The sequence below is a fragment of the Microbacterium sp. gxy059 genome (genome assembly GCF_050958665.1).
Lineage (GTDB): Bacteria > Actinomycetota > Actinomycetes > Actinomycetales > Microbacteriaceae > Microbacterium.
The window spans coordinates 57,672-115,342 of record NZ_JAMXWT010000005.1; the positions used below are offsets into that span (position 1 = coordinate 57,672).

Below are 57,671 nucleotides of genomic sequence, written 5' to 3' on the forward strand. Positions count from 1 at the left end.
ATGCGGCCCCCAGGGGCAGGCGCACCTCGTCGAGCAGCGCGGAGACCCGCACCTCGAGCTGGCGGAGGTTCACCCGCCGATCCCGCGCGGCGACCGGGCGGGCGATGATCTCCCCGATCGTGAGGTCGGGGTCGAACGTCACTCCGGCATCCTGCGCCATGTATCCGACGCGGAAGGTCAGCACGCTGCGCGCGCGTCCCGGGTGCGCGGCGTCGATGCCGCACACGGTCGCGCCGCCGCCGACGATCCGCGTCGAGTGGTCGCGCTCCCCCGTCAGCGCGATCGCGAGCGACGACTTGCCGGATCCCGTGGGACCGGACACGCACAGGGCCTCCCCGAAGGGCAGGCTCGCGGTCATCCCGTCGACGGCCCGCACCGCGTCGGCGCCGCGCCCCCTGCTCACGCTCAGGTCGTCGAGCACGAGCGCCTCGTCTGTCAGCTCCGGTGTGCGCATCCGTCCATCATCGTCGATCCGATCGCGATCGTCGACTCGCCTCACTCCCCGACGAGCCGCTGCCGCTCGGCATCGAGATCGCGCAGCCGCATCCGCACGGCGCGGCCCTCGTCCGACTCCGGGGGGACGCGCTGCACGGCGCCGAGCAGCTCGCTCTTCTCGCCGTCGAGCGCGCGCACGATGATGCGCCGACAGAGGGCGTTCGCCGAGACCGCGGCGTGCTCCTCGTCGCGGGCGGGGAAGTCGCGCACGAGCACCTCTCCCCCCAGCTGCCGCAGCGCAGGTGGCAGTGCGTCGATGGCGGCCTGGCCCCACCCCGGCCGGGTGCGATCGACCCCCGCGACCGCCACCCGCACGGCTTCGAGGGCCGGCGTGCGGAACTCCGTCGCGAGCGTGCGCTGCAGGATCGTCGGGTCGATCCGGTGCCCGTACTGCAGGATCCCCGTCAGCGCGTCGCGCTCGATCGCCACGTCCGTGGTGGGAGGCAGAGCGGAGAGCGTCGCGGCCGGCGACGCCGCCTGCGCCCCGGCGGACGCGCTCTGGCGACGCTCCTGGCGCGAGCCGCCCCGCGCCGCCTGCTCCACCTCGCGGTGCACGTCGGTCGGATCCATGCCGAGGCGCTGGGCGAGCACCCGCTCGTATCCGGGCCGCAGAAGGCGGTCGCGGATCTCGGCCACGATGGGGGCCGCCGCCCGCAGCGCGCCGACGCGCCCCTCGACGGTCGAGAGCGGGAATCCCGAGAGCTTGCGGTCGATGACGAACTCGAACATCGGCGCGCGGTGGTCGAGCAGCCCGCGCACGGCGGCGTCGCCGCGCTGCAAGCGCAGATCGCACGGGTCGAGCCCGTCGGGAGCGACGGCCACGAAGGTCTGCGCCGAGAACCGGTCCGCCTCCGCGAAGGCCCGCAGCGCCGCCTTCTGCCCCGCCTCGTCGCCGTCGAAGGTGAAGATCACCTCGCCGGTCGCGGAGTCGTCTCCCATGACCCGGCGCAGCATCGTGATGTGCTCGGACCCGAACGCCGTGCCGCACGTCGCGACCGCCGTCGTGATCCCCGCGAGGTGGCAGGCCATCACGTCGGTGTAGCCCTCGACCACGACCACTCGCTTCGGGTCGCCGCGGGAGATGTCGCGCTTGGCGAGATCCAGGCCGTACAGCACCTGGTTCTTCTTGTAGATCGGCGTCTCGGGCGTGTTGAGGTACTTCGGCCCCTGGTCCTCGTCGTAGAGCTTGCGTGCGCCGAACCCGATCGTCTGCCCCGTCACGTCGCGGATGGGCCAGACGACGCGGCCCCGGAACCGGTCGTACGCCCCGCCGCGCTGATTCGTCGACAGCAGGCCCGCCGTGATGAGCTCGTCGCGCGTGAATCCCTGCGCGCTGAGCGCCTTCAGCAGGCCGTCCCAGCCGCGCGGCGCGTAGCCGACGCCGAAGTGCGCCGCGGCGCCCGGGTCGAACCCGCGCCCGCCCAGGAACGCGCGGGCGGCCTCCGCGTCGGGGGTCATGAGCTGCTCGCGGAAGAACTCCGCGGCCGCCGTGTTCGCGGCGAATAGGCGCGCGCGCCCGCTCGTCTCGGGCGCAGGCCCTCCGCCCTCCTCGTAGTGGAGCGTGAAGCCGATGCGCTGCGCGACGCGCTCCACCGACTCCGCGAAGGTCATGTGGTCCATCTGCTGCAGGAACGTGTAGACGTCGCCGGACTCGCCGCAGCCGAAGCAGTGGTAGAAGCCCTGGCTCGGGCGCACGTTGAAGCTCGGGCTGCGCTCGTCGTGGAACGGGCAGAGCCCCTTGAGGGATCCGACCCCCGCGGACTTCAGCGCGACGCGCTCGCCGATGATGTCGGCGATGTTCGTGCGCGCTTTGACCTCCTCGACGTCGGCCTGGCGGATCCGCGGCATCAGACGGCCTCCACGGGCGACGGCTGGGCCGCCCGCATCCAGATCCCCACCTCGGCCGGGTCGATGTCGCCGACGAGCCGCGAATGCCAGGCGACGGCGGACTGGTCGGTGAGGCTCGCGACCTGGTCGACGATGACGCGCTTGCGCTCCGCGTCGCTGCCCGCCGCGAGGTAGTCGGCGGTGAACGCCGGGTCGAGCTGGTCGGCGCCGGACGACCAGAGCGTGTCGGCCGCCCAGAGGGCGTCGGCGATGCGCACGAGCACCTTGCGCTGCTCCTCGTAGACGGTGCGGCGCGCGTCCAGCGACACGATCGAGGCGCCCATGATGCCCTTCAGCACCGCGATCTCGACCTCGATCTCGCGCGGGATCACGACGTGCGCGCCGTAGCGGGTGAGCGTCTCCCCCGCGAAGCGCTCCCGCGTGGCGGCGACGGCGGTGCTCGCGAAGCGCCCGATGAGGTCGCTCGTGAGGTTCTTCAGCCGCGCGAGGTCGCGCCGCGAGCGGTCGAACGACCGCAGCCACATGGGCTGGCGCGTGAGGCGGTACAGGGCGTCGGCGAGCTCGTCGCGGCCGAAGTCGTACCCCACCCACGACTGGATCTTGCCGATGAGCGGGTGATGCTCGATCGGATCCGCGAGCTGGGCGACGTCGACGTAGCCGTTCACGACCGCGTCCTCGAAGTCGTGCACCGAGTAGGCGATGTCGTCGGAGAGGTCCATGACCTCCGCCTCGATGCAGCGCACGCGCTCGGGGGCGTCGTCGCGCATCCAGCGGTATACGGCCTCGTCCTCCGGATACACGCCGAACTTGAGCCGGCCGCCCGGATCGGCGACGGGATCCGACGCGGTCCAGGGGTACTTGCAGGTCGCGTCGAGGGTGGCGCGCGTGAGGTTGAGGCCCACGGAGTCGTCTCCGTCGAGCACCTTGGCCTCGAGCCGGGTGAGGATGCGGAGCGACTGCGCGTTGCCCTCGAAGCCGCCGATGTCGGCGGCCCACTCGTTGAGCGCCCGCTCGCCGTTGTGGCCGAACGGCGGATGCCCGAGGTCGTGGCTGAGGCACGCCGTGTCGACGACGTCGGCCGACAGGCCGAGCGCCGTCGCGAGCTCGCGCCCCACCTGGGCGACCTCGAGCGAGTGCGTCAGGCGGTTGCGCGCGAAGTCGGCGTCGCTCGCGGGGCTCAGCACCTGGGTCTTCGCGGCGAGGCGCCGCAGCGCCGCCGAGTGCAGCACGCGCGCACGGTCGCGGGCGAAGTCGGCCCGCTCGGAGCGGTGCGTCTCGACGAGGAAGCGCTCGGCGTCGCGCTCGGCGTACCCGGCCGGGATGCGGCCCGCCGGACGATCAGCCGCCACTGGTATCGAGCTCCGCGTCCTGCAGGTCGGCCGATGCCGCGCCGTCGAGGCTGCGCGAGTCGAGCCATCCCTCGGGGAGGATCGGCCGGCGCGCGTGACCCGCCCGGCCGCGCGGCCCCTCGACCGCCTCGCCGGGATAGGGGATCGACGGGTCGAGCTGGTCGATCAGCCGGTCGATGTCGGCCAGCGAGGAGACGTTCGCGAACGCGCCGCGCGTCTCGCCGCCGACCGGGTACCCCTTGAAGTACCAGGCGGCGTGCTTGCGGATGTCGCGGCAGCCGCGCTCCTCGTCCTCGAAGAAGTCGACGAGCAGCTCGGCGTGGCGCCGGAACGCGGCGGCGACGAAGCCGAGCGACGGGCGCACGGTCGGCGCGTCGCCGCCGAACGCGTTGGCGAGGTCGCCGAACAGCCAGGGCCTGCCGAGGCATCCCCTGCCGACCACGACGCCGTCGCAGCCGGTCTCGTCGACCATCGCCACGGCGTCCTCCGCGCTCCAGATGTCGCCGTTGCCGAGCACGGGGATGCTCGTCACCGTCTGCTTGAGCTCGGCGATCGCGGCCCAGTCGGCGGTGCCGGAGTAGGAGTCCTTCAGCGTGCGCGCGTGGAGCGAGACCGCCGCGGCGCCGACGTCCTCCGCGATGCGCCCCGCGTCGAGGAACGTCAGGTGGTCGTCGTCGATGCCCTTGCGCATCTTGACCGTCACCGGCACGTCGCCCGCCTGGTCGACGGCGCTCTTCACGATGTCGCGGAACAGGTCGAGCTTCCAGGGCAGCGCGGAGCCGCCGCCCTTGCGGGTGACCTTCGGCACGGGGCAGCCGAAGTTGAGGTCGATGTGGTCGGCGTGGCCCTCCTCCGCGATGATCCGCGCGGCCTCGCCCGTGTACCGCGGGTCGACGCCGTAGAGCTGGATCGACCGCGGCGTCTCGGAGGGGTGGTGCTCGATGAGCTTCATCGTGACCGCGTTGCGCTCGACGAGCGCCCGCGTCGTGATCATCTCCGTCACGTACAGCCCCGCGCCGTACTCGCGGCACAGGCGCCGGAAGGCCATGTTCGTCACGCCCGCCATCGGGGCCAGCACGACGGGCACGTCGATGCGGAGCGGCCCGATCCGCAGCGGGGGCATCACGCGGGGCTCGGGGGCGCTCCGGGTCTCGAGGGCGATCGTCACCCGCTCATTCTCTCATCCCTCCCCGAGGGGGAGCCTCAGGTCTAGCCTGGTCGCATGAGCGATGCACCAGACCCCCGCACCATCCCGTTCTCCGACGCCGCAGGCGCCGAGACGACGCTCGCCGAGATCGCGGGAGACGGCCCCGCGCTCGTCGTGAACGTCGCCTCGAAGTGCGGCCTCACGCCGCAGTACGCCCAGCTCGAGGAGCTGCAGCGCGCCTACGGCGACCGCGGCCTCACCGTCGTCGGCTTCCCCTGCAACCAGTTCATGGGCCAGGAGCCCGGATCGATGGAGGAGATCCTCGACTACTGCGCGACCACCTGGGGCGTGAGCTTCCCGATCGCCGACAAGATCCGGGTGAACGGCTCGCACGCCGCGCCCCTGTACCGGGCGCTGAAGAAGACGAAGGACCACGCGGGGCTCGCCGGCCCTGTCGCCTGGAACTTCGAGAAGTTCCTCGTGCTGCCCTCCGGCGAGGTGGAGCGCTTCCGCCCGCAGACCACGCCCGACGACCCGGCCGTCGTCAGCGCGATCGAGGCCGCGCTCCCCCGCTGAGCCGCCAGATCTGGTATGCCGCGAGCGACATGCCGTCGCGGATCCGGCCGTCCGCGATCGCGCGGTCGATCTCGTCGACGCTCATCCAGCGCCACCGATCGACCTCCCCGTCGCCCTCGTCGGCGGGATCGGGATCCTCGACCGTCGCGGCGACGACCGCCACGCGCGACGAGAGCGTGCCCGAATCCGGATGGAAGATCCCGATCTGCCGCGCGTCGGCGGCGATGAGCCCCGTCTCCTCGCGGAGCTCCCGCACGGCCGCATCCCGCCCGGACTCCCCCGGGTCGGCGCCGCCGCGCGGCAGCTCGAGCGTCCACTCGTCGAGCGCGAGGCGCCACTGGCGCACCACCGCGAGGCGGCCGTCGTGCACCGCGACCGCCACGCCGCCGGCGATCTCCCCGTCGCCGACGCGCACGAACTCCCAGTGCTCCGGGGCATGGCCCGGGCGCTCGACCCGCGCCCGCACGACCCGCAGGGGCGAGGGCGCCGAACCCGCGTAGACGACCCGCTCGTCGCTCACGAGGAGCGGGCGGCCGCCGGTCTCCGGTGTCTCCATCGTCATCCCTCCGTCTGGACGAACATCGTGGTCGAGAGGCTGCGATCGCGGATCTCCCAGAGGCGCCGCAGCTGCGGCAGCACGTCCGCGGCGCGCTCGACGATCACGACGGCGATCGTCGTGAGCAGGATCCCCTGGGCCCCGACCCCGTCGAGCAGGGCCGATCCGATCGCGATCGCGGCGAGGAGCGCGATCAGCGCGCTCGACCGGCGCAGCGCGCGACGCTCGCGGCGGAGCGTGCGCTGCGACGAGAACTCCCGCAGCGCGTAGGCGATCGCGCGGGCCGCGCCCCGCGAGGGCGCGCTCCGCCACTCCGCGATCGCGTCGCGGTGGGCGTAGGCGAACTGCCCGAACGCGCTCGCGGTCATCGCGGCGAGGCGGCCATGGGCGTTCCCGGAGAGGACCACGCGGCCGGTCGTCGGCGTGTCCGGACCGAGCGCGCCGGCCAGGAGCCGCGACCAGGACGGGTTCTCCTCCAGCAGCAGCCAGCCCGCGTCGTGCCGGTCGGCCAGCCCCTGCTGATAGCGGAAGTCGTACCAGGCCTCGACGAGGCCGATGTCGGCGAGGGCGCCGTCCCGCTCGTCGCCGGGCGCCGACCCCGCGGACGCGTCGCGGGCCCGCCGGATCAGGCGGAACGCCTCCGCGCGCATCGGCGTCTCCCGCAGCTCGTCGAGCAGCGTCGCGGCGGCCGGCGCGAGCTCCGCGGCGCCGGCCGCGCTCGCGGGCTCCTCCGGGGCGCGAGCGCCGCCCTGGATGCCGTAGGGCCGGTACCGGATCCGCCCGCGCGCGATCGCCTCCGCCCACGCCTCCCACGCGCGGGCCAGCCCGCGCAGCGCTCCGCCCGGCAGCCGGTACGCGCTCTCGAGGGCCTCGACGAGCGCCACGGGGACCCGAGCGTCCGCGGCCCGGAACACCTCGTCGGCGTCCCGCCCGCCCAGCCGGTCGAACATCGCGTGCAGCTCGTGTTGCCGGTCCGGGTCGCAGAGCGCGTCGAGCGACGAGAGATGCATGCGGTTGAAGACGGCGTCGTCCGTGCGGGCGCCGAGGAAGAACTGCCGCAGCGACTCGCCGAAGGTCGCGGCGCGACCGCGGATCTCGAGCGCCCCCGCGGTGCCGTCGAGCGAGTCGATCACGAAGTCGGGGCCGAACGCCAGCGGGAACACCCCGTCCAGCACCTGGCTGTCCGTGAGGACGACGGTCGGCGCGCTGATCGACGCGAGGCGCAGCGCTCCCCGGTACCAGCGGCGCGCCTCCTCCTCGCCGCCCCGACGCGACGCGGGCACCGGCGCGGATCCGAAGCGCTCCGCGATCCGGTCGGGAAGGGTCGCCGCCCCGCTCTCCTCCTCGACGAGCCGCCGCCACCGCCGCGCCTGCTGCACGCTGTCGAACTCGTAGACCATGACGGCCTCGGCCCCGATCGCGGAGCGCGGCGAGGGGGCCGTCATGAGGACGAGGACGCCCGGTCGATCGCGCCGCCGTAGCGACGGTCGCGGCTGTGGAAGGCGCGGATCGCGTTCCACAGGTTCACCCGCGAGAACTCGGGCCAGAGGGCGTCGTCGAACACCATCTCGGCGTAGGCCGACTCCCAGAGCATGAAGTTGCTCGTGCGCTGCTCGCCGCCCGAGCGGATGAACAGGTCGACGTCCGGCATGCTCGGGACGTAGAGGCTCCTCGCGATGGTCTTCTCCGTGATCGCGCTCGGCTTCAGGCGCCCCGCCTGCACGTCCTCCGCCATCCGCCGCATCGCGTCGACGATCTCCCACCGCCCGCCGTAGTTGATGCACATCGCGAGCGTCATCGTCGTGTTGTCCTTCGTGAGCTCCTCCGCGACGCGCAGGTCCTTGATGACGGACCCCCACAGCTTCGGCTGCCTGCCCGCCCACACGACGCGGACCCCCCAGGCGTTGAGCTGGTCGCGGTGCTTGTGCAGCACCTCGCGGTTGAATCCCATGAGGAAGCGCACCTCGGCGGGCGAGCGCTTCCAGTTCTCGGTCGAGAAGGCGTAGACGGAGAGGTTGCGCACCCCCGCCTGCACGGCGCCGGCGATCGTGTCGAGCATCGCGTCGACCCCGATGCGGTGCCCCTCCGTGCGCGGCAGGCCCTGGCTGTTGGCCCAGCGCCCGTTGCCGTCCATGACGATCGCGACGTGGTTCGGGACCGCGCCCGCGAACACGGGCGGCTCGATCCCCGTCCAGTTCAGGGGCTTGAGCGGCTCCGCATCGGGGTGGGTGTACGGATGCGTCATCGGGACCTCCGAGGGGTGCTGCCGAGCGAGCGCATCGCCCGCTCGAGGTGGAACTGCGCGTAGGCGGCGACCACCCCCGCGGCGCGATCGAGATCGCCCTCCGCGGCCTGGTCGACGCTCTCCCAGTCGCCGCCGAGCAGGGCGCCCGCGAGCTGCCGGGTGCGCGCGTCGAGCCGGGGGGACCCCGCGGGGGCGCAGCGCGCGCACAGCACGCCGCCCGCCTGGGCCTGGAAGCGCGCGTCGTCCGTCTCCTCGCCGCAGCGCGCGCACGCGTCCAGCTGGATGGTCCACCCCGACAGGCCGAGTGCCCGCAGCAGGTAGGAGTCGCGCGTGGCCTGGGGGCGGTGCTCGCCGCGCGCGAGGGATCGCAGAGCGCCGACGAGCAGGAAGAACTGCTGCGGCGCCGCGTCTCCCTCCCCGACGAGCCTCTCGGCCGCCTCCGCCATGGCGCTGGCGGCCGTGTAGCGGTCGTAGTCGGCCGCGATGTCGGCACCGTACGCGCCGATCGAGTCGACCTGCTGCACGATGTCGAGGTTGCGTCCGATCGAGAACTGGCCGTCGACCACCATGAACGGCTCGACGCGCGCGCCGAAGCGGCTCGACGTGCGGCGCACGCCCTTCGCGACCGCCCGCACCTTGCCGTGCTGCCGCGTCAGCAGGGTGAGGATCCGGTCGGCCTCCCCCAGCTTGTGCGTGCGCAGCACGACGGCGTCGTCACGGTATGTCGGCATCGTGTCATTATCCCCTTCCCTGGCACGATGGAAGCCGTGACCGAACCCCTCTGGACGATCCCGCTGTGGGCGGATCTGCTCGGCGTCGGACTCGGAGGCGTGCAGGGCGCGATGCACGCGGCGGAGTTCCGCGACCGCCCGCAGCGGATCGACTGGCTCGGCGTCGCGCTCATCGGCATCATGATCGGCATGGGCGGCGGGTTCATCCGCGACGTGCTCGTCGGCGAGCCGCCCGCGACCCTCCGCAGCCCCTGGTACCTCATCTCCGCCGGCGGGGCCGCCCTCATCGGCATGTGGCTGTCGGCGGTGCTGACGCGCGTGCGGCGGCTGATCGTCGCGCTCGACGCGGTCGTGATCGGCATGTTCGGCGCGTTCGGCACCGTCAAGGCGCTGAGCTTCGGGATCCCGGTGCTGCCCGCCGTGTTCATCGGCGCCTGCGCGGCGGTCGGCGGAGGCGTGGTCCGAGACATGATGCTCGGCGTGCCGGTCGCGATCCTGCACGTCGGGTCGTTCTACGCGGCCGCCGCGGCCATCGGGTGCACGTCCCTCGCGGTCGCGCAGCTCCTGGGCCTCGACATCGTCGCCTGCGTCATCCTCGGCATCGTCGTCACGGCGGTCACGCGCATCCTCGCCGTGGAGCTGGGCATCAACCTGCCCGAGCAGAAGGCGATCCGCCGTCGGCGCGTGCTCATCGACACGGGCGAGATCCCCATCATCGAGGCGCGCGACGTGCGCACCATGGCGGACCTCGGCGACCTTGACGCGACTGGGGCCATCATCCTCCCCGACCCCGACCGCCCCCATGCGGACGAGCGCGCGGAGGACGACGACTCGGACGACGGGGATCCCGCGCCGAGCCGCCGCTGACCGGGACCGGACAGCACAGAGGGCGGGCGGAGGGGGATCGTCCCTCGCTCGTGCCCGCCCTCTGTCGTGGATCGCCCCGCGGCTCCGGCGCCGTCGTCGCGCAGGTCGTGCGCTCGCGACGGCGTCGGGGCCCGCGCGTCACACCGCGACGAGCTGCTGCTCGCGCATGCGGATCGCGCGGTTCACGGCGGAGACGATCGCCTTCAGCGACGCCGTCGAGATGTCGCCGTCGATGCCGACGCCCCAGAGCCGGGTGTCGTCGACCTGCACCTCGACGTACGCGGCGGCCTCGGCGTCTCCCGAGGCGCTCAGCGTGTGCTCGCTGTAGTCGTAGAGGGTCACGTCGACCCCGCGGCCGCGCAGCACCTCGAGGAACGCCGCGATGGGGCCGTTGCCCTCCGCCTGCGCCTGGATCTCCTCGTCGCCCTCGCGCATGACGACCTCGAGCGAGCCGTCGCCGTCGCCGCGCGTGTGGGAGGTCGTGCTGACGAGCTCGTAGCGGCCCCAGGACGTGTCGCGGGCGCCGGACGGCAGGTACTCGTCCTGGAAGATCGTCCAGATGTCGTCGCTCGTGACCTCGCCGCCCTCGCTGTCGGTGCGCGCCTGCACGACGTTGGAGAAGTCGATCTGCAGACGACGCGGCAGGTCGAGCTTGTGGTCGGCCTTCAGGAGGTAGGCGACGCCGCCCTTCCCGGACTGCGAGTTGACGCGGATGACCGCCTCGTACGAGCGCCCGAGGTCCTTCGGGTCCACCGGCAGGTACGGCACGGCCCAGGTGAGATCGTCGACGGATCCGCCCTGCTCGGCCGCACGCGCCGCCATCGCCTCGAAGCCCTTCTTGATGGCGTCCTGATGCGACCCGCTGAACGCGGTGAAGACGAGGTCGCCCGCCCAGGGGCTGCGCTCGGGGACCGGCAGCTGGTTGCAGTGCTCGACCGTGCGCTTGACCTGATCGATGTCGCTGAAGTCGATCATCGGATCGATGCCCTGCGTGAACATGTTCACGCCCAGAGCGACGAGGTCGACGTTGCCCGTGCGCTCGCCGTTGCCGAACAGGCACCCCTCGATGCGGTCGGCGCCGGCCATGTAGCCGAGCTCCGCGGCCGCCGTGGCGGTGCCGCGGTCGTTGTGCGGGTGCAGCGACAGGATGACGTTCTCGCGGTGGTCGAGGTGGCGGTTCATCCACTCGATCGAGTCGGCGTAGACGTTGGGCGTCGCCATCTCGACGGTCGCCGGCAGGTTGAGGATGACCTTGCGCTCGGGGGTGGGGACGAAGATCTCCATCACCCGGTTGCAGATCTCGGCGGCGAACTCGAGCTCGGTCCCCGTGTACGACTCGGGCGAGTACTCGTAGTAGACGGTCGTCTCCGGGATCGTCTCCTCGTACTGCTTGCACCACCTGGCGCCCTGCAGGGCGATGTCGATGATGCCCTGCTCGTCGGTGCGGAACACGACCTCGCGCTGCAGGGTGCTCGTCGAGTTGTACAGGTGGACGATCGCCTGCTTCGCGCCGGCGATGGCCTCGTAGGTGCGCTTGATGAGGTGCTCGCGCGCCTGCGTCAGCACCTGGATCGTGACGTCGTCGGGGATGAGGCCGTCGTCGATCAGCTGACGCACGAAGTCGAAGTCGGTCTGGCTCGCGGCCGGGAAGCCGACCTCGATCTCCTTGTAGCCCATCTTCACGAGCAGCTCGAACATGATCCGCTTGCGATCGGGCGTCATGGGGTCGATGAGCGCCTGGTTGCCGTCGCGCAGGTCGACGGCGCACCAGCGAGGCGCCTTCTCGATGCGGTTGTCCGGCCACGTGCGGTCAGGGAGGTCGACCCGGATCTGCTCGTGGAACGGGAGGTAGCGGTGCACCGGCATGCCGCTGGGCTTCTGATTGTTCTGCATCTTCTCGTCTCTCAAGGGGTTCGCGGAAAGGGCCACGCGAAGCTCCGCGACGAGAGGGCCCTGACTACGAGGTCTCGCCGCGGCGACTAAGGAGAAGCAGACCGAAACGGTGCATGCCGCAACGATAGCACGCAGAATGCGCAGTCCGCGCCGCGCTCGGCGCGATCCGGCTGCGCATTGTGCTCCTCAGAAGCCGAGGCGGCCGAGGTGCTTCGGATCCCTCTGCCACTCCTTCGCGACGCGCACGTGCAGCGAGAGGAAGACCCGCGTGCCGATGAGCGGCTCGATGTCGGCGCGGGCGCGGGCGCCGACGTCGCGCAGCCGCGCGCCCTTGCGCCCGATGATGATGGCCTTCTGGCTGTCGCGCTCCACGACGATGTCGGCGTAGATGTCGGTCAGCTCGGGCTTGTCCTCGCGCGGCGCGATGTCCTCCACCGTCACGGCGATCGAGTGCGGCAGCTCGTCGCGCACGCCGTCGAGAGCCGCCTCGCGGATCATCTCCGCGACGCGGTCCGAGACCGACTCGTCGGTGACGACGTCATCGGGATACAGGGCGGGTCCTTCTGGCATGAGGCCGAGCAGCTCGTCCGCGAGCACGTCGAGCTGCTCGCCCGTCTCGCTCGAGACGGGGATCACGGCGTGCCAGTCGTCGCGCAGCTGATCGACCTCCATGAGGCGCTCGAGGATCTCGTCGCGCGAGGCCGCGTCGGTCTTCGTCACGAGGGCGATCTTCTTCGCCCGCGGGTACCCGTCGAGCGATGCGGCGATGCGGCGGTCCCCCGGCCCCACCTTCTCCGGCGCCGGAGCGCAGAACGCGATGACGTCCACGTCGCCCAGGACGTCCTCGACGAGGTCGTTGAGGCGCTGGCCGAGCAGCGTGCGGGGACGGTGGACGCCCGGGGTGTCGACCACGACGAGCTGCCCGCCCGGCCGGTTGAGGATGCCGCGGATCGCGCGGCGCGTCGTCTGCGGCTTCTCGCTCGTGATCGCGATCTTCTCGCCCACGAGCGCGTTCATGAGCGTGGACTTGCCCACGTTCGGGCGCCCCACGAAGGTCACGAACCCGCTGCGCGTCTCGGATGTCATCGGCTCTCGTCCCTCTTCCTGCTCTTCTGTCCGCGTCGGCGCGTGCCGTCGCCGGCGCCCTCGATCGCGATGGCGACCGTCGCGGGCGGCCGGTCGTCGGCGAGCCCCGGCACGCGGATCTCCCCCGTGCGCGGCTCGCGCCCGCGCACCTCGTCGAGCGTGCGCAGCCCCGCGCCCCGGTCGACGAAGACCGTCTCGATGCCGCGGCCGCGACCGCGGGACGTGCCGCCGGTGACGAGGAGACCCGCGACCTCCGCCTGCTCCCCCGGCTGCGGCACGTGGCCGATGACCTTCGCGAACAGCCCGCCGATCGAGTCGACGTCCTCGTCCTCGATGTCGAGCCCGAAGAGGTCGCCGACCTCGTCGAGCCCCAGGCCCGCGCTGACGCGGTAGGTGCCGTCGGGGAGGGCGACGACCTCGTTCGAGCGCCCGTCGTACTCGTCGGAGATGTCGCCGACCAGCTCCTCGATGAGGTCCTCCAGCGTGACGAGGCCCGCGATGCCGCCGTACTCGTCCACGACGAGGCACACGTGCACCTGGTCGGCCTTCATCTGCTGCAGGAGCGTCTCCGCGCGCATCTGCTCCGGAACGAACACCGCCGGCCGCGCGTAGGCGCGCACCCCGCTCGCGCGCCATCCCGCCGGAGCGCGGAAAGCGTGCTGCACGAGGTCCTTCAGGTAGAGCACGCCGACGACGCTGTCGACGTCGCCGTCGATCACGGGGAGACGGGAGAACCCGCTCGCGAGGAACTCCTCGACGGCCTCGGCGACCGTCGCGTCGGCCTCGATCGTGACCATCTCGGTGCGCGGGACCATGACCGCGCGCACGACCTGATCCGTGAAGTCGAAGACCGAGTGGATGAGCTCGCGGTCGTCGGCCTCGATGAAGGCGTGCGAGGCCGCCTCGTCGACGATCGACAGCAGCTGCTCCTCCGACTCGATGCCGCCGCGGCGCCCCCCGGGAATGACGCGCGCGCTGAGCGCCGCGAGGGCTCCCGCGATCGGCCCGACGACGACGCGCGCCGCGTGGATCGCGGGGGCGCCGAACGCGAGCACGCTGCGGGCGTAGCGCCTCCCGGCCGTCGCCGGCGCCGGCGCCGAGGCGACGACGACGTAGATGACCGCCGACATGACGAGGACCGAGACGAGGGTGCCCCACAGCTCGCTCGTCCACAGCATCGCGAGGGCGGACGACATGAGCGCGACCGCCCCGACGTCGGCGACCACCCGGACGAACGTGACCGTGTTGTCGTGCGCGTCGCGATCGTGCGCGAGATGCGCGAGCGCGCGGGCGTTCCGGCCCTCGGCCGCCATCTCCGAGAGATCGGAGGTCGACGTGACCGCCAGGGCGGCGTCGAGGGCGGTCATGAGACCGGCGATCCCGACGAGCAGGATCGCGCATGCGATGAGGATCCCCTCGATCATGCGCGCCTGCGCCGCCTCTCCTCGAGGGCGAACGAGGTCAGCAGCTCGCGCTGCAGGCCGAACATCCGCCGCTCCTCGTCGGGCTCCGCGTGATCGAAGCCCAGCAGGTGGAGCAGTCCGTGGGTCGTGAGCAGCAGCATCTCGTCCTGGAGGGAGTGGCCAGCCGTGTCGGCCTGCGCCTGCGCGACCTGCGGGCACACCACGATGTCGCCGAGCAGCCCCGGCGGCGTGGGCAGGTCGGCCGACCCCGGCCGCAGCTCGTCCATCGGGAAGCTGAGCACGTCCGTCGGCCCCGGCTCGTCCATCCACTGCACGTGCAGCTGCTCCATGGCGGCCTCGTCGACGAGGAGCAGCGCGAGCTCCGCGTCGGCGCTCACGTGCATCGCGCGGAGGTCGTGCTGCACGAGGCGCAGCAGCGTCGCCTCGTCGACGTCGACGCCGGACTCGTTGTTGATGTCGATCATCGACCGCTCCGCTTCGTCGTGGGTCGAGGCGTCATGCCCCGCCTCCGCTCGGCCCTGTTCGCGAACTCGTGCGCCTCGTCGAGCTCCGCGCGCCGGGCCGTGCGCTTCTCGTCGTAGGCGCTGTAGGCGTCGACGATGCGTCCGACGAGCGCGTTCCTCACGACGTCGTCGGCGGTGAGCCGCGCGAAGTGGATGTCGTCGACGTCCCCGAGGATCCGGCTCACGACGCGCAGCCCGCTCGTGCCGCCCGGCAGGTCGACCTGCGTGACGTCGCCCGTCACGATCATCTTCGTGCCGAAGCCGAGCCGTGTGAGGAACATCTTCATCTGCTCGGGGGTGGTGTTCTGCGCCTCGTCCAGCACGACGAACGAGTCGTTGAGCGTGCGGCCGCGCATGTACGCCAGGGGCGCCACCTCGATCGTGCCGGCCGCCATGAGCTTGGGCACGATCTCGGGGTCCATCATCTCGTTGAGCGCGTCGTAGAGGGGGCGCAGGTAGGGGTCGATCTTGTCGGTGAGGCTGCCGGGCAGGAAGCCCAGCCGCTCGCCGGCCTCGACCGCGGGGCGCGTGAGGATGATGCGGCTCACCTCGCGCCGCTGCAGCGCCTGGACCGCCTTCGCCATGGCGAGGTAGGTCTTGCCTGTGCCCGCCGGGCCGATGCCGAACACGATCGTGTTCTCGTCGATGGCGCGGATGTAGTCGCGCTGTCCCATCGTCTTGGCGCGGATCACCTTGCCGCGCGCCTGCAGGACCGGCTCGCCGAAGGCCTCGCTCGGCCGCTCGCCGGTCTGCTGCAGGACCCGGTCGGACGTCTCGACGTCGGCCGGCGCGAGCTCGTGCCCGTTCCGCGTCATCGCGAGCAGCTCGTCGACGAGCGCGCGGGCGCGCTCGACCGCCGCGGCCTCGCCGCTCAGGGTGATCTCGCTGCCGCGGACGTGGACGTCGACATCGGGGTGCTGCTTCTCGACCATGCGGAGGAGCCTGTCCTGCGGTCCGAGCAGCTGGACCATCGCGACGCCGTCGGCGTGGATGGTGATCGAAAGGGGTTCGTCAGCCAACGAGGCTCTTCTCCTCCAGGTCTCCCGCGAGCACGTGCGCGTGCACGTGGAAGACGGTCTGTCCGGCTCCGGCGCCGGTGTTGAAGATCAGGCGGAACTCGCCGTCGGCCCGCTCGTCCGCGACGCGGCGGGCGAGCGCGACCATCTCGGCGAGCAGCTCGGGGTCTCCCGCCGCGAGCTCCGCGACGTCGCGGTACTGCTCGGTCTTGGGGATCACGAGCACGTGGACGGGCGCCTGGGGGTTGATGTCGGAGATCGCGAAGACCCGCTCTGTCTCGGCGACGATGTCGCCGGGGATCGAGCCCTCGAGGATGCGCGTGAAGACGGAAGGACCGGTCATGCCTACGAGTCTACGGTGCCGAGCGCGCTCACCAGCGGCCGAGCGCGACGTTCAGGAGGGCGATCGCGGCCGGTCCGGCCGTCGAGGTGCGCAGCACGTCCGCGCCGAGCCGCACGCGCTCGGCGCCCGCCGCGACGAGGGTCTCGATCTCCTCGGGAGCGATGCCTCCCTCCGGGCCGACGACGAGGACGATGTCGCGCTCGTCGGGCTCGACATCGACCAGCCGGCGCTCGGTCCAGGGGTCGAGCACGAGCACCCGCGCCTCGCCCGCGCGCGCCGCGATCCGATCCGTCGTCTCGACGGCCGAGACCTCGGGGATCCATGCGCGCAGCGCCTGCTTCGCGGCCTCCCGCACGATGGTCTGCCAGCGGCCCCGCCCCTTCTCGGCCTTCGGCCCCTGCCAGCGGGAGACGCTGCGGGAGGCCTGCCAGGGCACGACGCCGTCGACGCCGAGCTCGGTGGCCGCCTGCACCGCGAGCTCGTCGCGGTCGCCCTTCGCGAGGGCCTGGGCGAGCAGGACGCGGGGCCGCGGGGCGCCGCGCTCCTCGCGCGACGCGACGCGGAGGACGACGCGCCCCCGCTCGACCTCCTCGACCTCCCCCGTCAGCCACGCCCCCGCGCCGTCGGTCGCGGTGACCCGCTCGCCGACGCGCACGCGGCGCACCGACGCCGCGTGGTGGGCCTCCGCGCCGGTGAGCACAAGGACATCGCCCGGCGAGGCGGTCGCGGCGCCGGCGTCGACGAAGTGCAGGGCCACGTCAGGCGCGGAACCGGTCGCGGAGCTTCGAGAAGAGCCCCTGCTGATGCTCCGACAGGCGCGGCGCAGGCGCCTTCGTGCGCTTCGCGAGCTCCTCGACGAGGTGGCGCGTCTTCCCGTCCACCTTCGTGGGCGTCACGACCTGCACCGCGACCCGGAGGTCCCCGCGCTTCTTCGAGCGCAGCCCGGTGATGCCGCGCTCGGGGATCCGCTGGATGTCTCCCGACTGCACGCCGGGGCGCACCTCGAGATCGACCGCGCCGTCGAGGCCGTCGATCGAGGCCTTCGCGCCGAGGATCGCGTCGGTCATCGACACCTCGAGTGTCGCGAGGAGGTCGTCGCCGTCGCGGCTGAACACGGGGTGCGACTCGACCGTCACCTCGACGTACAGGTCTCCGTTGGGGCCGCCGGCGGGGCCGACCTCGCCCGAGCCCGGCAGCTGCAGGCGCAGGCCCGTCTCGACGCCCGCGGGGATGTCGAGGCCCACCGTGCGGCGCGAGCGCACGCGGCCCTGGCCGTGGCATCCCGGGCACGGGTGCGGGATCGTCGTGCCGTATCCCTGGCAGCTGCCGCAGGGCTGCTGCGTGACGACGTTGCCGAGGAGGCTGCGCACCTGGCGCTGCACGTGCCCCGTGCCGCCGCAGACGTCGCACCGCTCGGGCTGCGTGCCGGGCTGGCAGCAGGATCCCTGGCAGGTCTCGCAGAGCACGGCCGTGTCGATCTCGACCTCGCGGTGCGTGCCGAAGACCACGTCGCCGAGCTCGAGCGAGATGCGCACGAGCGCGTCCTGCCCCCGCTCGCGCCGGGAGCGCGGGCGGCCGGCCCTGGCGCCGCCTCCGGCCGCGCCGAAGAAGGCCTCGAACACGTCGCCGAAGCCCCCGAAGCCGCCTCCGCCGAAGCCGCCCTGGTCGCCGCCCATGTCGTAGCGGCGCCGCTGCTCGGGATCGCTCAGCACCTCGTACGCGTGCGTGACGCTCTTGAACTCCTCCGCCGCCTCGGGGCTCGGGTTCACGTCCGGGTGCAGGCGCCGCGCGAGGCGGCGATACGCCTTCTTGATCTCGTCATCGCTCGCCTCGCGCGAGACGCCCAGTACCTCGTAGTGGTCTGCCACAGTCGCCTTTCCGCAGGTCCTCTGCGTGTTCGTTCGATCCGGGTCCCGCCCGGAGCCTCGTGGACGCCGAACCGCCTCAGCGGCTCTCGTCCTCCTCCAGCAACCGGGTCAGGTAGCGGGCGACGGCGCGCGCCGCCGCCAGGTTGCGGGGATAGTCCATGCGCGTCGGCCCCATCAGGCCGACGCGGGCCGTGCCGACGGTCGCGTCGTACTCGCTCGCGATGATCGACGCCTCGCTCAGCCCGAAGGCGGCGTTCTCCCGCCCGATGCTCGCGGCCATGCCGCGCTCGTCGGACGACATCTCGCTCATGAGCCGCAGCAGCGTCACCTGCTCCTCGATCGCCTCGAGCAGCGGGTGGATGCTCCCGCGGAAGTCGTCCTCCCGGCGGGCGAGGGTCGCGGCGCCGGCCATCACGAGCCGGTTCTGCCGGAATCCCTCGAGTTCGTCGAGGATCGCGCTCGCGACCGCGCTCATCGCGACGTCGGCCGGCGTCTCCTGCGCGGCGTCCTCCCGGGCGCGGATCATCCGATCGGCCGCATCCGCCACCGGGATCCCGATGAGCAGAGGGAGCAGACGCAGGCGCATCGCCTCCACGCGCTCCTCGTCAACGGGCGCCTCCAGAGGGGTGATCCGCTGGGAGACCCGGCCCGTGTCGGTCACGACGATGACGAGCACGCGCCGCTCGTCGAGCAGCACGAGCTGCACGTGGGAGATCGCGGCCCGCGCGAACGACGGATACTGCACGAGCGCCACCTGCCCCGTCAGCTGGGTGAGCAGCCGCACGGTGCGGGCGAGGAGATCGTCGAGGTCCGCCGGGTCGGCGAGGAAGGCGGTGATGGCGCTGCGCTGCGCCGCGCTCAGGGGGCGCACGTCGGCGAGATGGTCGACGAACGCCCGGTACCCCTTGTCGGTGGGCACCCGGCCGGACGAGGTGTGCGGCTGGGCGATGAGGTCCTCGTCCTCGAGCATCGCCATGTCGTTGCGGATCGTGGCGGCGGACACCCCGAAGGCGTGGCGCTCGACGATCGACCGGCTGCCCACCGGCTCGTGCGTGTCGACGTAGTCCTGCACGATGGCTCGCAGCACCTGGAGACCCCGTTCGGTGACCATCTGCGCTCCTTCCCGTGCTGGCACTCGATGTCTCGGAGTGCCAATTCTATCGACTGTCCCGGCGCGGGCGCTGGGAGCGACCCGCTCAGTCCGTCAGGGCGCGCACGACCGCGTCGGCGAGGAGACGGCCGCGCAGCGTCAGCACGATGCGGCCCCGCACGGCGTCCGGCCCCTCGACGAGCCCGTCGGCGACGAGCCCCGCGACGGCGCGACGGGCCTCCCGCGACGGGAGCGCGTCGACCGGCATCCCCTCGCGGATCCGCGTCTCGAGCAGCACCCGCTCGAGGAGGCGCTGCGCGTCGTCCGGCGTCTCCCGTCCCGCGGCAGGGGACTCGCCGAGCGCCAGGCGCTGCGCGTACGTCGCCGGGTGCTTGACGTTCCACCAGCGCAGCCCCGCGACGTGGCTGTGCGCGCCGGGCCCGAACCCCCACCAGTCGGCGCCCCGCCAGTACGACAGGTTGTGGCGGGAGCGGTGCTCGACGCCGCGCGACCAGTTCGACACCTCGTACCACCCGAAGCCGGCCTCCCCGAGCAGACCGTCCGCGAGCTCGTACATCTCGGCCTGGAGGTCGTCGTCGGGGGCGGGCACCTCGCCCCGGTGGATCTGCCGCGCGAGCTTCGTGCCCTCCTCGATGATGAGCGCGTAGGCGGAGATGTGATCGGGCTCGTATCCGATCGCCGTCTCGAGCGACGCGCGCCAGTCGGCCAGCCCCTCCCCCGGCGCCCCGTAGATGAGGTCGACGCTCACGTCGAGCCCCGCGCTCCTCGCCGCCTGGACGGCCTGCCCGACGTTCTCGGGCGCGTGCGTGCGGTCGAGCGCGGCGAGCACGTGCGGCACGGCCGACTGCATCCCGATCGACAGGCGCGTCACGCCGGCCCGGGCGAGCTCGCCGACGACCGCGTCGGTCACCGTGTCCGGGTTGGCCTCGACAGTCACCTCGGCGTCGTCCGCGATCCCGAACGCGTCGCGCACGCCGTCGAGCATGCGCGCGAGGTCTCCCGCGGGCAGCAGCGTCGGCGTGCCTCCCCCGAAGAACACCGTGCGCGCCGGGCGCAGCGGACCGGCCTCGGCGAGCACGTCGCGGGCGAGGGCGATCTCCTGCAGGAGCGTGTCGGCGTACTGGTCCTGCCTCGCGCCCCGCAGCTCGGGGGCCGTGTACGTGTTGAAGTCGCAGTAGCCGCAGCGCACCCGGCAGAACGGCACGTGCAGATAGACGCCGAAGTCGGCGTCGGCCGACGGACGGATCCCGCCGGGCAGGCGGCCGTCGGACGGCGCGGGGTCGCCGAGCGGGAGAGCTCCCGCCATCAGGCGAACAGCGGGGAGACGGCGCGCAGGTACGCGGCGTTGAGCGCACGGCGCCGCCGCTTCACGAGCCCGCGGAACATCCGGTGCAGCGTGCCGACCGGACGATCGAACGCGCGCACCTCGAACCAGACCTCGTCGTCGTCGCGCCACTCGACCGACAGCGAGACCTCGCCGCTGACGCTCGTCGCGTCGACCGTGCCGAGCGCGAACGCCACGCGGCGCGGCTCCTCGGTGACGAAGATCACGCGGAAGTCGCCGTCGGTGCGCTTGCCGCGCTCGCGGGAGCGCAGGTGGGCGGTCGCGCCCGCGCTGACATACGGCACCCCGTCCTCGGTGAACCGCTGATCGCCGTCCGTGCTCGACGGGGCGATCGGGGTGCCGTCGGAGTCGAAGCTGACGCCCGTGTACTGCGGGCCGACGGGAGGGCGCACGTCGCTCAGCTCGAGCCCCGCGCCCGTGAGGACCCGCCACGCGAGCAGATCCTCGGCGGCCTTCCGGAAGCGCTCCTCGCCGCTGCCGATCCGCCACGCGTCGACGGCGGGGATGCTCTTCTCCGGCGGGAACTGCAGCAGGTCGGCCGCCTGGGAGGCGCCGACCGCCGCGTAGTCGACGGTCTGGTCGCGGAAGGTCGCCCTGCGCATGTGCTCCACCCTAGCCTCGCCTCCCGAGGATCACTTCTTGCCGGAGGACTCGACGTCGCCGGAGAGCGCCGCGATGAACGCGTTCTGGGGAACCTCGACGCGACCGACCATCTTCATGCGCTTCTTGCCCTCCTTCTGCTTCTCGAGCAGCTTGCGCTTGCGGCTGATGTCGCCGCCGTAGCACTTGGCGAGCACGTCCTTGCGGATCGCGCGGATGGTCTCTCGGGCGATGACGCGCGCGCCGATGGCCGCCTGGATCGGCACCTCGAACTGCTGACGCGGGATGAGCTTGCGCAGCCGCTCGGCCATCATCGTGCCGTAGGAGTAGGCCTTGTCGCGGTGCACGATCGCGCTGAAGGCGTCGACCCGGTCGCCCTGCAGCAGGATGTCGACCTTGACGAGGTCGGCCTCCTGCTCGCCCGCGGGCTCGTAGTCGAGGCTCGCGTAGCCCTGCGTGCGGCTCTTGAGCTGGTCGAAGAAGTCGAACACGATCTCGCCGAGCGGCATCGTGTACTTCAGCTCGACGCGCTCCTCCGAGAGGTAGTCCATGCCGAGCAGCGTGCCGCGCCGCCCCTGGCAGAGCTCCATGACGGCGCCCACGTAATCCTTGGGCGTGAGCACCGAGGCCGTCACGATGGGCTCGGACACGGAGGCGATCTTCCCCTCGGGGTACTCGCTGGGGTTCGTGACGACGATCTCCTCGCCGGTCTCCGACCGCACCGTGTAGATCACGCTCGGCGCCGTCGTGATGAGGTCGAGATCGAACTCGCGGCTCAGGCGCTCGGTGATGATCTCGAGGTGGAGGAGGCCGAGGAAGCCGCAGCGGAACCCGAAGCCCAGCGCGACGGAGGTCTCGGGCTCGTAGGCGAGGGCCGCGTCCGACAGCTTGAGCTTGTCGAGCGCCTCGCGCAGCACGGGGTAGTCGCTGGCGTCGATCGGGTAGAGCCCCGAGAAGACCATCGGCTTCGGGTCGACGTACCCCGGCAGGGGCTCGGGCGCGGGCTTCCGCGCGTCGGTGACCGTGTCGCCGACCTTCGACTGGCGCACGTCCTTCACGCCCGTGATGAGGTAGCCGACCTCGCCGACGCCCAGCCCGGCGGACGGCGCCGGCTCGGGGCTCGACACGCCGATCTCGAGCAGCTCGTGCGTGGCCTTCGTCGACATCATCTGCACGCGCTGGCGCGGCTGCAGGGATCCGTCGATCATGCGCACGTAGGTGACGACGCCGCGATAGGCGTCGTAGACCGAGTCGAAGATCATCGCCCTGGCCTCGGCGTCGGGGTCGCCGACCGGCGCGGGGATGTCCCGCACGAGGCGGTCGAGCAGCTCCTCGACGCCCTGCCCCGTCTTCCCCGAGACGCGCAGGACGTCGTCGGGCGATCCGCCGATGAGGTCCGCGAGCTCCTTCGCGAAGCGATCCGGATCCGCCGCGGGGAGGTCGATCTTGTTGAGCACCGGGATGATCGTGAGGTCGTTCTCGAGCGCGAGATAGAGGTTCGCGAGGGTCTGCGCCTCGATCCCCTGCGCGGCGTCGACGAGCAGCAGCGCGCCCTCGCACGCCGCGAGCGATCGCGAGACCTCGTAGCTGAAGTCGACGTGCCCCGGCGTGTCGATCATGTTGAGCGCGTATGGCGCGCCCTCGACCTCCCAGGGGATCCGCACGGCCTGGCTCTTCACCGTGATGCCGCGCTCGCGCTCGATGTCCATGCGGTCGAGGTACTGCGCGCGCATCTCCCGGTCGGAGACGACGCCGGTGAGCTGCAGCATGCGATCGGCCAGCGTCGACTTGCCGTGGTCGATGTGGGCGATGATGCAGAAGTTGCGGATGCGCGCGGGCGGCGTGTCGGCGGGCGCGAGCGGAGTGGAGGCACGGGGGGACATATCCGTACGAGTCTAGGCGGAACCGCCGGAAGTTGCGGAACCGTGTCGCGGAGACGCGGTTTCACGGCGACATCTGTCGTTTTCCGGATCCGATCACCACGTTGCTCAGTCGCCGACACCGCCACGATGCGGTTCGCTCCGGCGGGTACGGCTTGGTAACGCTTTCCGACATGTATAGGCTCACACGGTCATCACCGCCGCGCCGGGGGTAGAGTCGTCGTTCGACCGCGAGCAACGACGCCATCGCGGTGGCGCTCTCGCACGATGAGAAGGAACCCGCGACATTGATTAGATATCTGCTCCGCCGCGCCGGCGGCTGGTTGCTCATGATCGTGGCCGCGACCAACATCACGTACTTCCTCGCCTGGGGATACCTCGATCCGCGGAACAACTACGTGGGCCGCCGCCCTCCGCTCAGCGCGGAGGAGATCGACCAGCTGCTCGAGCCGCGCAACCTCAGCGCGTCGATGCCCCTCGTCGAGCGGTGGTGGAACTGGTTCAGCGGCATCATCCTCCGCTGGGACTGGGGCGTCAGCCCCGTCAACGACTCCGTGAACGACCAGGTCGCCTACCGCATGTGGGTCAGCGCGGAGCTCGTGCTCGGCGCCACCATCATCGCGACGATCCTCGGCGTCGCGATCGGCGTGTGGACGGCCTCCCGGCAGTACAAGCTCGCCGACCGCATCGGCCAGGCCACGTCGATCATCACGATGAACATCCCCCTGCCGGTCGCGGCCCTCGGCATCGTCCTCATCGCGATCTCCATCAACCAGGCGGTCGGCCAGCGGCTGTTCTTCGTCACCGGATCCGGATCCCCTGGCGTCACGGGCTTCTTCCCCGTGCTCATCGACGTGCTCCAGCATCTGCTGCTGCCGACGATCGCGCTCGTGTTCGTGCAGTACTCGAACTACCACTTCCTGCAGCGCTCGCTGCTGCTCGACAACATCAACGCCGACTTCGTGCGGACGGCGCGCGCGAAGGGCCTCACCAAGGCCCAGGCGGTGCGCAAGCACGCGCTGCGCCCCTCGCTCATCCCCGTCGCGACCCAGGTGGCCTTCTCCATCCCGGGCATCTTCACCGGCGCGATCCTCACGGAGTCGATCTTCGGCTGGAACGGCATGGGCCAGTACTTCATCCAGACCATCAACAACAACGACATCCACGGCGTCGTGGCCACCGCCGCGTTCACCGCCGTGCTGACGGCGATCGGAGCGGTGCTCTCCGATGCCGCCGTCGTCGTCCTCGACCCGAGAGTGCGGGTGAGCTGACCATGACCATGAACCCGGTCCAGACCTCCTCCCCCCTTCCCGAGGAGCCGCCCACGCCGGCCCAGCCGCGCAAGCGCCTCTCGAAGGCGGCCCTCTACACGCGCCGATACATGCGCAACAAGCCCGCCGTCGGCGGCGCGGTGATCTTCATCCTCATCGTGCTGTTCGCGATCGTCGGCCCACTGATCTCGCCGCACACGCACACCGACCTCGACTTCCTCGCCCTCAACAAGGGGCCGTCGGCCGAGCACTGGTTCGGCACGACCGGATCCGGCAACGACGTGTTCGCCATGGTCGTCGTCGGCCTGCAGCGCTCGCTCATGATCGCCGTGTCCGTCTCGGTCGGCGTGACCGCCCTCTCGGCCATCATCGGCACGACGGCCGCCTACTTCGGCGGAAGCTTCGAGCGCATCATGCTCGGCCTCATCCACTTCTTCATGGTGGTGCCGACGTTCCTCCTCCTCGCGATCCTCTCGAACGACTCCGGCGGCGACTGGCGCGTCATCTCGATCGTCATGATCGTCGCGACATGGTTCTTCCCCGCCCGCGTCATCTGGACGCTGTCGCTGTCGATCCGCGAACGGGAGTACGTGACGGCCGCCCGCTACATGGGCGTGCGCGGCTTCACGAACGTCGTGCGGCACATGCTGCCGAACATCGGCTCGCTGCTCGTCATCAACTTCACCCTGGGCATCGTGAGCGCCGTGAACACCGAGACCGGCCTGTCGTTCATCGGCTTCGGCGTGAAGCTGCCCGACGTCTCGCTCGGATCCCTCATCGGCGCGGGATCGGCGACGATCTCCAGCACGCCGTGGATCTTCCTGTTCCCCGCGATCGTGCTCACGCTGCTCACGGTGTCGATGGCGCTCGTCGCCGACGGCCTCCGCGACGCCCTCGATCCCACCTCTGCTGCGGGAGGCCGCGCATGACCGACCCGATCCTCTCTGTCCGCGACCTGCAGGTCAGCTTCCCCTCGGAAGCCGGCCGCGTCGACGCCGTGCGCGGCGTCTCGTTCGACCTGCACCCCGGCCGCACGCTCGGCATCGTCGGCGAGTCCGGGTCGGGCAAGTCGGTCACGTCGCTCGCCATCATGGGCCTGCTCGACGAGAAGGCCAAGGTCTCCGGATCGATCGTGTTCGACGGGCAGGAGCTGCTCGGCCGCAGCGACAAGCAGATGTCGCTCGTGCGCGGCAACGGCATGTCGATGATCTTCCAGGATCCGCTCACCTCGCTGACCCCGGTGTACACCGTCGGCGACCAGCTGATCGAGGCGCTCACGGTGCACAACCCGCGCCTGTCGAAGAGCAAGGCGCTCGACCGCGCGGTCGAACTGCTGCGCCTCGTCGGGATCCCGGAGCCCGACAAGCGCGTGAAGTCCTTCCCGCACGAGTTCTCCGGCGGGATGCGCCAACGCGTCGTCATCGCGATCGCGATGGCGAACGACCCGAAGCTCATCATCGCCGACGAGCCCACGACGGCCCTCGACGTGACCATCCAGGCGCAGATCCTCGACGTGCTCGACACGGCGCAGTCGGAGACCGGCGCGGCCGTCATCATGATCACGCACGACATGGGCGTGGTCGCGGCGACCGCCGACGACGTGCTCGTCATGTACGCGGGCAAGCCCGTCGAGCAGGCGCCGGTCGACGACGTGTTCCACGACACGCGCATGCCCTACTCCATCGGCCTGCTCGGCGCGATCCCCCGCCTCGACAAGCGGGAGAAGACGCCGCTCGTCCCCGTCAAGGGCAACCCGCCGATGCTCATCGACCTGCCAGACGCGTGCCCCTTCGCCGACCGGTGCCCGATCGCGATCGAGGCGTGCCGCACGGGCGAGCCCGCCCTCCGTCCCGTCACCCACGCCACGGGCGAGAGCGAGCACCGCGCCGCCTGCATCCGCGCCGACGAGATCTCGGACGGCCTCATCGACGGGTCCCCCGTCTTCCCCGTGCCGGAGCTCCCCGAGAGCGACCTGACCCGCGTGCCCCGCGAGGAGCGCGAGATCACGCTCGAGGTGCGGAACATGAACAAGACGTTCCCCCTCCTGAAGGGCGCCCTGCTCAAGCGCAAGGTCGGCGAGGTGCACGCCGTCAAGAACGTGTCGTTCGACGTGCGCGCGGGCGAGACGATGGCGATCGTCGGCGAGTCCGGATCCGGCAAGTCGACGACCCTGCTTCAGATCATGGATCTGGCGCAGCAGGAGGACGGCGACATCCGCATCATGGGCACGAGCGTCGCGGAGGTGAAGGGGCTGCGCGCCGAGCGGGCGCTCCGCCGCGACATCCAGCTCGTGTTCCAGGATCCGATGGGGGCGCTCGATCCCCGCATGACGGTCGCCGACATCATCGCCGAGCCGCTCGGCGCGATCGGCACGCCCAAGAACGAGCGCGAGCTGCGCGTCGACGAGCTCATGGATCTCGTCGGCCTCGACCCCGCGCACAGCGACCGGTTCCCCGGCGCGTTCTCGGGCGGCCAGCGGCAGCGCATCAGTATCGCCCGCGCCCTCGCCACGAACCCGAAGATCGTCGTGCTCGACGAGCCGGTCTCGGCGCTCGACGTGTCGATCCAGGCGGGCGTGCTCAACCTGCTCGACGAGCTGAAGGCCAAGCTCGGCCTGTCGTACCTGTTCGTCTCGCACGACCTCTCGGTCGTGCGGCACATCGCCGACCGGGTCGCGGTCATGTACCGCGGCGCCTTCGTCGAGCACGGTGATGTCGACGAGGTGTTCGACGACCCCCAGCACCCGTACACGCGGGCGCTTCTGTCGGCCATCCCGATCCCCGACCCGGCGGTGGAGCGCGCCCGGGAGCGAATCCTGCTCACCGACGAGCTTCGCGCTACCTTCGAGGTGGAGGAGGGCTGACCCAGCCCGACCCTCCGTCTCTCGTCCCCACCAGAGAAACACGCAACGCGTGAGAGGAACACCATGAGAAAGCACTACCGGCTCACCGGACTGATCGCCACCGGCGGCGTCATGGCCCTGGCCCTCGCCGGCTGCGCCGCCGACGGCGGCGACGGCGGCGATGACGACGCCCCCGGCATCGGATCCGAGGCGACCGTCGAGGCGGACAACAACCCGCAGCCGCGCGAGAACCTCCAGGAGGGCGGCGAGCTCGTCCTGCCCATCGCGGAGATCCCCGCGCAGCTGAACGCGCACCAGACCGACGCAAGCGCCTACTCGGCGCGCCTGTGGAACTGGTACAACCCGCAGGTCATCCTCATGACGCCGGAGGGCGAGCCCTACGCGAACCCGGCCTACGTTCTCGAGTGGGACCACGACGAGGTCGTCGACGGCAACTCGGTCGTGCGCTTCGTGCTCAACCCCGAGGCGAAGTTCAACGACGGCACGCCGATCGACTACCGCGCGTTCCAGGCGGCCTGGACCGCCAACCGCTCGAACGAGGAGGGCTACCAGCCCAACGCGACGGACGGCTGGGAGCAGGTCGCGTCGGTCGAGGCCGGCGAGGACGACTTCGAGGTCATCGTCACCTTCGACGGCGAGTTCGCGTACCCCGAGATGCTCTTCTCGAACATCCTGCACCCGGATGTCGACACCCCCGAGAAGTTCAACGAGGCCTACCTCAACGAGATGAACCCCGACTGGGGTGCGGGTCCCTACAAGGTCGACTCGTTCGACACCAAGGGCGGCACGGTCATCCTCACCCCGAACGAGAACTGGTGGGGCGACGCTCCCCTGCTCGACAAGGTGACCTTCCGCCAGCTCGAGCCGGTCGCGGCGCTGAACGCGTTCAAGAACGGCGAGGTCGACTACGTCGAGACCGGCAACGCCGACCGTCTCGCGCAGGTCGAGGACATGGAGGGCGTCACCACCTACCGCGCCCTGCAGACCGCGAACGGCCTGCTCATCCTCGATGCGGAGAACCCGCTGCTCGCTGACCTCGACGTGCGCCAGGCGATCTTCGAGGCGATCGACCGCGAGCAGGTCAAGGAGGTCGTCTGGAACGGCCTGGACTACGAGGAGCCGGACGCCGGATCCTTCACGCTGTTCTCCTTCCAGGACGGCTACGTCGACGCGCTGAAGAACGCCGGCTACGAGTACAACCCCGACAACGCGTCGGAGCTGCTCGAGGGCGCCGGCTGGGAGCTCAACGACGAGGGCATCCGCGAGAAGGACGGCGAGACGCTCTCCATCACGTTCCCGATCCACGGTGACGACCCGCTGACCGAGGCCCGCACGAAGGTCATCCAGCAGCAGCTGAAGGCCGTGGGCGTCGACATGGAGATCGACGTGCGTCCGCTCGCGCAGTTCTCCGAGGACTTCAACACGAAGAACTGGGACATCTTCATGCTGGCCTTCACGTCGTCCGACCCGTTCGGCGCGGCGTGGTTCAACCAGCTCTACGCGTCGGACAGCGGCCTGAACCTCTCGAGCACCGGCACGCCGGAGATCGACGAGAAGATCGCCGACCTGCAGACGATCACGGACGGCGACGAGCTGACCGAGGCCGCGATGGAGCTCGAGGCCGAGGTGTTCTCGGAGACCTGGGGCATCTTCCCGATGTACAACGGTCCGTTCATCGCGACCGCCAAGGACGGTCTGGCGAACATGACCCCCGAGGAGTACACCGGTCTCGACCTCTTCGGGCGCTCGCCGGTCGAGAACGTCGGCTGGGAGAAGTAACGCCTCTTCGACCCGTCACGCGGGGTCGGCGCTTCGTGCGCCGGCCCCGCGGCCGCGTCCGCGGGGCTCGCGAGGCTGAGGCCATGGCCAGGGAACCGCAGGTCGTGCTCGTGCACGGCGTGCGCACGTCCGCGACGATGTGGCGCACGCAGGTCGCGCATCTGCAGGAGCGCGGCGTCGCCGTCTCGGCCATCGACCTGCCGGGGCACGGATCGCGGATGGGCGAGCCGTGGTCGCTCGACGAGGCCCTCGCGTCGATCGAGCGGGCGACGGTCGCCGCAGCCGCCCGGGGCCCCGTCGTCCTGTGCGGCCACTCGCTGGGAGGGCTGCTCTCGACGGCCTGCATGGGGCGCGCGGGCGATCCCCTCCCCGTCGCGGCGTTCGTGGCGGCCTCCTGCACGGCCTTCCCGCGGGGCGCGGGGCTGGCCGCCTACCGCACGATCTTCCGCGGGGTGAAGGCGCTCCCCCGGAACGGCCGCTGGGTCATCGATCGCGCCCTCGCGGCGCAGCTGCCGCCCGAGACCCGGTACGACTTCGGGGCGGGCGGGTACGCGCTCGCCGCGGAGGACGACGCGCTCGCGAGCCTGGAGGAGCTGGATCTGCCCCGCGCGCTCGTGCGCCTGCAGCGACGGCACGCCGCCGTGTGGTTCTTCAACGGCGAGTGGGATCAGCTGCGTCTCAACGAGCGCACGTTCTCCCGGCTGGTTCCGCGGGCGGAGCTCGTGATCGTGCCCCGCGCGACGCACCTCGTCACCGCGATGCGCCCCCGCGTCGCGAACGCCATGCTCGATCTCGCCGTCGAGACCGCGCGTCGCGGGATCTGAGCCGCGCACCTGGTAGCATGGGCTCTTGGCTTGCGTGCGGGCTCCCACACCCGCACACCGTCGCGCGACAGCCCCTCTACTGACGCCGCGGCAACATCCGACGCACACCTGAACGAAAGTCTCACCAGACGTGGCAAACATCAAGTCGCAGATCAAGCGCAACAAGACCAACGAGAAGGCCCGCGAGCGCAACCGCATCGTGAAGAGCGAGCTGAAGACGCTCGTCCGCGGCGCCCGCGAGGCGATCGCCTCCGGCGACAAGTCGGCCGCAGAGGCCGCCTACGCCAAGGCCTCGAAGAAGCTCGACAAGGCCGTGAGCAAGGGCGTGATCCACAAGAACCAGGCGGCGAACCGCAAGTCGGCTCTCGCCAAGCGCGTCGCGTCGCTCTGATCCGAGCCCGACCGCACGAGAGGCCCGTCCCTTCCCGGGGCGGGCCTCTCGCCGTCTCCGGGCCGCGGCCCGTATCTCACGTTCTGTCGGTATCGGGCCGCCCCTCCTCGCCCGCCGATGCATAACGACGCCATTCCTCCGGCGTAGTGGGCGGATCCACGGCGTGTCGGGACCGGATGCCGATTTCTGGCGTCGTCGTGCACGGTGCCGAAAGGAGAGCGGGTCGATCGAAGCTGCGGGTTCGCCATCCGTCGCAACCGCCCGCCTTTCCCGTGACGTCCTGTGCGCCGAGCCTGCCTTCCGCGCCCGCCGATGCACGATGACGCCATTCCTCCGGCGTAGTGGGCGGATCCACGGCGCGTCGGGACCGGACGCCGATTTCTGGCGTCGTTATGCACGGTGCCGACGGGAACGCGGCCGATTCAGCGCGGCGACGAACTCCGGGGCGCGCAGGACGTTCTGCTCAGCGACGGTCGTGACGGCTGTCGGCTCATGCACGACCGTCCTCGACGCGCCTCACTGTCTCGCGGGCGACCACCCACATGAGCACATCGTCGCCGTCTCCCGCACAGGGCGTACGCGAGGATGACGCGCGCCCCTCACACGGACGACGCCCGGATCAGGCGCCGAAGGGCGCCCGCGTCGCCACCACGGTGACCATGCGTTCGAGGGCGAACACCGGATCCCGCGACGCGCCCTTCACCTCGGCGTCGGCGCGCGCCACGGCCTGGATCGCGACGCCGAGACTGCGTTCGGTCCACCCGCTCTGCAGATCGCGGCGCGCGCGGTCGACCTGCCAGTCGGCCATCTTGAGCTGCTGGGCTACCTGGCGGTTCGGCCCGCGCTGCCCCCCGACCCGCGCCATCGTGCGCAGCTTCATCGCGAACGCCGCCACGAGCGGCACGGGATCCGCTCCGGAGTCGAGCGCCTGCCGGAGCGCGAGGAGCGCCGCACCGTACTGACCGGTGATCGCCGTGTCGGCCACCTCGAACGCCGTGGTCTCGACGCGCCCCCCGTAGTAGCGGTTCACGACCTTCTCGTCGATGTCTCCGTCGGTGTCCTGAAGGAGCTGCTGGCAGGCCGCCGCGAGCTCGGCGAGGTCGCCGGAGAACGCCTGGGTGAGGGCCTGCAGCGCGCGCGGGGCGATGCGCCGGCCGGCGTGGCGGAACTCGCCCGCCGCGAACGCCTCCCGGTCGCGGTCGTACTTGACGGCGGGGCACGCGATCTCGACGCCGCCGCCCTTCCCCGCGCGGATCGCCTCCAGGAGCTTCTTGCCGCGCACGCTCGACCCGGTGTGGCGCAGCACGACGGTCGCGCCCTCCTGCGGCGCCTCGACGTAGGCGAGCGCCTCCTGCAGGAACGCGTCGGAGCACTTCTCGACGCCGCCGACGCGCACGAGCCTCGGCTCGCCGAACAGCGAGGGCGAGGTCACCGCCAGCAGGCTGCCCGCCGCGTAGTCGTCGGCCCGCAGGTCGGTGATCTCGAGCGACGGATCGACGGCCTTCATCTGGTCGCGCAGCGCGCCCGTCGCGCGCTCGGCGCAGACCTCCTCGGGGCCGGAGACGAGGACGACCGGGGCCGCCTGCGGCTCGCGCCAGGACAGCTGGGGGATGGCGGTCGCCTTCGACGCGGACGAGCGGGATCGACGCGGAGCTGCCATGCGATCCAGCGTAGTCGGCGCCTCCGACGAACGGCCGTGCGCCGGGCGCACCCACCCCGCTCCCCCGGTGCCGCTCCGCCTCCGGCGAGCGGCCGTACGCGGGTTCGGCCAGACTCGCGTCCCCGGTGCCGCTCCGCCTCCGGCGAACGGCCCTGCGCCGGGCGCACCCACCCCGCTCCCCTGGTGCGCGCCTCCCCCCGGCGAACGGCCGTGCGCGCCGCCACTCCGTCTCCACAGACGCGGATCCTCGACGTCCGTCTGAGGTCCGGCGATCCGATTCCGACGCCGTCCGCGCCGCACTCCTAGCGTGGGCCGTATGTCGGATCTCGAGGGCTTCGCGCAGGCCTCCCCGCGCACGCGGCTCGGCGTCGGCGCCGTGGTGGTGCTGGTCATCCTCGCGCTCGCGATCACGGTGGCGATCGGCATCTGGCGCGGGGCGCGCGCTCCCGTCGAGACGGTCGACGTCGACGTCTCCGCGCCGGACGCGACGGCCGACGACGCCGGCGGCGACCCGACCGCGCTCCCCGACGCGGTCTACGTGCACGTCGACGGAGCGGTGCGCGCCCCGGGGCTCTACGTGCTGGATCCCGGTTCGCGGGCGGTCGACGCGATCACCGCCGCCGGCGGGCTCGACGACGAAGCGGTCCGCGACGCGGTGAACCTCGCGCGCGTCGTCGCCGACGGCGAGCAGATCGTCATCCCGCGGGAGGGCGAGCAGGCGACGGTCGAGACGGCGGGCGGAGCCGAGGCCGGAGGGGAGACGGGCGGGCTCGTGAACGTGAACCAGGCCGACGCCTCCCAGCTCGAGACGCTTCCCGGCATCGGGCCGGCGCTCGCGCAGCGGGTCATCGCGTGGCGCGAGGCCGAGGGCCCGTTCGCGTCGGTCGACGACCTGCTCGCCGTCTCAGGGATCGGCCCCAAGGTGCTCGACGGCCTCCGCGACCAGGCGACCGCGTGACCGCCGAGGCCGCCGCCGGCCCCGCCCCGCGGGATCTGCGCCTCGCGCCCGTCGCGCTGGCGACCTGGGCCGCGGCCCTCGGGGCGACCCTTCTCCCGACGGCGGCCGCCGCGGGCGCGACCGTCCTCTGGGCCCTCGCCATCCTCTGCCTGGCCGCGCTCGCCCTCCGCCGGGCACGAGCACGAAGCGCCGAGGTGCTCGCGATCGCCGTGGTCGCGGTGAGCGCGGCGGCCATCCCTATCTCCCATGTCGCGCTCGCGCAGGGGGCGCGCGAGCAGGCGGCGGAGGCCTGGGAGGGGCGGGTGTCCGGCCTGGAGGCGCGCATCACGACGAAGGTGGAGCCGGGACCCGCGGGTCTGCGGTTCGCGGCCGACGCGAGGGAGGGAGAGCGGGTCGGCTCGATCGCGGTCATCTGGCCCGAGCAGGCCATCGCGCCCGACGGCATCGATCTCGGGGCCCGGGTGTCCGTGACCGGCGGCGCCTTCCGCGCGGGTCCGGGGGACGCCGCCACGGTCGTCGTGCGCGCAGACGCGGTCGAGGTCGTCTCGCCCCCTCCCGGCGCCTTCGCGGTCGCGAGCGCTCTCCGGCGCGGCTTCGTCGGCGAGGTGGTGAGCGGCCTCCCCGAGCCGGGCGCCGGCCTGCTGCCCGGCCTCTCGGTCGGCGAGACGAGCGCCGTCGGCCCGGACCTCGACGACGCGATGAAGGCCTCCGCCCTCTCCCATCTGACCGCGGTGTCCGGCAGCAACTGCGCCCTCGTGGTCGGAATCGCCTTCGCCGCGCTCGCGGGTCTCGGCGCGCCCCGCTGGCTGCGCGTGACGGGCTCGCTGGTCGCGCTCGCGGGATTCGTCGTGCTCGTCACGCCCGAGGCGAGCGTCGTGCGCGCCGCGGCGATGTCGGTCATCGGCATGCTGGCCCTGCTGCTCGGGAGGCAGGGCGCCGGGGTCGCGGTGCTCTCGCTCGCCGTCATCGCGCTGCTCGCCGTCGACCCCTGGCTGGCTGCCGACTACGGCTTCCTGCTGTCGGCCGCCGCGACCGGCGCGCTGCTGCTCCTCGCGAATCCGCTCGCGCGCGGGCTCGGGCGCTGGATGCCTCGGCCCGTCGCCCTCGGGATCGCGGTGCCGTTCGCCGCGCAGCTCGTCTGCGGGCCGATCATCGTGCTGTTCGCCCCGGAGGTGTCGCTCTACGCCGTCGCCGCGAACATCGTCGCGGCCCCCGCCGCGCCGGTCGCGACGGTGCTCGGGCTCGCCGCCTGCCTCGCGCAGCCCCTCGCGCCTCTCGCGGCGGGGTGCGCCGCACTCGCCTGGCTGCCCTCGGCCTGGGTCGCGCAGACCGCCGTCGCCTTCGCCGACATGCCGCACGCTCGCGTGCCGTGGGAGGAGGGGTGGCGGGGCTTCGCCCTCCTCGCCCTCCTCGGCGGCTGCGCGGCGCTCGCGATCGTCCGCCTGCCGTCCCGGCGCCTCTGGCGGGTGGTCCGCCGCACGGCGATCGGCGTCCTGGCGACAGGGATCGGCGCGGCCGTCGGCGCCGTCGCCCTCTCGGGGCCCTCGGTCGGCCCGCTCACCGCCCCGCGCGACTGGGCGATCGCCCTCTGCGACGTCGGCCAGGGCGACGCCGTCCTCGTGCGATCGGAGGGAGCCGTCGCCCTCATCGACACGGGGCCGGACGAGGAGGCGCTGGCCGCCTGCCTCGACCGGCTCGGCGTCGTCCGCATCGACCTCGTCGTGCTCACCCACTTCGACCACGACCACGTGGGGGCGACGGGCGTCCTCGCCGGACGCGTGGGATCCCTCGTCCACGGCCCGGGCGACGGAGCGTCCGACCGGATGCGGGTCCGCCAGGTCGGCGCCGAGCGCGTCGCCGAGGCGTCCGAGGGCATGACGGGATCCCTGGGCGGGGCGACGTGGCGCGTCCTCTGGCCGCGGGCGGGGTCCGCCGCGTTCGAGGTCGGCAACGACACGAGCGCCGTCGTCGAGGTGTCGGGCGGCGGCGTGCCGCGCACGCTCCTTCTCGGCGATCTCGGCGAGGACGCGCAGCGCCTGCTGCTCTCCCGCGGCGCCCTCGCCGCCGACTACGAGGTGGTCAAGGTCTCGCACCACGGCAGTCGCGACCAGCACGCGCCCCTCTACGAGGCGCTGGGCGCCGAGGTCGCGCTCATCGGAGTGGGCGAGAACTCCTACGGCCACCCGCACCCCGACCTCCTGCGCGTGCTCGCGCGCACGGGATCCGTCGCGGCTCGCACGGACGACGACGGCCTCGTGCTCGTGCTGACAGGCGACCGGATCGGCCTCTGGCGGGAGCGGGGCCGTCGGCGCCCGGACACGCGAGGAGGGCGCCCCGGCGGGACGCCCTCCTCGTCGTGCGCTCGACGACGCTCACTTCACGACGAGGCTCACGATCTTCGGGGCCCGCACGATCGCCTTGACGATCTGCTTGTCGCCCACCGAGCGCAGCACGCGCTCGTCCGCGCGGGCGAGCTCCTCGAGGGCGTCGGGGGCGATGTCGGCCGCCACCTCCAGCTGCGCGCGGACCTTGCCGTTCACCTGCACGACCGCGGTGACGAGATCCTCGACGGTGAGCGCCGGATCCGCCTCCGGCCACGACACGGAGCTGATCGACGGCTCGTTCCCGAGCACCTCCCACATCTCCTCGGCCGTGTGGGGCGCGACCAGGTCGACGACGAGCGCCACGACCTCCACGGCCTCGCGCGCCGCGGGATCGGCGGCGCCCGCACCCTGGTCGATCGTCTTGCGGATCGCGTTGACGAGTTCCATGAGGCGCGCGACGACGACGTTGAACTTCGTCTGCTCGACGAGCGCCGGCGCGTCGGCCAGGAGGCGGTGCGTCACCCGCCGCAGCGCGACGTCGCCGTCGCCGGAGCCGGTCTCCTGGGCGTCCGCGACGTCGCGCGCCGCGCGCAGGGCGCGGGCGAGGAACTTCGTCGCGCCCGCGGTGGAGACGTCCTTCCAGTCCTTGTCGTCCTCCACGGGGCCGGCGAAGGCGAGCGCCACGCGCACGGCGTCGGAGCCGTGCGCGGCGATCTCGTCCGTCACCTGCACGAGATTGCCCTTCGACTTCGACATCTTCGAGCCGTCGAGCAGGACCATGCCCTGGTTGATGAGGCTCGAGAAGGGCTCCGTGAAGTCGACGAGTCCCATGTCGTTCAGCACCTTGGTGATGAAGCGCGCGTACAGCAGGTGCAGGATCGCGTGCTCCACGCCGCCGATGTAGGTGTCGACCGGCTCCCACCGGCGCGCCTCGTCCACGTCGAACGCGACGGAGTCGCTCTTCGGCGACATGAACCGCAGGAAGTACCAGGACGAGTCGACGAACGTGTCCATCGTGTCGGGGTCGCGCCGGGCGGGTCCGCCCGTGACGGGGTCGGTCGTCGTGACCCACTCGGTCGCGGCGCCCAGGGGCGAGGACCCCTTCGGCTTCAGATCGAGGTCCTTCGCCTCGGGCAGGCGCACGGGCAGCTGGTCGTCCGGCACCTTCTCGATGCGCCCGTCCTCCGTGTGCACCATCGGGATCGGCGTGCCCCAGAAGCGCTGGCGCGAGATGAGCCAGTCGCGCAGACGGTACTGCGTCGTCCCGCGCCCCGCGCCCTGCTCCTCGAGAGCCTCGATGACGCGGGAGATCGCCTCCTGCTTGGTGAGCCCGTCCAGATCGCCCGAGTTGATGAGCACGCCGTCGCCGGCCAGCGCCTCGCCCGTCTCCGCGGGGTCGGGCACCTCGTCGGGGGCCGTCGTGTCGAGCACGACCCGCACCGGCAGGTCGAACGCGCGGGCGAAGTCGAGGTCGCGCTGGTCGTGCGCGGGCACCGACATCACGGCGCCGTGCCCGTAGTCGGCCAGAACATAGTCGGCCGCCCAGATCGGCAGACGCTCGCCGTTGATCGGGTTGATCGCGAACCGCTCGAGCGGGACGCCGGTCTTCTCGCGGTCGGTCGCCTGGCGCTCGATCTCGGTCTGCTTCTGCGTCTGCACCAGGTAGTCCTGGAAGCGCATGCGCACGTCGGCGGGAGCATCGGCGACGAGCTCGGCCGCGAGGTCGCCGTCGGGCGCCACGACGAGGAACGTCGCGCCGTGCAGCGTGTCGGGACGGGTCGAGAAGACCGTGATCGGCGTCTCGCGCCCCTCGACCGCGAAGTCGATGTCGGCGCCGCGCGACCGGCCGATCCAGTTGCGCTGCATCTGCAGCACCTTCCGCGGCCAGGTGTCCTCGAGCCCGTCGAGGTCGTCGAGCAGCCGGTCGGCGTAGTCGGTGATCTTGAAGTACCACTGCGTGAGCTTCTTCTTCACGACCTCCGCGCCGCAGCGCTCGCACGCGCCGTCGACGACCTGCTCGTTGGCGAGCACCGTCTGGTCGTTGGGGCACCAGTTGACGGGGCTCTCCTTGCGATAGGCGAGGCCGCGGTCGTAGAGCTGCTGGAACAGCCACTGGTTCCAGCGGTAGTACTCCGGGTCGGAGGTGTGCAGCACGCGCGACCAGTCGAACGAGACGCCGTAGTTCTCGAGGCTCGTCTTCTGCTGGTCGATGTTGGCGTAGGTCCACTCCCGGGGGTCCGCGCCGCGCTGGATCGCGGCGTTCTCCGCGGGCAGGCCGAACGAGTCCCATCCGACGGGGTGCAGCACGTCGTACCCGCGGTGCCGCCAGAAGCGCGCGACGATGTCGCTGTAGAGGTAGTTCTCGGCGTGCCCCATGTGCATGTCGCCCGAGGGGTACGGGAACATCGCGAGCACGTACTTGCGGGGGCGCTCGTCGTCCGCGCCGCCCGCGCGGAACGTCTCGTTCTGCCGCCAGAACTCCTGCCACTTGGCCTGGATGGCGTGGACGTCGGAGGTCGCAGGGGATTCGGAAGCGGTGTTCTGTGACACGTCGGGTGAAGCCAATCGATCAGCGGTGCGCGCCGCGCGCGCGGACGCGGGGTGCGTGGGAGACATCCAGGCTACCGCGACGCGTCCTGACACCTCGCTCGGACGTGCGGCGCATAGGATGGCGCCCGTGCTCAACGATGTCCTGACCACCGTCCTCGACGTGGTGGAGGGCGTGGAGCCGTGGCTGAGGACCCTCCTCGCCTCCGTCGCGATCATGCTCGAGACGAGCGTGCTCATCGGGCTCATCGTGCCGGGAGACACGATCGTCATCGTCACGGCGACGGGCGTCACCTCGCTGCTCGAGGGGGTGATCCTGGGCGTCTTCGTCGTCCTCGGCGCGCTGGCGGGCGAGAGCATCGGCTACGCGATCGGCCGCTGGGCCGGCCCCCACCTGCGCGCCTCCTGGCTCGGGCGCCGGATCGGCGAGGCGAACTGGCAGCGAGCGGAGGGCTACCTGCGCCGCCGCGGGGGCATCGCGATCTTCCTGTCGCGGTTCCTGCCCGTCATGCACTCGCTCGTGCCGCTCACCGTCGGCATGTCGGGATACTCCTATCGCCGATTCATCCTGTGGACCACCCCGGCCTGCGTGCTGTGGTCCGCCATCTACATCTCGATCGCCGCGGGCGCGGCCGAGACCTACCGGGAGCTGTCGTCGAGCGCCCACTGGGCGGGATACGTGTTCGTCGGGATCATCGCGGCGGGCCTGCTGTTCGTCGTGCTCGGCAAGCGCCTCCTGCAGTGGCTCGAACGCCGTCACATGAAAGACTGACCCCATGTCGCCACGCCGGCCGCGCGGACCGCGGAAGAAGATCCACTGGGTCGCGCGCCTCGAGCGGCGGTTCCATTCGTGGCGGGAGCGCAGCGCGCGCCGTGCGGGCCGCCGCCCCCAGGTCGTCCCCTTCCCCGGGTACGGGGGCGAGGGCTGGGTGCGCGTGCTCGGCAGGGTGCTCATCCTCCCCGCGTACACGCGTCGGCTGCCCGACCCGAACGGCGTGCGCGGCTGGCGGGCCTTCCTCGGGATCCCCGTGGCGTTCTCCACCGTGCGCGTCACGATCGGCGACCAGGTGCATGAGGTGGCCGCCGACCGGGGCGGGGTCGTCGACGCCGTGCTGCCCGCCGACCTCCCGCCCGGCTGGCAGACGATCCGGGTCTCGATCGAGGGCGGAGAGGAGACCGAGGCGCGCGTGTTCGTCGTCGACCCCGCGGTGCGCTTCGGCGTCGTGTGCGACGTGGACGACACCGTCATGGTCACCGCGCTCCCCCGCCCCTTCCTCGCCGCGTGGAACTCGTTCGTGCTCAACGAGCACGCCAGGCAGCCGGTCCCCGGCATGGCCGTCATGCTCGAGCGGATCATGCGCTCGTCGCCCGGCGCGCCGATGATCTACCTGTCGACGGGCGCCTGGAACGTCGCCCCCACCCTCACCCGCTTCCTGCAGCGCAACATGTTCCCGCAGGGATCCATGCTGCTGACCGACTGGGGTCCCACGCACGACAAGTGGTTCCGCAGCGGCCGCGAGCACAAGGCGACGAACCTGCGCCGACTCGCCGAGGAGTTCCCCGACATCCGCTGGCTGCTCATCGGCGACGACGGACAGCACGACGACGAGATCTACACGCAGTTCACCCGCGACTTCCCCTCCTCGGTGGCGGGCGTCGCGATCCGCCGGCTCACGACGACGGAGGCGGTCCTCGCCGGCGGCCGCCAGTCGGTCGACGACCACTCCGCGGCCGGCGTGCCGTGGGTCACGGCCGACGACGGCGCCGGGCTCGCCGAGCGCCTCGAGGACGTCGGCCTGCTCGAGTAGCCCCCCCCTTCGCCCCTCCCCCTGCTTCCTCTGTCAGGGGTTCGAAATAGTGTTCGAATGCCACTTGGCTCACTCGAACATAGTTTCTAGAATGGGGGCGTGGTCATGGCACTCGCTCGTTCGGAGGTCTCGGCGCAGGCGGCCGAGGTGGCGCGCCTGCGCGCGCAGATCGGCAGCATGCAGCGCCGCACCGCGGTCGTCGACGCCCTGCCGGTGCACGATCCCCTGGCCCCGCTCTTCCCGGAGGGCGGCCTGCGCCCCGGCTCCTCGTACGCGCTCCCCGATTCGGCGAGTCTCCTGCTCGCCCTGATCGGGGCCGCGTCGCGCGACGGATCCTGGTGCGCCGTCATCGGCATGCCGCACCTGTCCGCCGAGGCGGCGGAGGGCTACGGCGTCGACCCCGCGCGGCTCGCGCTCATCCCCCGCCCCGCCGAGCGCTGGCGGCAGGCCGTCGCGACCGCCTCCGAGGTCTTCCCCCTCGTGGCGGTGCGCCCGTCTTCCCCCGCCGCCCCGGCGGAGGCCGCCCGGATCGATGCGCGCCTGCGCGAGAACGGCAGCTGCCTGCTCGCGGTCGGCTCCTGGCCGGGCGCCTCGGCCTCCCTCGCGATGGCCGCCCCCGAATGGCAGGGGCTCGGCCGCGGGCACGGCCTGCTGTCCTCCCGCGCCGTGACCATCCAGGCGACGGGTCGGCGCGCGCCGCGCCCGCGCTCCGTGCGGGTGCTGCTTCCCGGCGCCTCGGGCGGCGTCGAGAGCGCGACCCCGCGCCGCGTCGACGGGCGCGCGCATCTGCGGGCGGTGCCGGCATGAGCCCCGAGAGAGCCATCGTCGTGTGGCTGCCCGACTGGCCCGTCACGGCCTTCCGCCGAGCCAGGGAGCGCGCGGCGTCCGCCGGAGACGACGACCGCGAGGCGCCGGTCGCGATCGTCCGGGCCGGCCGCGTCATCGCCTGCTCCGCCGGAGCGCGCGCCGAGGGGGTGAGACGCGGCCACCGACGCCGCGAGGCGCAGGCGGCCTGTCCGCGGCTGCGCGTGCATCCGGACGACCCCGACCGCGACGAGCGCGAGTTCCACGTGGTGCTCGCCGTGCTCGAGCGCCACGCTCCGGGGGCGCAGGCGCTGCGCCCGGGCCTCGCCGCGCTGCGGGCCCGCGGGCCCGCGCGCTTCTATCGCGGCGAGGGGCAGGCGGGCGAGGCTCTCGCTCGCGCGCTGGAGGAAGCGGGGCTCCCCGGGGCGCGCGTCGGCGTCGCCGACGGCGTCTTCACCGCCGAGCAGGCGGCGCGCTCGCGGACGGCCCGCCCCGTGTGCGTGGTCCCCGCCGGCGACGCCGCCGACTTCCTCGCCCCGCTCGGCGTCGACGCGCTGGGCGAGCCCGAGCTCGCGCTGCTGCTCGCCCGCCTCGGCGTGCAGACGCTGGGCGACCTCGCCTCCCTCCCTGCGGGGCTCGTGCACGATCGGCTCGGAGACCGCGGCGTGCACCTCCGGTCGCTCGCGGCCGGGGCCGACTCCCGACGCGTCGTACCCCGCGTCCCGCCGCCCGAGCTCGAGCGAGCGCTCGATCTCGAGCCGCCGCTCGAGCTCGCCGAGCAGGTCGCGTTCGCCGTGCGCCGCACCGCAGACGCGTTCTGCGCGGGTCTCGCCGAGGCGGGCCTCGTCTGCACCGCGCTGCGGGTGACGATCGACAGCGACCTCGGCGGGCGCAGCGAGCGGGTCTGGCAGCACCCCACGAGCTTCGACGCCGAGTCGGTCACCGATCGCGTGCGCTGGCAGCTTCAGCCCTCGCCCGCGGAGGAGGCTCTGCGCGGGGGCGTCGCGCGCGTGCGGCTCGCTCCCGCGGGCGTCGATCCAGCGCACGCGCATCAGCCCGCGCTCCTCGGGCAGGGCCCCGACGAGCGCGCGCACCACGCGATGACCCGCATGCAGGCCGTGCTCGGCCACACGGGCGTCCTGAGCCCCGCCCTCGGCGGCGGCCGCTTCGCCCGCGAGCGCGAGGGCCGCGTCCCCTGGGGCGACGGAGCGACGCCGTCGGCGCGACGCGACCTCCCCTGGCCGGGGGCGCTCCCCGAGCCGCTGCCCGCCGAGGTGTTCCGCGATCCCCTCCCCGCTTCCGTCGACGGGGAGGGAGGCGAGGCGGTCTCGGTCGACGCGCGCGGGCTCCTCGTCTCGGCGCCGGCGCGCATCGACGGACGCTCCGTCGCGCAGTGGGCGGGGCCGTGGCCCGTCGTCGAGCGCGGCTGGGATCCGCGGCGCGCCCGGCGCGCGCACCGCTTCCAGATCGTCGACGACGAGGGCGAGGCGTGGCTGGTCGTGCTCGAGGACGACCGGTGGTGGCGGGAAGCGCGGTACTCCTGATGGGCTTCAGCAACCCGCCCCTCCCCTGGAGCGAGCTCGAGCGCACCCTCAGCGGACGCCGTCCGGATCCGCGGCCGGCCGCGGCCGACGGCGGCGACAGCCCGGCCTGGGGCGCGAAGCGCGCGCCCTACCGGGCTCCCGCGCAGCGCCGCGGGACGAGCCGCGTGCCGTATGCCGAGCTGCACGCGCACTCGTCGTTCTCCTTCCTCGACGGGGCCTCCTCGCCCGAGGAGCTCGTGGAGGAAGCCGAGCGGCTGGGTCTCGAGGCGCTGGCCCTCGCCGACCACGACGGCTTCTACGGCCTGCCGCGGTTCGCCGAGGCCGCCGAGCAGACGTCCGTGCGCACGGTGTTCGGGGCCGAGCTCTCGCTCGACCTCCCCGCCCCGCAGGGCAGCGTGCCCGACCCCGCGGGCCGGCACCTGCTGGTGCTCGCCCGCGGAGAGGAGGGCTATCACCGGCTGTCCCGCGCGATCACCCGCGCCCAGCTGCGCGGGCGCGAGAAGGGGCGCCCGCTCTACGACCTCGACGAGCTCGGCGAGGCCGCGGACGGCCACTGGGTCGTGCTCACCGGGTGCCGCAAGGGAGCCGTCCGACAGGCCCTCGACGGGCCCGGCCCCCGCGGCGAGCGCCTCGCGGAGGCCGAGCGCGAGCTGCGCGTGCTCGTCGACCTGTTCGGCCGCGAGAGCGTCGTCGTCGAGCTGACGCACCACGGCGACCCGCGAGACGACCCCCGCCACGATGCGCTCGCGGAACTCGCGACGCGCACGGGTCTCCCCCTCGTCGCGACGGGCGGTGTGCACTACGCCCGGCCTGAGAAGGCGCCCCTCGCGCGCACGGTGGCCGCGATCCGCGCCACCCGCAGCATGGACGACCTCGACGGCTGGCTCCCCGCGCACGAGGCCGCTCACCTGCGATCGGGAGACGAGATGGCGCGCCTGTTCCGGCGGTTCCCCGACGCCGTCCCCCGCACGGCCGTCCTCGCCCGCGAGCTGGCCTTCCCCCTGCGCAGCGCCCGCCCCGCGCTCCCGCGGCAGGAGGTCCCCGACGGGAGCACGCCCATGGCGCACCTGCGGAGCCTCGTCTGGGAGGGCGCCGCGCGGCTCGCCCCCGACCTCGACGCGAGGGGCCGCGAGCGCATCGCGCACGAGCTCGACGTCATCGAGCGGAAGGACTTCCCCGGCTACTTCCTCATCGTGCACGGCATCGTCGCCGAGGCGCGGCGCCGGGGCATCCTCTGCCAGGGGCGCGGATCCGCCGCGAACAGCGCCGTCTGCTACCTGCTCGGCATCACGGCGGTCGACCCGATCTACTTCGACCTGCCCTTCGAGCGCTTCCTCTCCGCGACGCGCGATGAGGAGCCCGACATCGACGTCGACTTCGACAGCGACCGTCGCGAGGAGATCATCCAGTGGGTGTACGAGACGTACGGCCGGGAGCGGGCGGCGCAGGTCGCGAACGTCATCCAGTACCGACCGAAGAACGCCGTGCGCGACGTGGCGCGCGCCTACGGCTATTCGCCTGGTCAGCAGGACGCCTGGTCGCGGCAGGTCGAGCGCTGGGGCGGGGAGGTCTCCTCGGCCCCCGACCACGACATCCCACCTGAGGTGACCTCCGCGGCCGCCGAGCTCCTGAAGGCCCCGCGGCACCTCGGCATCCACTCCGGGGGCATGGTGCTCACCGAGCGCCCTGTGGGAGAGGTCGTGCCCATCGAGCACGCGCGCATGGAGGGGCGCACCGTGATCCAGTGGGACAAAGACGACGCGGCCTGGATGGGGCTCGTCAAGTTCGACCTGCTGGGCCTCGGCATGCTCTCCGCGCTCCGCCACTGCTTCGACCTCATCGAGAGCGCCACGGGCGAGCGGTTCACGCTGCGCGAGCTGCCGCGCGAGGAGCCCGCCGTGTACGACATGCTCTGCCGCGCCGACGCGATCGGCGTCTTCCAGGTGGAGTCGCGCGCGCAGATGGGCCTCCTCCCCCGGTTGCAGCCCCGGCGCCTCTACGACCTCGTCGTCCAGATCGCGCTCATCCGCCCCGGCCCCATCCAGGGCGGCGCCGTGCACCCCTTCGTGCGTCGGAAGATGGGCGAGGAGCCGGTCGTCTATCCGCACCCCCTCCTGAAGCCGGTGCTCGAGCGCACCCTCGGCATCCCGGTGTTCCAGGAGCAGCTCATGCAGATCGCGGTGGCCGTCGGCGACTGCACGCTCGAGGACGCCGACCAGCTGCGGCGGGCGATGGGATCCAAGAGGGGGCTCGAGCGCATCGACGCGCTCCGCGAGAAGCTCTTCGCCGGCATGCGCCGCAACGGCCTCTCCGAGGAGACGGCCGAGGGCATCTACGCGCAGATCGAGGCGTTCGCGAGCTTCGGGTTCGCCGAGTCGCACTCCCTCTCGTTCGCGCTGCTCGTGTACGCGAGCGCGTGGATCAAGCTGCACTATCCCGCGGCGTTCCTCGCGGGCCTGCTCCGCGCGCAGCCCATGGGCTTCTACTCCCCCGCGACGCTCACGGCCGACGCCCGGCGGCACGGCGTCGAGGTCAGGCGCCCCGACATCAACCTCTCCGGCGCCTCCGAGACGCTCGAGGCGTCGGGCACCGACGACCGCCGCCCGACGGGTCAGGACGACTGCCTTCGTCATCGCGCCCCGGCGAACTCGAAGGCCTCGGCGCCGCCCTTCGACCGCGACGCGCCCGACGACTCCGCCGCGCATCGCCGAGACGGCCGCTTCGTCGTGCGCCTGGGCCTCGGAGGCGTGACGGGCGTGGGATCCCGCACCGCCGCGCGGATCGTCGAGGAGCGCGAGCGCGGGGGCCCCTTCGCCTCCCTGAACGACCTCGTGCGGCGCACGGGCGTCACCGAGGCGCATCTCGAGGCGCTCGCCACGGCGGGAGCCTTCTCCTCCTTCGGGCACGGCACCCGCGACGCGCTGTGGCTCGCGGGAGCCGCCGCGCAGGATCGTCCGGAGTTCCTGCCTGGCACCGTCGCGGCCGTGCAGCCCCCGCTGTTCTCCGACCCGACGAGCTACGAGAGGCTCGCGAGCGATCTCTGGGCGACGGGCGTCTCGACCGACGACCATCCGATCGCCCACTTCCGTGCGGCGCTCGACCGCCGCGGAGCGATCCCCTCCTCCCGCCTCGGCGTGCACGAGACGGGCCGGCGCATCGAGGTCGCGGGGCTCGTGACGCACCGTCAGCGCCCGGCGACGGCCTCGGGCGTCACGTTCCTCAATCTCGAAGACGAGTTCGGGCTCATGAACGTCGTCTGCTCCGTCGGCGTCTGGACGCGCTTCCGGTCGCTCGTGCGCGACAGCCCCGCCCTCATCGCCCGCGGCATCCTCGAGCGCTCTCCCGAGGGCGTCGCGAACCTGCGCGCCGACGGCTTCTCCGACCTGCGGGTCGGGATCGGGAACCGCTCCCGCGACTTCCGCTGAGCCGCGTGCTCTAGCCTGGCTCGCATGTGCGGACGCTTCGTCGTGGCGGATCCCGGGGTCCGGTTCGTGAGCGAGATCGACCCCGACATCATCGCGGACGACCTGCCCGAGCCGTCCTTCAACGTCGCCCCCACCCAGCAGGCCGCGATCGTCGCCTGCTCGACCCGGACCGATCCGCCGACGAGGCGCGTCGTGTCGGCCCGATGGGGTCTCGTGCCCGGCTGGGCGAAAGATCTCTCCGCCGGCGCCCGCGCGATCAACGCCCGGTCCGAGACCGCCGCGACCAAGCGCACCTTCTCGTCGGCGCTGCACGCGCGCCGGGCGGTCGTGCCCGTGAGCGGCTTCTACGAGTGGCAGGAGCGGGACGGAGAGAAGACGCCCCAGTACATCCACCCGCAGGACGGCGGGCCCCTTCTGCTCGCGGGCCTGTACGAATGGTGGCGCGACCCCGCCCGCGCGCAGGACGACCCCGCCCGCTGGGTGCTCAGCTTCACGATCCTCACCCGCGCGGCCGAAGGGCCTCTCGCCGCGCTGCACCCGCGCATGCCCGTCTTCGTCGACGTCGACCACGCGAGGGCCTGGCTCGACCCCTCCGCGGACGATCCGTCGTCCGCGCTCGACGCGTGCGTCGCCGACGCGCCCCGCGAAGCGCGACGCCTCGCCTGGCACGCGGTCGACGCGCGCGTCGGCAGCGTCCGCCACGACGACCCCGCGCTCATCGTGCCCGTCGCATCCTGAGCACCGGTCATCCCCCGAGCACCCGCCACGACCTCCCCTCGCTCATCAGCCCGCGCCGTCATGAGCCCCGTCGCTCCTGACCACCGGTCATTCCCGAGCACCCGCCACGGCGGCCCCGCCCTCACCGCAGCCACCCGACCGGGATCCCCGCGCTCATCGCCCCGTCCCGTCGTGAGCACCTGTCGTTCCTGAGCGCCCGTCCCGCCCGGTGCGGGAGAATGGTCGGGTGACGTCTCAGGAGATCCCCGCCGCAGCCCGCGCCCACATCGACGACCTCGCCGCCTTCGTGGAGGCGTCGCCGTCGTCGTATCACGCCGCCGCCGAAGCGGCCAGGCGCCTCCGCGAGGCCGGCTTCGCGGAGCTCGACGAGCGGGAGGCCTGGTCGCTCGAGCCCGGCGGCCGCTACGTCGTCGTGCGCGACGGATCCGTGATCGCGTTCGCGCTGCCGCAGAGCGTCTCCGCGACGACGCCGTTCGCGATCGTCGGCGCCCACACCGACTCCCCGTCGTTCAAGCTCAAGCCGAAGCCGACGACGACCGGCGCCGGGGGCTGGCGCCAGCTCGGCTGGGAGGTCTACGGCGGCCCGCTGCTGAACTCGTGGCTCGACCGCGAGCTGGAGCTCGCGGGGCGCGTCGTGACGACGGCCGGCGAGACGCACCTCGTGCGCACGGGCCCGATCGCGCGGATCCCGCAGCTCGCGATCCACCTCGACCGCTCGTCCAACGAGGGCCTGACGCTCGATCGTCAGCGGCACACGGCTCCCGTCTGGGGGCTCGGCGAGACCGAGTCGGCCGACATCCTCGCGGTGCTCGCGGAGCGCGCGGGCGTCGCGCCGGACGAGATCGGCGGATTCGACGTCGTCGCCTGCGACACGCAGCCGCCGCGCGTCTTCGGCGGCCGCGACGAGCTGTTCGCGAGCGGCCGCCTCGACAACCTCCTCTCGACGCACGCGGGCCTCTCCGCGATCGCCGGCGCACGTCCCGTCGACGCGGTCGCGATGTTCGCCGCCTTCGACCACGAGGAGATCGGGTCCGCGACGCGGTCGGGCGCCGCGGGACCGTTCCACGAGGAGATCCTCACGCGCGTCCTCGGCGCCTTCGGCGCGACGAGCGAGGATCGCGCGCGCAGCTTCGCCGCGTCGCTGCACGTCTCGAGCGACGTGGGCCACGCCGTGCACCCCAACTACGTCGAGCGTCACGACCCCGCCAACCACCCCGTCGCGGGCGGCGGTCCCATCCTCAAGATCAACGCGAACCAGCGCTACGCGACCGACGCGCCCGGCGCCGCGGCCTGGGCGGCGGCCTGCGCCGCGGCGGGCGTGCCGACGCAGGAGTTCGTCTCGAACAACACCGTCCCCTGCGGATCCACGATCGGACCGATCTCGGCGACCCGGCTCGGGATCCGCACGGTCGACGTGGGCGTGCCGATCCTGTCGATGCACTCGGCGCGCGAGCTGACCGCCGTCGTCGACCCGTGGTTCCTGTCCCGCGCGATGAGCGCGGTGCTCGACCGCTGACGCCGATGCCTGTCCTCGATCGCGCCGAGTGGACGGCGCGCGAGCGGGCCCACGAGGAGCGCTGGGATGCCCTCACGCGAGACCACCGCGAGCGCGCCCGACGCGGCGCGACGCATCCCGTCTGGGACTTCCTGTTCACCTACTACTCGTACAAGCCGGCGCAGCTGCGGCGCTGGCATCCGGGGGCGGGCGTCGCGCTCCGTGACGCGTCCGCCGAGCCTCGCGCGGCCTGGCGGTGGTATCGCCCGGGTGACGAGGAGGGATCCGTCATGCCCGACGCCGAGGGCTTCGAGCGCGCCAAGCCCCAGCTCGCCCGGCTCGTGGAGATCATGCTGCGCCGCACGGCGGAGCGGCCCGGCCAGTTCGACTGCTTCGGGCTGCACGAGTGGGCCATGGTCTACCGGCAGACCGAGCACCGCCACCCCCAGCCGCTCCGGCTCGGCCAGGAGGGCACCGACGCCGTCGTCGAGTCGCACGACCTGCGGTGCACCCACTTCGATGCGTTCCGGTTCTTCACCCCTGACGCCGTGCCCCGCAATCGCTCCCCGCTCACGCGCGACGACCAGCCGGTCCGCGAGCAGCCGGGCTGCCTCCATGCGGGGATGGACGTGTACAAGTGGGCGGTGAAGCTCGGCCCTCTCGTTCCGGGCGAGCTGCTGCTCGACGCGTTCGAGCTCGCGCGCGACATCCGCCGGCTCGACATGGAGGCCGCACCCTACGACGTCTCGGATCTCGGCTTCGCCCCCGTCCGCATCGAGACGCCGGAGGGCAAGGCCGAGTACGTGCGCCGTCAGCGCGCCCTCGCCGCGCGGGGCAACGCCCTCCGCGTGCAGATCCTCCGGGCGTGGCGCGACGCGGACTGAGCATTCTGCTCAGTTACGTTCCTGTTTCCTTCGACGAGACCCCCATCTCTGGGCGGAGGCTGTGTGTGCATTGGGAAACGCCTGTCCCCGGGTCCCCCCCCGGTGGACGCCACAGCACATCCCCTTCGAAAGAGACGCGAATGATCCTCACGACGCGTGCGCGCAAGCGCGCACTGCTCGCGCCCGTCCCCGCGGCCGCGGCCCTCGTCCTCGCCAGCTGCGCGAACGGCGGCTCCGGCGGCAACGACATCCTCGTCGGCACGACCGACTCGGTCACCCACCTCGACCCGGCCGGCTCCTACGAGAACGGATCCCTCACGGTCCACACGCAGGTGTTCCCGTACCTCGTCGGCACCGCCCCGAACAGCACCGACGTCGTCCCCGACCTCGCCGAGACGGCGGAGTTCACGAGCCCCTCCGAGTACACGGTCACGCTCCCCGAAGGCCTGAAGTGGTCGAACGGCAACGACCTGACCGCGAGCGACGTGAAGTTCACGTTCGACCGCCAGCTCGCGATCGCCGACCCGAACGGCCCCTCGTCGCTCCTGTTCAACCTCGACAGCGTCGAGACGCCCGACGAGCAGACCGTCGTGTTCCGCCTCAAGAGCGAGAACGACCAGACGTTCCCCCACGTGCTCACGAGCTTCCCGGGCGCGATCGTCGACGAGGAGAGCTTCTCGGCGACCGAGGTCACCCCGGTCGACGACATCGTCGCGGCCGACGCCTTCGGCGGCCCCTACTCGATCTCGTCCTACACGTTCAACGAGCTCATCGAGCTCGTGCCGAACGAGAACTACTCGGGCCTCATCGAGCCGGCCGCGAACGACAGCGTCGTGATCAGCTACTACGGCGAGTCGAGCAACCTCAAGCTCGCCGTGCAGGACGGGTCGATCGACGTCGCCTACCGCAGCCTGTCGCCGAGCGACGTCGAGGACCTCTCGACGGACGACGCGCTCACGGTGCACGACGGCCCCGGCGGCGAGATCCGCTACATCGTGTTCAACTTCGACACGCAGCACTACGGCGCGGCGACCGACGAGGCCGATGACGAGAAGGCCCTCGCCGTGCGCCAGGCGGTCGCGAGCCTCATCGACCGCGACGCCCTCAGCGAGCAGATCTACGACGGCACCTACACGCCGCTGTAATCGTTCATCCCCGAGGGCTTCGCGGGCGCGACCGAGCCGCTGAAGGAGCTGTACGGCGACGGATCCGGCGGCGCCTCGGCCGAGGCCGCGGAGGAGCTCCTCTCCGACGCGGGCGTCGAGACGCCCGTCTCGCTCGCTCTGCAGTACAGCCCCGACCACTACGGCCCCAACTCGGCCGACGAGTACGCGCTCATCGAGAGCCAGCTCGAGGCCGACGGACTGTTCGACGTGCCCCTGCAGGGCACGGAGTGGGTGCAGTACTCGGACGACCGCGTGAACGATGTCTACCCGGCGTACCAGCTCGGCTGGTTCCCCGACTACTCGGACGCCGACAACTACCTCACGCCGTTCTTCCTCACGGACAACTTCCTCGCGAACCACTACGACAACAGCGAGGTCAACGACAAGATCCTCGAGCAGGCGACGACGCCGGACGCCGGCGAGCGCGAGGCGCTCCTCGGCGAGATCCAGCCGCTCGTGGCCGAGGACCTCTCGACCGTGCCGTACCTCCAGGGCGCCCAGGTCGCCGTCGCCCAAGCGGACATCGACGGCGTCGTCCTCGACGCGTCGTTCAAGCTGCGCATGGCGTCGCTCACGCGCTGACCCGCGCGCCGATCCGATTCCGGGGCGGTCCGTCCCCCCGACGGGCCGCCCCGCTCGATCCTGCAAGGACACCATCCGTGGCAGACATCTCCTCACCTCCCGCCGACGTCGCCTCCCCGGCGGCCAAAGGCGCACGCGGAGGCACGACGCTCTGGCGCTACGTGCTCATCCGCTTCCTGCTCATCTTCCCGACGATCTTCATCCTCGTCACGACCGTCTTCGTCATCATGCGCGTGACGGGGGATCCCATCACGGCCGCGCTCGGCGGCCAGCTCACCCCCGCACAGCTCGCGGACCGCATCGAGGCCGCCGGATACAACCGGCCGCTCATCGTGCAGTACCTCGACTACCTCGGCTCGATCGCGCGCGGCGACTTCGGCACGACGATCAGCGGGCAGCCCGTCACCGACGTGCTGCTGCGATACGGCGGCGCGACCCTCGAACTCGGCTTCTACGCGCTCATCGTCGCGTTCGTCGTGGGCATCCCCCTCGGCATGCTCGCGGCCGCGATCCGCGACCGCTGGGGCGACGCCGTGCTGCGCGTGTTCGCGATCCTCTGCTACGCGACGCCGGTCTTCTTCGCCGGCTTGCTGTTCAAGCTGGTCTTCTCCGTCTGGCTCGGCGTGCTGCCCAGCTCGGGGCGCGGATGGAGCTGCAGCTCGGCCGCCTCGAGGGCGCGACGGGCATATCTACACGATCGACGCGATCCGGCTGGGTCAGCCGGCCCTCCTCGCCGACGTGCTGCAGCACGCGATCCTGCCCGGCCTCGCGCTCGGCCTGCTGACCGCCGGCGTCTTCCTGCGGCTGGTGCGCACCAACGTCATCGGCACCCTGGCGATGCCGTACGTCGACGCGGCGCGCTCGCGGGGCGTCGGCGAGTACCGCCTCGTCCGCCGGCACGCGTACAAGCCGGCGCTCATCCCCATCATCACCGTCATCGGCCTGCAGATCGCGATGCTGCTCGGCGGCGCGGTGCTCACCGAGACGACGTTCGAGTGGATGGGCCTCGGCTACCAGCTGGCCGAGTTCCTGAAGGCCCGCGACTTCGTCGCCGTGCAGGGCATCGTCGCGCTGCTGGCCGTGATCGTCGCGCTGACCAACTTCCTCGTCGACATCATCGCGGCGTTCATCGACCCGAGGGTGAGGTACTGACATGGCGACGACTCCTCTCGCCGACCGGATCCCCGTGCTGAAGCAGCTCCGCCAGTCGGTGGGCCTGCAGCGCGGCATGCTCATCGCGGGCCTCGTGCTCTGCGGCCTCTTCCTCCTCGCCGCGGCGTTCGCGCCGCTCATCGCGCCCTACGGATACGCGCAGCTCTCCTCCGACGCGGGCGGCTTCGCGCCGCGGCAGGCGCCGAGCGCCGAGCACATCTGGGGCACGACGATCGCCGGGTACGACGTCTTCTCGCGCGTCGTCTGGGGATCCCGCACCGCGCTCGTCGTCATCGTCGTCTCGGTGGCGATGAGCATCTTCCTCGGCGTGCTCATCGGCCTCGTCTCGGGGTACATCGGCGGGTGGCTGGACCGGATCCTCGTGGTGATCTGCGACGCGGTCTACGCCTTCCCCTCGCTCCTGCTGGCGATCGTCGCCGCGATCGTCATCTCGGGCGGCCGCGCGGAGTTCTTCAGCGGGGTCATGGCGACGGCGATCTCGATCACGGTCGTCTTCATCCCGCAGTACTTCCGCGTCGTGCGGGCCGAGACCGTGCGCCTCAAGCAGGAGGCGTACGTCGAGGCGGCCCGGGTGATCGGCACCTCGACGTGGCGGATCATGCTGCGCCACGTCCTGCGCAACGCGACGCGCAGCCTCCCGCTGATCTTCACGCTCAACGCGTCGGAGGCGATCCTCACGATCGCGGGCCTCGGCTTCCTGGGCTTCGGCATCGAGCCGTCCGCGGCCGCCGAGTGGGGGTACGACCTCAACCGCGCGGTCGAGGACGTCACGGCCGGCCGCTGGTGGACGGCCGTGTTCCCCGGTCTCGCGATCGTGCTCGTGGTGCTGGGCATCACGCTCGTGGGCGAGAGCATCAACGACCTCAACGATCCGCGCCTGCGCACGAGGAAGCGCACGGCCCGAGGCAGGGAGAAGACGCGATGAGCGCCGAACGACTCGCGGTCGACATCCGCGACCTGGACGTCACCTTCGCGACCGACGGGGGCGACGTGCACGCCGTCCACGGGATCTCGCTCGACGTGCGCGACCGGGAGGTGCTCGCGATCGTCGGCGAGTCCGGATCCGGGAAGACGGTCACCGCGCGCACGCTGCTCGGGCTGCTGCCGGAGACCGCGACGACGACGGGCGCCGTGTACGTGAACGGCACGGACGTGATCTCGCTGTCGGCGCAGCGCCTGCGTCAGCTGCGCGGCTCCGAGGCGGCGATGATCTTCCAGGAGCCCATGACGGCGCTCAACCCCGTCTACACGATCGGCTGGCAGATCGCGGAGGGCCTGCGCGCGCACGGGCGGGTCTCGAAGAAGGAGGCGCGTCGCCGCGCGATCGAGATCCTCGGCAAGGTGGGCATCCCGGATCCGGAGCGCCGGGTCGACGACTATCCCCACCAGTTCTCAGGCGGGCAGAAGCAGCGCATCGTCATCGCGCAGGCGCTCTGCCTCGACCCGAAGGTGCTCATCGCCGACGAGCCCACGACGGCGCTCGACGTCACCGTGCAGGCCGAGATCCTCGACCTCCTCCGGCGTGTGCGCGACGAGTTCGGGACGGCGATCGTGCTCATCACCCACAACATGGGCGTGGTCGCCGACCTCGCCGATCGCGTGACCGTGATGTACCGCGGCGACATCGTCGAGACCGCTCCCGTCGCCGAGCTGTTCGCGTCTCCCCGCGCCGACTACACCCGCACCCTTCTCGCGGCGGTCCCCCGCCTCGAGATCGCGGATCGCGCCTGGCGGGAGCCGGAGGACGCGACGCCGGTCGTGCGCGCGCGGGGCATGGAGATCGAGTACCCGGGGCGCTTCGGGCGCGGCGGGTTCCGGGCCGTCACGGGCGTGGACTTCGAGATCCGGCCCGGAGAGGTGCTGGGCCTCGTGGGCGAGTCGGGGTCGGGGAAGTCGACGATCGGCCGCGCGATCGGCGGCCTCACGGCCGTGACGGGCGGATCCCTCGATGTGCTGGGCGTCGAGATGAACGGCGTGCGGGAGCGCGACCTGCGTCCGCGGCGGAAGGACATCGGGTTCGTCTTCCAGGATCCGGCGTCGAGCTTCAACCCGCTGCTGACGATCGGGGCGTGCGTCGCGGAGCCCCTCATCGTGCACGGCGTCGCCCGCGACGAGGACGCGGCGCGCGATCGGGTCGTGGAGCTGCTCGAGGCCGTGCGGCTGCCCGGGGCGTTCGCCGACCGGTTCCCGCACGAGCTCTCGGGCGGCCAGCGCCAGAGGGCGTCGCTCGCGCGCGCCCTCGCTCTCGATCCGGCGCTGCTCATCGCCGACGAGCCGACGAGCGCGCTCGACGTCTCGGTGCAGGCGACGGTGCTCGACCTGTTCACGGAGCTGCAGGAGCGCTTCGGCTTCGCGTGCCTGTTCATCACGCACGATCTCGCGGTCGTCGATCTGCTCGCGCACCGGGTCGCGGTGCTGCATCGCGGAGAGATCGTCGAGCAGGGGCGCACGGCCGACGTGCTGGGCTCGCCGCAGGATCCGTACACCAGGCGGCTCATCGCGTCGCTGCCCGTGCCCGACCCGGCGGAGCAGGCGCGGCGACGGACGGAACGTCACAATATGTGAGCTTTCCGTACAAAAGGGGCGGGGCGTCTGTCGCCCCGCCCCTTTTCTGTGTAAGGTCTGGGCGACCCCTCCACCATCGAGTTCGGAGAACCCGGATGAAGTTCCTGCAGAACCTCGGCAGATCGCTGATGCTGCCGATCGCCGTCATGCCGGTGGCGGCGATCCTCATGGGCATCGGCAACTGGATCGGCAACACCATCGGCGAGAGCGTCGTCTCGGTGTTCCTCCTCAAGGCCGGCGGCGCCGTCATCGACAGCCTGCCGATCCTGTTCGCGATCGGCATCGCCTTCGGCATGGCGAAGAAGTCGGACGGAACGGCCGCGCTCGCGGGCCTCGTGTCGTGGCTCGTCGTGACCGTGCTGCTCGCTCCCGAGACGGTCGCCGGGTTCCTCGGATACGACATCGCCGCCGACCCGACGCTCCTCGACCAGGTCGACCCGGCCTACGGCGCCGTGCAGAACGCGTTCGTCGGAATCCTCTGCGGTCTCATCGGCGCGTTCTCCTACAACCGCTTCGCCTCGACGAAGCTGCCCGACTGGCTCGCCTTCTTCTCGGGCAAGCGCTCGGTCGCGATCGTCTCGGCCGGCATCTCGATCCTCCTCGCGGTCGTGCTGTTCTTCGTCTGGCCGGTCGTCTATGGCGCGCTCGTCGCGTTCGGCGAGTGGATCCTCGGGCTCGGCGCCGTCGGCGCGGGCCTCTACGGCTTCTTCAACCGCCTCCTCATCCCGACGGGCCTCCACCACGCGCTCAACTCGGTGTTCTGGTGGGACGTCGCGGGCATCAACGACATCCCCAACTTCCTCGGAGGCACGGGCGAGCTCGGCATCACCGGCATGTACACCTCGGGCTTCTTCCCGATCATGATGTTCGGACTCCCCGGCGCGGCGCTCGCGATGTACGTGACCGCGAAGTCGGGCCGCAAGAAGGTCGCAGGAGGCATCCTCTTCTCGGCCGCCTTCGCGTCGTTCTTCGTCGGCATCACCGAGCCCCTCGAGTTCTCGTTCATGTTCCTCGCGCCGGCGCTCTACGTGCTCCACGCGCTCTTCACGGGCATCTCGATGCTCATCACCGTGCTGCTGCCGGCCCGCATGGGCTTCGGGTTCTCGGCGGGCGCGATCGACCTCGGGCTCGGATGGACCAACCCGATGGCGCAGAACCCGTGGATCCTCATCGTGCTCGGCGTCGCCTGGTTCGTCATCTACTTCCTCGTCTTCACGTTCGTCATCCAGAAGTGGCAGCTCAAGACGATCGGCCGCGAGGACGACGAGGACGTCGCCGAGGTGAGTGAGGGCACCAGCGACGCGGGATACCTCGCCACCGCCGGCCGGTTCATCGACGCGCTCGGCGGCAAGGAGAACATCCTCGCGCTCGACAACTGCGCCACCCGCCTGCGCATGGAGATCGACGACCCCTCGCGGGTCGACGAGGCCGGCCTCAAGCGTGCAGGCGCCGCCGGCACCATGAAGCCCGGCGGAAAGGCCGTGCAGGTCATCTACGGCCTCAACGTGCAGTTCGTGAAGGACGCGATGGAGGAGGTCCTCGCGGGCCGCGCCGAGGCGCCGGTCGACGCGGAGCCCGCGGCCCCCGCCGCACCCTCGACGACCGCCACCGCGACCGCGGCGCGGACGATCGTGCTCGCCCAGCCCATCGCGGGCGAGGTCAAGCCCCTCTCCGAGGTGCCCGACCCGACGTTCGCGGAGCAGATCATGGGCCCCGGCCTCGCGATCGAGCCCACGGGCGACGTCGTGACGGCCCCCGCCCCCGGCACGGTCGGCCACGTGTTCCCGACGGGGCACGCCGTCGCGCTCGTGCTCGACGACGGCACCGAGGTGCTCGTGCACGTCGGCATCGACACCGTGAAGCTGGACGGCGCGGGCTTCGAGTCCCTCGTCGAGGCCGGCCAGACGGTCGACACCGGCACCCCGCTGCTGCGGGTCGACCTCGCGAAGATCCGCGAGGCGGGCCTGCCGACGATCACCCCGGTCGTCGTGCTCAACAACGAGGGCGCGACGGTGGTGTTCCGCTGAGCGCCTCCGCCTCCGCGCAGCTGCGCGACCTCGTGCGCCTGGCCGCTCCCACGCCCCTGTGGGAGCGGCCAGGCGCCGCGTCGTTCGACGCCGACGACGCCAGGGCCGCGGCGGTCCTCGTGCTCTTCGGCGTGCTCGACGGACGCCCCTCCGATCACGAGGCGCAGGCGTCCGCCGTCTCTCGCGACCTCGACGTCCTCCTCCTCACGCGCGCCGCGACGCTGCGCTCGCACCCCGGTCAGGTGGCGTTCCCCGGAGGGCGCGTGGATCCCGGAGACGCGAGTCCCGTCGACGCCGCCCTGCGCGAGGCGCGGGAGGAGACGGGCCTCGACCCCGACGGCGTCGAGGTCATCGGGCCTCTCGCCGAGCTGCCGCTCCCCTACTCGCGGCACCGCGTGACGCCCGTGATCGGCTGGTGGCGGCGCCCGACGCCCGTCGCGCCGGTGGATCGCGCGGAGTCCGCCGACGTGTTCCGCGCTCCCGTCGCCGATCTGCTGGATCCCGCGCACCGCGTCACCTGGCGCGTCGACCGCGAGGGCCGCTCGATGCGCGGCCCCGGGTGGCGCATCGAGGTCGGCGGTCGGCGCCACCTCATCTGGGGCTTCACCGCGGGGATCCTCGACGGGCTGTTCGATCGGCTCGGCTGGACCGAGCCCTGGGACGCGTCCCGCGAGGTCCTCCTCCCCTGAGAGGGTGGGGAATGTCAGGATCCAGGAGTTCCTCGCCAGGGGGAGCCCCCTCCTCCCCTGAGAGGATGGGGAATGTCTTTCGTCGTCCTCCCGGCGTGAGCCTGCAGACCTCCGCCTCCTCCCCTGAGAGGATGGGGGCATGACCCTCTCGTCTCCTCCCCTCGGCCTGCTGCTCGACGTCGACGGACCGATCGCGAGCACCCGCACCCGCACGCTCCGTGTCGCCTCGATCGCGCGCGACCTCGTCGCGTGCGCGAACGCGGGATGCCCTGTCGTGTTCAACACGGGGCGCTCCTCGGACTTCCTCGCGGAGCGGATCATCCCCGTGCTCGCCGAGGAGGGCCTCCTCGCCGACGCGCCCGTGTGGGGCGTCGGCGAGAAGGGCGGCACCTGGTTCGCACTCGTCGCGGACGCTCCGACCGCGACGGTCGGAGAGGTGCAGCAGGACGACGCGATGCGGCCGCCAGAAGAGCTCGTCTCGTTCTCGCGCGATCTCGCCGACCGCTTCCGCGACCTCGTGTTCTTCGACGAGACGAAGCGCACGATGATCTCCATCGAGCAGCACGTCGACGTGCCGAACGACGACTTCCTCGCCCGCCGCGACGAGCTCGTCGCGGAGCTGGACAGCGAGATCCGCCGCCTCGGCGTCCAGGATCAGATCACGATCTACCCGACCGTCATCTCGATCGACGTGGAGCACGTCGACAGCGGCAAGGCCCTCGGCGCCCGGCGCGCGCTCGCGTTCATCCGGCAGCGCGCGGAGCCGCCGGCGCGCTGGTTCACCGCGGGAGACTCGGGCCAGGACTACGACATGGCCGCCCAGCTGCACGACGACGGCTTCACCGCGACCCACCTCGACGTGCGCCCCGAGGGCGACGTGCCAGAGGTGCCGTTCGAGGTGATCCGCGAGCTGCCGATGCCCTCGATCGGCGTCGCGGAGGACGATCTCACCGCACGGCATCTCGCGCGCCTGCGAGACGAGCTCGGGTTCTGATCCGGCGCCACGTCCGCAGCACCGCGCGGATCGGCAGGCCGATCGCGTAGGCCGCCCGGCCTGCGGCGGTCTCGTCTCGGGCGCCGAGGGCGACGCGCCGCTCCCAGGCCTCGCGCGCGCGACCTCCCGGGGCACGCGGCTCCGGCCGGGGCGGCAGCTCGCCCGCGCGACGCCGGTGGACGAGAGCCGTGAGGGTGTACTCCCAGGAGTCGTCCCGCGGATCATGGAAGTAGTTGTCGGCGAGCCATGCGGCGTGGGGCAGACGGAAGCGCCGCGC

General features: G+C 72.1%; 45 protein-coding genes and 3 pseudogenes (2 of these 48 cut by a window edge). 25 read left to right on the plus strand and 23 right to left on the minus strand.

What is annotated here, in order from left to right:
* The 4 genes in view from NHL53_RS04830 to dusB are tightly spaced (at most 41 nt apart) and all read right to left on the minus strand, a layout consistent with a single transcriptional unit that may run on beyond the window.
* Positions 1–454, minus strand: the 5' portion of a protein-coding gene (locus NHL53_RS04830; RefSeq protein WP_433775700.1) for an ATP-binding cassette domain-containing protein. 347 nt of this gene lie to the left of the window's left edge; the window shows 454 of its 801 coding nt (coding positions 1–454); it begins with the start codon at positions 452–454; the stop codon falls past the left edge of the window.
* A 41-nt stretch (positions 455–495) separates the two neighbouring features.
* Positions 496–2,343: a DNA primase gene (gene dnaG, locus NHL53_RS04835; RefSeq protein ID WP_433775703.1), complete on the minus strand. Its 1,848-nt coding sequence runs from the start codon at positions 2,341–2,343 to the stop codon at positions 496–498.
* On the minus strand, positions 2,343–3,692 hold the full coding sequence (locus tag NHL53_RS04840) for a deoxyguanosinetriphosphate triphosphohydrolase (protein WP_433775704.1): 1,350 nt from the start codon (positions 3,690–3,692) through the stop codon (positions 2,343–2,345). The genes dnaG and NHL53_RS04840 overlap by 1 nt, the downstream gene beginning before the upstream one ends.
* Positions 3,682–4,815: a tRNA dihydrouridine synthase DusB gene (dusB, locus tag NHL53_RS04845; RefSeq protein WP_433775773.1), complete on the minus strand. Its 1,134-nt coding sequence runs from the start codon at positions 4,813–4,815 to the stop codon at positions 3,682–3,684. The genes NHL53_RS04840 and dusB overlap by 11 nt, the downstream gene beginning before the upstream one ends.
* Before the next feature lie 99 nt (positions 4,816–4,914).
* Between dusB and NHL53_RS04850 the strand changes: the two genes are divergently transcribed.
* Positions 4,915–5,415, plus strand: coding sequence for a glutathione peroxidase (locus tag NHL53_RS04850; protein ID WP_433775705.1), 501 nt, complete (start codon positions 4,915–4,917; stop codon positions 5,413–5,415).
* Here NHL53_RS04850 and NHL53_RS04855 read toward each other — a convergent pair.
* From NHL53_RS04855 to recO, 4 genes are read right to left on the minus strand one after another with little or no spacing between them, the layout of a single operon-like run.
* Positions 5,384–5,971 (minus strand): NUDIX hydrolase, encoded by a 588-nt coding sequence (locus tag NHL53_RS04855; protein ID WP_433775706.1) that lies wholly within the window; start codon positions 5,969–5,971, stop codon positions 5,384–5,386. The two genes, NHL53_RS04850 and NHL53_RS04855, sit on opposite strands and share 32 nt — an antisense overlap.
* Before the next feature lie 2 nt (positions 5,972–5,973).
* Positions 5,974–7,416, minus strand: coding sequence for a hypothetical protein (locus NHL53_RS04860; RefSeq protein ID WP_433775707.1), 1,443 nt, complete (start codon positions 7,414–7,416; stop codon positions 5,974–5,976).
* The gene (locus NHL53_RS04865) at positions 7,413–8,216 is read right to left on the minus strand and encodes an isoprenyl transferase (protein WP_433775708.1); all 804 of its coding nucleotides are present in this window, start codon (positions 8,214–8,216) and stop codon (positions 7,413–7,415) included. Before NHL53_RS04865 ends, NHL53_RS04860 begins: the two co-directional genes overlap by 4 nt.
* A complete protein-coding gene (recO, locus tag NHL53_RS04870; protein ID WP_433775709.1) occupies positions 8,213–8,947 on the minus strand; it encodes a DNA repair protein RecO in 735 nt (244 codons plus the stop codon). Before recO ends, NHL53_RS04865 begins: the two co-directional genes overlap by 4 nt.
* A 36-nt stretch (positions 8,948–8,983) precedes the next feature.
* Here recO and NHL53_RS04875 point away from each other — a divergent pair, with 36 nt between their 5' ends.
* Positions 8,984–9,814 (plus strand): trimeric intracellular cation channel family protein, encoded by an 831-nt coding sequence (locus tag NHL53_RS04875; protein WP_433775711.1) that lies wholly within the window; start codon positions 8,984–8,986, stop codon positions 9,812–9,814.
* 138 nt (positions 9,815–9,952) lie between these two features.
* Here NHL53_RS04875 and leuA read toward each other — a convergent pair whose 3' ends face one another.
* From leuA to lepA, 12 genes are all read right to left on the minus strand, one after another.
* Positions 9,953–11,707 (minus strand): 2-isopropylmalate synthase, encoded by a 1,755-nt coding sequence (gene leuA / locus NHL53_RS04880; RefSeq protein WP_433775712.1) that lies wholly within the window; start codon positions 11,705–11,707, stop codon positions 9,953–9,955.
* A 186-nt stretch (positions 11,708–11,893) separates the two neighbouring features.
* The gene (era, locus tag NHL53_RS04885) at positions 11,894–12,793 is read right to left on the minus strand and encodes a GTPase Era (protein WP_433775713.1); all 900 of its coding nucleotides are present in this window, start codon (positions 12,791–12,793) and stop codon (positions 11,894–11,896) included.
* On the minus strand, positions 12,790–14,217 hold the full coding sequence (locus NHL53_RS04890) for a hemolysin family protein (protein ID WP_433775715.1): 1,428 nt from the start codon (positions 14,215–14,217) through the stop codon (positions 12,790–12,792). The genes era and NHL53_RS04890 overlap by 4 nt, the downstream gene beginning before the upstream one ends.
* On the minus strand, positions 14,214–14,681 hold the full coding sequence (gene ybeY / locus NHL53_RS04895; RefSeq protein WP_433775716.1) for an rRNA maturation RNase YbeY: 468 nt from the start codon (positions 14,679–14,681) through the stop codon (positions 14,214–14,216). The genes NHL53_RS04890 and ybeY overlap by 4 nt, the downstream gene beginning before the upstream one ends.
* On the minus strand, positions 14,678–15,691 hold the full coding sequence (locus NHL53_RS04900) for a PhoH family protein (protein WP_433775775.1): 1,014 nt from the start codon (positions 15,689–15,691) through the stop codon (positions 14,678–14,680). Before NHL53_RS04900 ends, ybeY begins: the two co-directional genes overlap by 4 nt.
* 40 nt (positions 15,692–15,731) lie before the next feature.
* Complete coding sequence (locus NHL53_RS04905; protein WP_433775717.1) at positions 15,732–16,079, minus strand: HIT domain-containing protein; 348 nt, start codon at positions 16,077–16,079, stop codon at positions 15,732–15,734.
* Between the two features lie 28 nt (positions 16,080–16,107).
* Entirely contained in the window at positions 16,108–16,836 is a 729-nt protein-coding gene (locus NHL53_RS04910) for a 16S rRNA (uracil(1498)-N(3))-methyltransferase (protein WP_433775718.1), read from the minus strand.
* Position 16,837: 1 nt separating this feature from the next.
* Positions 16,838–17,947 carry a molecular chaperone DnaJ gene (dnaJ, locus tag NHL53_RS04915; RefSeq protein WP_433775719.1) on the minus strand — a complete coding sequence of 370 codons (1,110 nt, stop codon included), beginning with the start codon at positions 17,945–17,947 and terminating at the stop codon, positions 16,838–16,840.
* 76 nt (positions 17,948–18,023) lie between these two features.
* Entirely contained in the window at positions 18,024–19,058 is a 1,035-nt protein-coding gene (hrcA, locus tag NHL53_RS04920) for a heat-inducible transcriptional repressor HrcA (RefSeq protein WP_433775720.1), read from the minus strand.
* A gap of 85 nt (positions 19,059–19,143) precedes the next feature.
* Complete coding sequence (hemW, locus tag NHL53_RS04925) at positions 19,144–20,364, minus strand: radical SAM family heme chaperone HemW (RefSeq protein ID WP_433775721.1); 1,221 nt, start codon at positions 20,362–20,364, stop codon at positions 19,144–19,146.
* Complete coding sequence (locus NHL53_RS04930; protein WP_433775722.1) at positions 20,364–21,005, minus strand: DUF1990 family protein; 642 nt, start codon at positions 21,003–21,005, stop codon at positions 20,364–20,366. Before NHL53_RS04930 ends, hemW begins: the two co-directional genes overlap by 1 nt.
* Before the next feature lie 30 nt (positions 21,006–21,035).
* A complete protein-coding gene (gene lepA / locus NHL53_RS04935; protein WP_433775723.1) occupies positions 21,036–22,886 on the minus strand; it encodes a translation elongation factor 4 in 1,851 nt (616 codons plus the stop codon).
* A gap of 248 nt (positions 22,887–23,134) precedes the next feature.
* Here lepA and NHL53_RS04940 point away from each other — a divergent pair, with 248 nt between their 5' ends.
* The 6 genes from NHL53_RS04940 (at position 23,135) to rpsT (ending at position 30,011) form a co-directional block, all read left to right on the plus strand.
* Complete coding sequence (locus NHL53_RS04940) at positions 23,135–24,154, plus strand: ABC transporter permease (RefSeq protein WP_433775724.1); 1,020 nt, start codon at positions 23,135–23,137, stop codon at positions 24,152–24,154.
* A gap of 2 nt (positions 24,155–24,156) precedes the next feature.
* Positions 24,157–25,083 carry an ABC transporter permease gene (locus NHL53_RS04945; RefSeq protein ID WP_433775725.1) on the plus strand — a complete coding sequence of 309 codons (927 nt, stop codon included), beginning with the start codon at positions 24,157–24,159 and terminating at the stop codon, positions 25,081–25,083.
* A complete protein-coding gene (locus NHL53_RS04950; protein WP_433775726.1) occupies positions 25,080–27,017 on the plus strand; it encodes an ABC transporter ATP-binding protein in 1,938 nt (645 codons plus the stop codon). The genes NHL53_RS04945 and NHL53_RS04950 overlap by 4 nt, the downstream gene beginning before the upstream one ends.
* A gap of 63 nt (positions 27,018–27,080) precedes the next feature.
* Positions 27,081–28,796: an ABC transporter family substrate-binding protein gene (locus NHL53_RS04955; RefSeq protein ID WP_433775727.1), complete on the plus strand. Its 1,716-nt coding sequence runs from the start codon at positions 27,081–27,083 to the stop codon at positions 28,794–28,796.
* A gap of 83 nt (positions 28,797–28,879) precedes the next feature.
* Positions 28,880–29,620: an alpha/beta hydrolase gene (locus NHL53_RS04960; protein ID WP_433775728.1), complete on the plus strand. Its 741-nt coding sequence runs from the start codon at positions 28,880–28,882 to the stop codon at positions 29,618–29,620.
* A gap of 130 nt (positions 29,621–29,750) precedes the next feature.
* The gene (gene rpsT, locus NHL53_RS04965; protein ID WP_433775729.1) at positions 29,751–30,011 is read left to right on the plus strand and encodes a 30S ribosomal protein S20; all 261 of its coding nucleotides are present in this window, start codon (positions 29,751–29,753) and stop codon (positions 30,009–30,011) included.
* A gap of 619 nt (positions 30,012–30,630) precedes the next feature.
* On the opposite strand, the gene holA is transcribed toward rpsT, so the two are convergent.
* On the minus strand, positions 30,631–31,671 hold the full coding sequence (holA, locus tag NHL53_RS04970; protein ID WP_433775731.1) for a DNA polymerase III subunit delta: 1,041 nt from the start codon (positions 31,669–31,671) through the stop codon (positions 30,631–30,633).
* 316 nt (positions 31,672–31,987) lie between these two features.
* Between holA and NHL53_RS04975 the strand changes: the two genes are divergently transcribed.
* Both NHL53_RS04975 and NHL53_RS04980 read left to right on the plus strand, forming a co-directional pair.
* Positions 31,988–32,629: a helix-hairpin-helix domain-containing protein gene (locus tag NHL53_RS04975; RefSeq protein WP_433775732.1), complete on the plus strand. Its 642-nt coding sequence runs from the start codon at positions 31,988–31,990 to the stop codon at positions 32,627–32,629.
* Between the two features lie 608 nt (positions 32,630–33,237).
* Positions 33,238–34,401: pseudogene (locus tag NHL53_RS04980) on the plus strand (ComEC/Rec2 family competence protein); the annotation flags it as partial.
* A gap of 600 nt (positions 34,402–35,001) precedes the next feature.
* Here the strand turns inward: NHL53_RS04980 and leuS are convergent.
* Positions 35,002–37,569 (minus strand): leucine--tRNA ligase, encoded by a 2,568-nt coding sequence (gene leuS / locus NHL53_RS04985; RefSeq protein ID WP_433775733.1) that lies wholly within the window; start codon positions 37,567–37,569, stop codon positions 35,002–35,004.
* A 61-nt stretch (positions 37,570–37,630) separates the two neighbouring features.
* Here leuS and NHL53_RS04990 point away from each other — a divergent pair, with 61 nt between their 5' ends.
* From NHL53_RS04990 to NHL53_RS05060, 15 genes and pseudogenes are all read left to right on the plus strand, one after another.
* On the plus strand, positions 37,631–38,272 hold the full coding sequence (locus tag NHL53_RS04990; protein WP_433775734.1) for a DedA family protein: 642 nt from the start codon (positions 37,631–37,633) through the stop codon (positions 38,270–38,272).
* Positions 38,273–38,276: 4 nt separating this feature from the next.
* Positions 38,277–39,308 carry an App1 family protein gene (locus NHL53_RS04995; RefSeq protein WP_433775735.1) on the plus strand — a complete coding sequence of 344 codons (1,032 nt, stop codon included), beginning with the start codon at positions 38,277–38,279 and terminating at the stop codon, positions 39,306–39,308.
* A gap of 99 nt (positions 39,309–39,407) precedes the next feature.
* Entirely contained in the window at positions 39,408–40,115 is a 708-nt protein-coding gene (locus NHL53_RS05000) for a hypothetical protein (protein ID WP_433775736.1), read from the plus strand.
* Positions 40,112–41,656 (plus strand): DNA polymerase Y family protein, encoded by a 1,545-nt coding sequence (locus NHL53_RS05005; RefSeq protein WP_433775737.1) that lies wholly within the window; start codon positions 40,112–40,114, stop codon positions 41,654–41,656. Before NHL53_RS05000 ends, NHL53_RS05005 begins: the two co-directional genes overlap by 4 nt.
* Positions 41,656–45,081, plus strand: coding sequence for an error-prone DNA polymerase (locus NHL53_RS05010; RefSeq protein ID WP_433775776.1), 3,426 nt, complete (start codon positions 41,656–41,658; stop codon positions 45,079–45,081). Before NHL53_RS05005 ends, NHL53_RS05010 begins: the two co-directional genes overlap by 1 nt.
* 24 nt (positions 45,082–45,105) lie before the next feature.
* The gene (locus tag NHL53_RS05015) at positions 45,106–45,819 is read left to right on the plus strand and encodes an SOS response-associated peptidase (RefSeq protein WP_433775738.1); all 714 of its coding nucleotides are present in this window, start codon (positions 45,106–45,108) and stop codon (positions 45,817–45,819) included.
* A gap of 226 nt (positions 45,820–46,045) precedes the next feature.
* Complete coding sequence (locus NHL53_RS05020; protein ID WP_433775739.1) at positions 46,046–47,335, plus strand: M18 family aminopeptidase; 1,290 nt, start codon at positions 46,046–46,048, stop codon at positions 47,333–47,335.
* 5 nt (positions 47,336–47,340) lie between these two features.
* Positions 47,341–48,198 (plus strand): 3-methyladenine DNA glycosylase, encoded by an 858-nt coding sequence (locus NHL53_RS05025; protein ID WP_433775740.1) that lies wholly within the window; start codon positions 47,341–47,343, stop codon positions 48,196–48,198.
* 140 nt (positions 48,199–48,338) lie between these two features.
* Positions 48,339–49,946, plus strand: a pseudogene (locus NHL53_RS05030) (ABC transporter substrate-binding protein).
* Positions 49,947–50,032: 86 nt separating this feature from the next.
* Positions 50,033–51,098 (plus strand): annotated as a pseudogene (locus tag NHL53_RS05035) (ABC transporter permease).
* 1 nt (position 51,099) lies between these two features.
* On the plus strand, positions 51,100–52,044 hold the full coding sequence (locus tag NHL53_RS05040; RefSeq protein WP_433775741.1) for an ABC transporter permease: 945 nt from the start codon (positions 51,100–51,102) through the stop codon (positions 52,042–52,044).
* Positions 52,041–53,684: an ABC transporter ATP-binding protein gene (locus tag NHL53_RS05045; protein ID WP_433775742.1), complete on the plus strand. Its 1,644-nt coding sequence runs from the start codon at positions 52,041–52,043 to the stop codon at positions 53,682–53,684. The genes NHL53_RS05040 and NHL53_RS05045 overlap by 4 nt, the downstream gene beginning before the upstream one ends.
* 95 nt (positions 53,685–53,779) lie before the next feature.
* A complete protein-coding gene (nagE, locus tag NHL53_RS05050) occupies positions 53,780–55,711 on the plus strand; it encodes an N-acetylglucosamine-specific PTS transporter subunit IIBC (protein WP_433775743.1) in 1,932 nt (643 codons plus the stop codon).
* Positions 55,712–55,743: 32 nt separating this feature from the next.
* Positions 55,744–56,400 carry an NUDIX hydrolase gene (locus NHL53_RS05055; RefSeq protein ID WP_433775744.1) on the plus strand — a complete coding sequence of 219 codons (657 nt, stop codon included), beginning with the start codon at positions 55,744–55,746 and terminating at the stop codon, positions 56,398–56,400.
* A gap of 139 nt (positions 56,401–56,539) precedes the next feature.
* A complete protein-coding gene (locus NHL53_RS05060) occupies positions 56,540–57,394 on the plus strand; it encodes a hypothetical protein (protein WP_433775745.1) in 855 nt (284 codons plus the stop codon).
* Here NHL53_RS05060 and NHL53_RS05065 read toward each other — a convergent pair.
* Positions 57,348–57,671, minus strand: the end of a protein-coding gene (locus NHL53_RS05065) for a DUF6716 putative glycosyltransferase (protein ID WP_433775746.1). 936 nt of this gene lie beyond the right edge of the window; only the last 324 of its 1,260 coding nucleotides appear in the window; its start codon lies beyond the right edge, outside the window; it ends in the stop codon at positions 57,348–57,350. The two genes, NHL53_RS05060 and NHL53_RS05065, sit on opposite strands and share 47 nt — an antisense overlap.

What these genes read in the sequence shown, in the direction of transcription:
- dnaG (WP_433775703.1), bottom strand. Translation starts at nt 2,343, where the DNA reads ATGCCGCGGATCCGCCAGGCCGACGTCGAGGAGGTCAAAGCGCGCACG.
- dusB (WP_433775773.1), bottom strand. Translation starts at nt 4,815, where the DNA reads ATGCCCCCGCTGCGGATCGGGCCGCTCCGCATCGACGTGCCCGTCGTG.
- NHL53_RS04850 (WP_433775705.1), top strand. Translation starts at nt 4,915, where the DNA reads ATGAGCGATGCACCAGACCCCCGCACCATCCCGTTCTCCGACGCCGCA.
- NHL53_RS04855 (WP_433775706.1), bottom strand. Translation starts at nt 5,971, where the DNA reads ATGGAGACACCGGAGACCGGCGGCCGCCCGCTCCTCGTGAGCGACGAG.
- NHL53_RS04860 (WP_433775707.1), bottom strand. Translation starts at nt 7,416, where the DNA reads ATGACGGCCCCCTCGCCGCGCTCCGCGATCGGGGCCGAGGCCGTCATG.
- NHL53_RS04865 (WP_433775708.1), bottom strand. Translation starts at nt 8,216, where the DNA reads ATGACGCATCCGTACACCCACCCCGATGCGGAGCCGCTCAAGCCCCTG.
- recO (WP_433775709.1), bottom strand. Translation starts at nt 8,947, where the DNA reads ATGCCGACATACCGTGACGACGCCGTCGTGCTGCGCACGCACAAGCTG.
- leuA (WP_433775712.1), bottom strand. Translation starts at nt 11,707, where the DNA reads ATGCAGAACAATCAGAAGCCCAGCGGCATGCCGGTGCACCGCTACCTC.
- era (WP_433775713.1), bottom strand. Translation starts at nt 12,793, where the DNA reads ATGACATCCGAGACGCGCAGCGGGTTCGTGACCTTCGTGGGGCGCCCG.
- NHL53_RS04890 (WP_433775715.1), bottom strand. Translation starts at nt 14,217, where the DNA reads ATGATCGAGGGGATCCTCATCGCATGCGCGATCCTGCTCGTCGGGATC.
- ybeY (WP_433775716.1), bottom strand. Translation starts at nt 14,681, where the DNA reads ATGATCGACATCAACAACGAGTCCGGCGTCGACGTCGACGAGGCGACG.
- NHL53_RS04900 (WP_433775775.1), bottom strand. Translation starts at nt 15,691, where the DNA reads ATGGTCCAGCTGCTCGGACCGCAGGACAGGCTCCTCCGCATGGTCGAG.
- NHL53_RS04905 (WP_433775717.1), bottom strand. Translation starts at nt 16,079, where the DNA reads ATGACCGGTCCTTCCGTCTTCACGCGCATCCTCGAGGGCTCGATCCCC.
- hrcA (WP_433775720.1), bottom strand. Translation starts at nt 19,058, where the DNA reads ATGGTCACCGAACGGGGTCTCCAGGTGCTGCGAGCCATCGTGCAGGAC.
- hemW (WP_433775721.1), bottom strand. Translation starts at nt 20,364, where the DNA reads ATGGCGGGAGCTCTCCCGCTCGGCGACCCCGCGCCGTCCGACGGCCGC.
- NHL53_RS04930 (WP_433775722.1), bottom strand. Translation starts at nt 21,005, where the DNA reads ATGCGCAGGGCGACCTTCCGCGACCAGACCGTCGACTACGCGGCGGTC.
- lepA (WP_433775723.1), bottom strand. Translation starts at nt 22,886, where the DNA reads ATGTCCCCCCGTGCCTCCACTCCGCTCGCGCCCGCCGACACGCCGCCC.
- NHL53_RS04945 (WP_433775725.1), top strand. Translation starts at nt 24,157, where the DNA reads ATGACCATGAACCCGGTCCAGACCTCCTCCCCCCTTCCCGAGGAGCCG.
- NHL53_RS04950 (WP_433775726.1), top strand. Translation starts at nt 25,080, where the DNA reads ATGACCGACCCGATCCTCTCTGTCCGCGACCTGCAGGTCAGCTTCCCC.
- NHL53_RS04955 (WP_433775727.1), top strand. Translation starts at nt 27,081, where the DNA reads ATGAGAAAGCACTACCGGCTCACCGGACTGATCGCCACCGGCGGCGTC.
- NHL53_RS04960 (WP_433775728.1), top strand. Translation starts at nt 28,880, where the DNA reads ATGGCCAGGGAACCGCAGGTCGTGCTCGTGCACGGCGTGCGCACGTCC.
- holA (WP_433775731.1), bottom strand. Translation starts at nt 31,671, where the DNA reads ATGGCAGCTCCGCGTCGATCCCGCTCGTCCGCGTCGAAGGCGACCGCC.
- NHL53_RS04975 (WP_433775732.1), top strand. Translation starts at nt 31,988, where the DNA reads ATGTCGGATCTCGAGGGCTTCGCGCAGGCCTCCCCGCGCACGCGGCTC.
- leuS (WP_433775733.1), bottom strand. Translation starts at nt 37,569, where the DNA reads ATGTCTCCCACGCACCCCGCGTCCGCGCGCGCGGCGCGCACCGCTGAT.
- NHL53_RS04995 (WP_433775735.1), top strand. Translation starts at nt 38,277, where the DNA reads ATGTCGCCACGCCGGCCGCGCGGACCGCGGAAGAAGATCCACTGGGTC.
- NHL53_RS05005 (WP_433775737.1), top strand. Translation starts at nt 40,112, where the DNA reads ATGAGCCCCGAGAGAGCCATCGTCGTGTGGCTGCCCGACTGGCCCGTC.
- NHL53_RS05010 (WP_433775776.1), top strand. Translation starts at nt 41,656, where the DNA reads ATGGGCTTCAGCAACCCGCCCCTCCCCTGGAGCGAGCTCGAGCGCACC.
- NHL53_RS05015 (WP_433775738.1), top strand. Translation starts at nt 45,106, where the DNA reads ATGTGCGGACGCTTCGTCGTGGCGGATCCCGGGGTCCGGTTCGTGAGC.
- NHL53_RS05025 (WP_433775740.1), top strand. Translation starts at nt 47,341, where the DNA reads ATGCCTGTCCTCGATCGCGCCGAGTGGACGGCGCGCGAGCGGGCCCAC.
- NHL53_RS05040 (WP_433775741.1), top strand. Translation starts at nt 51,100, where the DNA reads ATGGCGACGACTCCTCTCGCCGACCGGATCCCCGTGCTGAAGCAGCTC.
- NHL53_RS05045 (WP_433775742.1), top strand. Translation starts at nt 52,041, where the DNA reads ATGAGCGCCGAACGACTCGCGGTCGACATCCGCGACCTGGACGTCACC.
- nagE (WP_433775743.1), top strand. Translation starts at nt 53,780, where the DNA reads ATGAAGTTCCTGCAGAACCTCGGCAGATCGCTGATGCTGCCGATCGCC.
- NHL53_RS05060 (WP_433775745.1), top strand. Translation starts at nt 56,540, where the DNA reads ATGACCCTCTCGTCTCCTCCCCTCGGCCTGCTGCTCGACGTCGACGGA.